This is a genomic window from Brevibacillus sp. SKDU10 (assembly GCF_001645205.1).
Taxonomy (GTDB): domain Bacteria; phylum Bacillota; class Bacilli; order Brevibacillales; family Brevibacillaceae; genus Brevibacillus_B; species Brevibacillus_B halotolerans.
Map to the genome: position 1 here is coordinate 1 of NZ_LSSO01000177.1, position 57,671 is coordinate 57,671.

16 protein-coding genes and 2 pseudogenes (1 of these 18 running past the window's edge) are annotated in these 57,671 nt (G+C 43.2%); 17 read left to right on the forward strand and 1 reads right to left on the reverse strand.

Going from position 1 to position 57,671, the window contains the following annotated elements:
• The first annotated feature begins 5 nt into the window (after nt 1-5).
• Both AYJ08_RS16320 and AYJ08_RS16325 read left to right on the forward strand, forming a co-directional pair.
• Nucleotides 6-10,127, forward strand: a complete 10,122-nt coding sequence (locus AYJ08_RS16320; RefSeq protein WP_231929132.1) for a non-ribosomal peptide synthetase — start codon at nt 6-8, stop codon at nt 10,125-10,127.
• Nucleotides 10,128-10,158: 31 nt separating this feature from the next.
• Nucleotides 10,159-24,792 (forward strand): non-ribosomal peptide synthetase, encoded by a 14,634-nt coding sequence (locus AYJ08_RS16325; RefSeq protein ID WP_064018610.1) that lies wholly within the window; start codon nt 10,159-10,161, stop codon nt 24,790-24,792.
• Nucleotides 24,793-24,901: 109 nt separating this feature from the next.
• Here AYJ08_RS16325 and AYJ08_RS16330 read toward each other — a convergent pair.
• Nucleotides 24,902-25,284 (reverse strand): annotated as a pseudogene (locus AYJ08_RS16330) (ATP-binding cassette domain-containing protein); the annotation flags it as partial.
• A gap of 36 nt (nt 25,285-25,320) precedes the next feature.
• Between AYJ08_RS16330 and AYJ08_RS16335 the strand changes: the two are divergent.
• From AYJ08_RS16335 to AYJ08_RS16400, 15 genes and pseudogenes are all read left to right on the forward strand, one after another.
• Nucleotides 25,321-25,548 (forward strand): P-loop NTPase family protein, encoded by a 228-nt coding sequence (locus AYJ08_RS16335; protein ID WP_064018612.1) that lies wholly within the window; start codon nt 25,321-25,323, stop codon nt 25,546-25,548.
• A gap of 535 nt (nt 25,549-26,083) precedes the next feature.
• Nucleotides 26,084-33,100, forward strand: coding sequence for a non-ribosomal peptide synthetase (locus tag AYJ08_RS16340; protein ID WP_064018613.1), 7,017 nt, complete (start codon nt 26,084-26,086; stop codon nt 33,098-33,100).
• Nucleotides 33,101-33,265: 165 nt separating this feature from the next.
• A pseudogene (locus AYJ08_RS24975) lies at nt 33,266-33,475 on the forward strand (IS110 family transposase); the annotation flags it as partial.
• 296 nt (nt 33,476-33,771) lie between these two features.
• Nucleotides 33,772-34,437 carry an MBL fold metallo-hydrolase gene (locus AYJ08_RS16345; protein WP_064018614.1) on the forward strand — a complete coding sequence of 222 codons (666 nt, stop codon included), beginning with the start codon at nt 33,772-33,774 and terminating at the stop codon, nt 34,435-34,437.
• Nucleotides 34,438-34,959: 522 nt separating this feature from the next.
• Nucleotides 34,960-35,250, forward strand: a complete 291-nt coding sequence (locus AYJ08_RS24065; RefSeq protein ID WP_197490717.1) for a hypothetical protein — start codon at nt 34,960-34,962, stop codon at nt 35,248-35,250.
• A gap of 435 nt (nt 35,251-35,685) precedes the next feature.
• Entirely contained in the window at nt 35,686-36,084 is a 399-nt protein-coding gene (locus AYJ08_RS16355; protein ID WP_064018615.1) for an Rrf2 family transcriptional regulator, read from the forward strand.
• A gap of 420 nt (nt 36,085-36,504) precedes the next feature.
• Nucleotides 36,505-37,104: a class I SAM-dependent methyltransferase gene (locus tag AYJ08_RS16360; protein WP_064018616.1), complete on the forward strand. Its 600-nt coding sequence runs from the start codon at nt 36,505-36,507 to the stop codon at nt 37,102-37,104.
• A gap of 754 nt (nt 37,105-37,858) precedes the next feature.
• On the forward strand, nt 37,859-38,188 hold the full coding sequence (gene trxA, locus AYJ08_RS16365; RefSeq protein ID WP_064018617.1) for a thioredoxin: 330 nt from the start codon (nt 37,859-37,861) through the stop codon (nt 38,186-38,188).
• Between the two features lie 1,423 nt (nt 38,189-39,611).
• On the forward strand, nt 39,612-40,724 hold the full coding sequence (locus tag AYJ08_RS16370) for an N-acetylmuramoyl-L-alanine amidase (protein ID WP_064018618.1): 1,113 nt from the start codon (nt 39,612-39,614) through the stop codon (nt 40,722-40,724).
• A gap of 37 nt (nt 40,725-40,761) precedes the next feature.
• On the forward strand, nt 40,762-41,250 hold the full coding sequence (locus AYJ08_RS16375; RefSeq protein WP_064018619.1) for a hypothetical protein: 489 nt from the start codon (nt 40,762-40,764) through the stop codon (nt 41,248-41,250).
• 889 nt (nt 41,251-42,139) lie between these two features.
• Nucleotides 42,140-43,174, forward strand: a complete 1,035-nt coding sequence (locus tag AYJ08_RS16380; RefSeq protein ID WP_231929131.1) for a TauD/TfdA family dioxygenase — start codon at nt 42,140-42,142, stop codon at nt 43,172-43,174.
• A 13-nt stretch (nt 43,175-43,187) separates the two neighbouring features.
• Nucleotides 43,188-52,649: a non-ribosomal peptide synthetase gene (locus AYJ08_RS16385; RefSeq protein WP_064018621.1), complete on the forward strand. Its 9,462-nt coding sequence runs from the start codon at nt 43,188-43,190 to the stop codon at nt 52,647-52,649.
• A 78-nt stretch (nt 52,650-52,727) separates the two neighbouring features.
• Entirely contained in the window at nt 52,728-53,963 is a 1,236-nt protein-coding gene (gene fabD, locus AYJ08_RS16390) for an ACP S-malonyltransferase (protein ID WP_064018622.1), read from the forward strand.
• A gap of 7 nt (nt 53,964-53,970) precedes the next feature.
• The gene (locus tag AYJ08_RS16395) at nt 53,971-55,560 is read left to right on the forward strand and encodes a serine hydrolase domain-containing protein (RefSeq protein ID WP_064018623.1); all 1,590 of its coding nucleotides are present in this window, start codon (nt 53,971-53,973) and stop codon (nt 55,558-55,560) included.
• 60 nt (nt 55,561-55,620) lie between these two features.
• Nucleotides 55,621-57,671 carry part of the coding region annotated (locus AYJ08_RS16400) for an SDR family NAD(P)-dependent oxidoreductase (RefSeq protein WP_157452881.1) on the forward strand (this coding region is incomplete at its 3' end). Its footprint extends 1,768 nt past the window's final position, so 2,051 of the 3,819 annotated nt are shown.

Consider the following 57,671-nt stretch of genomic DNA (forward strand, 5'->3'; position numbering starts at 1 on the left):
TCAATATGTATGGCATTACGGAAACGACTGTACATGTTACATATAAGGAAATTCATCAAGCTGATATGGATTACCCGACCAGCAATATAGGAAAGCCTATTCCCACATTGTCCTGCTATATTCTTGACGAGCAGTGCCGTCCCGTTCCCATTGGGGTTGTTGGGGAACTGTACGTGTCAGGTGAAGGAGTGGCTAGAGGTTATTTAAATCGGCCTGAATTGACAGCAGAACGATTTATTGAAAATCCGTTCCTTCCAGGAAAGAGGATGTATAAGACGGGTGATTTAGCGAAGTGGCTCCCAAATGGCGACATGGAGTACGGAGGACGGAAGGATCAACAGGTTAAAATCAGAGGTCATCGGATCGAGCTGGGAGAGATTGAATCGAAGCTTCTGGAAATGGAAAAGATTCACGACGCGGCAGTTATTTCTCGGCCAGATCGCTACGGTCAATCCACGCTTTACGCTTATGTTGTGTTGAAGGACAGCTTTACAATTAAACAAACAAGAGAGGCATTGATACAGGTTTTGCCAAGCTTTATGCTACCGGCTTATTTCGTATCACTGGAATGCATTCCGCTAACCTCGAATGGTAAAGTGAATCGCCAAGCGCTTCCTGAACCGGATGGAGAAAATCATAGCGGTGTTGAGTATACAGCTCCGCGTAACCCGATTGAAGAAGCCTTGTCATCTGTTTGGCAAGAAATATTAGGCGTGAATCGGATCGGAATTGAGGATAATTTCTTTCAATTAGGAGGAGATTCCATTAAAGCTCTCCAGGTATGCTCCCATATGAGGAAGCTTGGCTATGAGCTGTCGGTTAAAAGCTTACTTCAGCATCCTTCTATTGCCGAAGTCTCTTCGTTTGTGCGGAAATTCCGTCAAATGGTTGATCAGGGTCCAGTTGAGGGCGAAGTGAATTTTACACCTATTCAAATGGAGCTATTCCACAAGCAGGAGGGTGATGGATTACACCATTACAATCAATCTGTTCTGTTGTATCGCCGAAACGGCTTTAATCCTTCATTCGTATGCCGTGCTTTCGAGCGTTTGACGGAGCACCACGATGCATTGCGTATACAAGTAACCCAGTCAAATGAAGGGAGCTGGGTTCAGTATAACAGGGGCCTTGAAGGGCAGAAGGTGCATGTGCACGTGGTGGATATGACACAGGAAACCGACATCGCTGCGCGCATTGCTGAAGAGGAGCTACATATTCAGCGCAGCATGAAACTCACGACCTGTCCGACACTTGTAAAACTTGGAATATTTTGCACAGCTATGGGGGATCATCTGCTGATTGCTATTCACCACCTAGTGGTAGATGGCGTGTCATGGCGGATTCTGCTGGAGGATTTCTCAGACCTTTATCGTCAACTGGAAGCGAACGAAGAAATGAAGCTTCCAGCGAAGACGACGTCTTATCGAGAGTATGCCAGTCAGCTCCAAAGCTTTGCAGGCAGCAAGAAGCTGATCAAGGAGCTTGCTTATTGGAAAGAAATCGAGTCGGTCTCAATTGCTCCCCTGCCAAAAGATGGTGAAGCTCTTCATCGCAAGCAAGCAGATGAGTGTTTGCATTCATTGACCTTATCTGAAGAAGAGACAGAGCTACTGCTGAAAGAAACTCATCGGGCGTATCATACGGAAATCAATCATATTTTGTTAACTGCTCTTGGCCTAGCTGTACAGAAATGGACGGGACAAGAACAAGTATTGATTAACCTTGAAGGCCATGGCAGAGAAGAGATATTGCCGGGAGTGGATATCAGCAGAACGGTTGGCTGGTTCACATCAATCTATCCGGTCCTGCTCGATTTACGTACTCCTGACCAGACTCATCTGAGATCCAACTTGCTCGGCTACCAGATCAAGCGTATCAAAGATGGACTGCGGCGGATACCTAATAAAGGCATAGGCTACGGGATTGCCAAATATATGATGCCAAAAGAGCATAAAAAAGCCATTGCTTTTCAAGCTCAACCCGATATTCGGTTCAATTATTTAGGGCAGTTTGACAATGACATACAACGAGATGTCTTTCAACGATCTACTTACCAGTCTCAGCACATGGTAAGTGGAGAAGCTCTTCGTGCGGTTGCTTTGGATATCAATGCGATGGTTTTGGGCGGCTCATTGACCTTGACTGTAGGCTATCACCGCGAGGAATACAAAGAAGCGACAGTTGTTCAATTTCTTGAGAGCATTTTGCAGTATATCCGCGACATCATCTTGCATTGCGCCGGTCGCACGGAAGCAGAAAAAACCGCCAGCGACTTTAGTAGCCATACCTTGACCACAGACGAGTGGGATGTTCTCTCAGAGAGATTGAAGGCGGAGGGAAGCATTGCGGATATCGAGGATATCTATCCATTGTCATACATGCAGGAGGGTATGCTGTTCCACTATTTGAAGGAGGAAGGGACAACGGCTTATTTTGAGCAGGCTACATTTGAGCTAGCCGGTGATCTTCATATTCCTGCTTTTGAGCAAAGCGTGAATGAATTATTGAATCGATATGATGTGCTCAGAACGGTGTTTATCTACGAGGAACTGACCCAACCACAGCAGGTAGTATGGAAGCAACGAAGATTGACTGTACATGCTAAAGACCTGTCAGACATGGAAGAAAATCAGCAGGCAGCCTATATAGAAGCGTTTAAAGAAAATGATCGCAAGCGCGGATTTGATATTCAACGCGACCTGCTCCTTCGCATCTCTATCTTCAAAACCAAAGAGAATCGCTACACATTGATCTGGAGCTTCCACCATTTAATTATGGACGGCTGGTGTCTCGGCATTATTTTTACCGATGTTTTCCACAGTTATCAGGCACTGCAGAAAGGGAAGACGATTCGCTTGGACAAAGCTTTGTCCTACAGGAAGTACATTGAGTGGCTTTATGAAAATGACAGAGAAGAAGCATTGTCTTATTGGCGCAACTATTTGGACAATTATACTCAACAGACAACGATTCCGAGAACAGAAGAACGCGGAGATCATGGAGCCTATCATCATGAGGAATTAAGCCTAACTTTGGATGAGACATTGACAGAACGTCTGCATCAGCTAGCTCAAGCCAATCAAGTGACTGTAAATACTGTGTTCCAAGCGATTTGGGCCGTATTACTTCGTCAGTATAATCGTACGGATGATGTTGTGTTTGGCACTGTCGTCTCAGGGCGCTCTGCTGAAATTCCTGGAATTGAGCAAATGGTAGGCTTATTTATTAACACAATTCCTGTACGGGTACGATTTGGACAGATGTCATTTCGGGAGCTACTTCAGCAAATACAGCAACGTGCGCTAGAGACTGAGCCTTTCACCTACTGCCCTTTATATGAGGTTCAAGCACAGTCGGAGTTACGACAACATTTATTCGATCATCTGCTTGTATTTGAAAATTATCCGATTGAGCAAGGAATGAAAGCACTGAGCGGGTCGGAAAAGCAAGGGCTGCAGATCGAGGGGATCGAGTTTTCCGAGCACAATAACTATGACTTTACAGTTACGGTTATTCCGGGCAAAGAGATAAAAATCATCTATAGCTATAACGCCCATGTTCTTGAAAGAAAGCGGGTTGAGAGTATAGCAGGGCATTTGAACCAAGCGCTGACAGGAGTAACGATGAATCCTGATTGCCTGCTGGAAGAGGTCGAGATTGTAACTGAACAAGAAAAAATGTATCTGCTCGTGGAATGTAACGATACAAAGGCTGATTATCCGCATGAGAAAACGATTCATCAGATTTTTGAAGAACAAGCTAGAAGGCATCCAGATAAGATTGCAGTGGCTATTGGCGATTCGTCTCTGACATATCGCGAATTAAATGAAAAGGCCAATCAATTGGCAAGAGTCCTAAGAGCTAAGGGTGTAGAGGCAGATCAGTTGATTGGAATCCTTTGTGAACGGTCAATCGAGATGATCGTAGGGATTTTGGGAGTGTTAAAAGCTGGGGGTGCTTATGTTCCGATTGATCCCGACTATCCGCAGGAGCGTATCCGTTTCATTTTGTCCGATAGTGCTTGTCGCATTTTGCTGACCCAAAGCTACTTAGTAGCTAAGACAGAGTTTTTTGGAGCACAAATTTTACTTGATTGTCTCGATTATGAACAGGCAGAACCTATTGATCTGGCGCCAATTAATACTCCAAACGATTTAGCTTACGTCATCTATACTTCTGGAACTACAGGGACGCCTAAAGGAGTGCTGATCGAGCATCGCAATGTAGTAAGGCTGTTATATAACGACAAATCACCTTTTGATTTCGACTCAAACGATATATGGACATTATTTCATTCGTATTGCTTCGATTTTTCGGTCTGGGAAATGTACGGTGCTTTACTCTACGGTGGCAAGCTCGTCATCGTTCCAAAGGAAGTGACCCAAGACCCGCAACTGTTCGTCCGTTTATTAGAAGAGCAATGCGTTACAATTCTTAATCAGACACCAACTGCGTTCTATCAAGTGATGCATGAGGAAATGCAGACAGAAGATTCGGCGCTAAGCTTGCGTATGGTTATTTTTGGGGGAGAGGCTTTGGCGCCGGCCAAGCTGAAGTCTTTTAAAGAAAAATACAGGCATATCAAGCTAATCAACATGTACGGTATTACGGAAACCACGGTTCATGTTACGTACAAAGACATCTCGGACGAGGAAATAAAACAAAATAGCAGCGATATCGGGAAGGCTATTCCAACTTTGACGACCTATGTGCTGGACCCTCGTAATAAGCTAGTGCCTGTAGGTGTTCCAGGGGAACTGCATGTAGGAGGAGACGGTCTGGCACGAGGATATCTCAATCGAGTAGAATTGACCTCCGAGAAATTTATTCAAAATCCGTACGCTCCAAAACAAAGGCTGTATAAAAGCGGAGACCTTGTCCGTCGATTGCCGAACGGAAACCTTGAGTATTTGGGACGGATAGACCATCAGGTTAAGATCAGGGGGCATCGGATTGAGTTAGGTGAGATTGAACGAAAGCTATTAGAGCATCCCGCTATCAAAGAAGCCGCCGTTTTAGCCAGAGAGGGAGATGGTGGACATAAATGGCTGTGCGCCTATTTTACCGCAGATTCCACATTAGCCGTTTCAGAGGTGAAAGTCTATCTGGCGAAGCAATTGCCGAGCTTTATGGTGCCAGCTTATTTTATGCTTTTGGAAAATATGCCGCTGACCTCTAACGGAAAAGTAGATCGCAAAGCATTACCGCAGCAGACTGACATTTTACGTGACAAGCCAAACTATGAGGCGCCACGCAATGAACTGGAACGGCAGCTTGCAGAGATTTGGCAAGATATGCTTGGTGTTGAGCAGATTGGTATCCACGACAACTTTTTCGATTTAGGCGGGGATTCTATTAGGGCTATTGGACTTGTTAATAAAATGAATCGTCACTGCCGCATTCATGTACAAATCAGACAGATGTATTTGTATCCTACTATCAGCATGCTTGTGGAGAACATTCAAAACCAGACAGCAGACGATCACTACGAAGAACTGTATAGAGCTGCCATTGATGCAATTGAGGCGGGGAAGGCTCGTTTGCAGGAAGATGTTCGATTCGTAGAGCACTTGACTAATGTGGAAGATTTACACCCGATGAGCGAGATATCGAAAGGTATGATTTATCACGGTTTACAAACACCAGAAGCTGCCCTTTACCACGATCAGATTGTCTATCGTTTTAAGGACGACTCCTACGAGCACGATGTAATGGTGAAGACTGTGGAGCTATTGGTTGAGAAGCACAGTATGCTCAGATCAAGCTTCCATATTCATAACTTTCCAGAGCCCGTTCAGCTGATCCATCAACAGGTTGCGATGGAAGTGAATTTCTTCGAGCTCACCGATAAAACTGGGGAGGAAAGAGAGCGATTCATTGCCGATCATCTCGCTAAGGATCGTCAACACCCATTTGCAACAGATGTCCATAAACCGCTTTGGAGACTGCATGTTTATACACTGGATGAACAATGCGTTTTGTTGGCTTGGATATTTCATCATGCAATTATGGACGGCTGGAGTGTAGCATCGCTCATGACGGAAATAACTACTGTATACCACAGTCTAAAAGAACGCAAGCCATTGGAAATAGAACCGCTGAAAAGCAGCTATAAAGATTTTGTAATCGAGCAGCTTACTATAAAAAATAATCCTGCTAGTAAGCGTTTTTGGCAGGAGGAGTTAGCTTATTATAAGCGGTGGGAGCTTCCTGGCATAAAAGGTTCAGGTGAGGAGACCGAAAACGCAACACACAATGTGATCACCCAACCACTGGATTCAAGCCTTGTTACCCATTTAAAACGGACAGCCCAACAGCTTGACACGACACTTAAAACCGTATGTTTTACAGCCTTTCTCTCCATGCTTCGTACGTATGCCTTCGAGGAGGAGGTTGTGGCTGGCCTAGTCGAAAATGCTCGGCCGGTGTGTGAGGACGGAGAAAAAATCCTGGGGTGTTTTCTTACTACAGTTCCTTTCCGTATCAAGTTTGAGCAAAACATCACATGGGCGGAGTTGATCCGTAACGTTCATCGTAAGCATGTCGAGCTGAAAGAGTACGGAAGACTTTCATTGCTGGATATTTGTAGGGCGACTGGAGAGAATGCATACGGGAAAAATCCATTCTTCGATGTCATGTTTAACTATGTTGATTTTCATGTATTTAACAATATTGCTGAAAATGCGATAGAAGTTAACAACGTTTTATTCGAAATGGAAAACAGTTATGAGAGAACGAACATGCTGCTTGATTTCTCTGTATCGACCACCTTGGGGCATAATCTGATCAAGATTGGCTCTGTTCTGCCGCAGGGGATTGTCCGGCAGATGATGCAAACGTTCCTTCGCATTTTGGAATTGATGGTCGCCGATGTGAACGGTAGCGTGGATAAAATGGACATCATTTTGCCTGAGGAAAAGGCGACTTTATTGTCCACATTCAATCAAGCCCCGGTGTGCTTGCGAACAGAGGAACCTATCCATAGACTGCTGGAACAAGCGGCAGAACAAACACCTGACGGAATTGCCTTGCAGTATCAGGATCGCCAGATGACATTCCAGGATGTGAATCAACGTGCCAATCAGCTGGCTCATCACCTATGCAAAAGAGGAGTCACAGCTAATCAACTCGTTGGGATCTTAACCGAGCGATCCTTTGATATGATAGTTGGAATTTTAGCAGTCTTAAAAGCAGGGGGCGCTTATGTTCCGATTGATCCTGATTTTCCTGTGGATCGGATCGAATACATCCTCAGAGATAGTCAGGCGAATGTTTTACTTGCACATTCAGGACTAGTGACTGAAGTGTCATTTACTGGACAAGTTGTATTTATTGATCAGGAGGAGAGTTATGAGGCTAGCAAGGATAACCTGGAAATAATCCCTGAGATGACCGATCTTGCCTATGTTATATATACGTCCGGCTCTACAGGTCTTCCTAAAGGTGTGACGATTGAACATGCCAATTTAATTCACATCTTACAGGCCCATGAATATTTGTATCCATTAGAAGCCAACGATGCGTTCCTATTAAAAACGAACTATACGTTTGATGTGTCGATCATAGAAATTTTCGGCTGGATCGTAGGGCGTGGTCGTTTGGTCATTTTGGAGCCGGGAGCGGAGAAGGAACCGCTTCTCATTATGCAGGCAATCGAGCGACATCACGTTACGCATATCAATTTTGTTCCATCCATGCTGAACTGGTTTGTCTATAGCGGGGGACAAATTAATGCCATTCGACAGCTAAAATATATATTTGCCGCTGGAGAGGCTCTAGCTTCCGAGCTTGCCAACAAGATTCGCGAGGCACTGCCAGATGTTCGATTGGAAAATCTCTATGGACCAACGGAAGCTAGCGTATATGCGACTAGTTATTCTGTTCAAGACTACATGGATAAATTTGTACCTATTGGAAAGCCGTTACCTGATGTGCAGATATTCATTTTAAGCAGGATGAATCAGCTTCAGCCCATGGGTGTTGTTGGCGAGCTGTGCATTGCTGGATCGGGTGTTGCGAGAGGGTATTTGAACCGACCAGATTTAACGGCAGAAAAATTTGTGAGAAACAGAATGACTGGAAAAGGAACTTTGTACAAAACAGGCGATATGGCGCGTTGGCTACCGGACGGAAATATCGAGTATTTGGGTCGCCTTGACCATCAGGTAAAGATTCGCGGTTATCGAATTGAACTAGGCGAGATTGAAGCTGGGCTTCTGCAAGCGGCCGCCGCACGAGAGGCAGCAGTGATCGCGCGTGAAAATGCGTATGGGCAACAGGAGCTCTGCGCTTATGTGGTTACCGAAGAGGAGCTGTCTGTATCGAAGGTGCGAAAAGGGCTGTCTGCATTTATGCCAAGCTATATGATTCCTTCGCATATTGTACAGCTTGATCGCATGCCAGTAACATCAAGTGGAAAACTGGATCGCAACGCATTGCCAGAGCCAAAAAGCTATCAAACTGCAAGAGGTGAGTATGTTGCACCTAGCAGCGAAACGGAGGAGCTACTGGTGAGGATTTGGCAGGATGTCTTGGAGGTACCGCAAATCGGCATCCATGATCATTTCTTCGAGCTGGGCGGAGATTCGATCAAAGCGTTACAAATATCATCAAGATTGTATCAGCAAGGATTCAGTATTACTGTTAAAGACTTGTTCCAGTATCCAACAATCGGTGAGTTGTCTCCTTATGTTGGCAGCATCAGGCCGTCTATTGATCAAGGATTGGTAGAGGGCGACGTGGGACTGACGCCGATTCAGCGGACATTTTTAGAACAACAAGAAAAGCATGTTCTCCCTAGTCAATCTGTCGTACTGTACCGCAGGAACGGATTTGAAGAAAAAGCTGTGCATGAAGTGTTTGAGCGAATTCTAGCCCATCATGATGCTCTTCGTATGGTGTATAGCCAACAAGCGGGAGACTGGAAACAGCATAATCGGGGAGCAGAAGGGCAAATGTTTAGCTTGGAGATTGTAGATGTTAGTCACGAAGCAGACATTGCGGCTAAAGTCGAAGAAAGCGTGATGAACATTCAGCAAGCTATGGATGTAGAGAAAGGGCCATTGGTCAAGCTCACATTGTACCGGTCTTCTAGTGGCGATTACTTGCGGATAGCGATCCATCCTCTGGTTATTGATATTGATTCATGGAAAATTGTACTGGAGGACTTTGCAACGGGGTACAGCCAGTGGGAAGCTGGAGAGGCTATCGGCTTTCCATTGAAAACGACGTCATACCTTGACTATGCAACGCGGCTTTCTGAATATGCAAACAAACCACGGTTGCTAATGGAACAGAAATTTTGGCGTGGCATCGAAGACATTCAAATCGCGGAGCTGCCAAAGGACATAGAGGCGCCAAATCATAAGACTCGAGACAAGCTTACGATGAGTGTCAGGTTAACGGAGCAGGAAACGAATCAACTGCTTCATGAGGCACATGAGGCGTACAGTACGGATACGAAGGACCTGTTACTAACAGCATTAGGATTATCCGTACAGCAATGGACGGGGGAAAAGCAAACGCTGGTGAATCTGGCAGGAAACGGACGCGAGGAGGAGATATTGGGAGAAATCGACCTATCGCGTACCGTGGGAGCTTTTACTTCCGTGTATCCGGTGGTGTTGGATATGGCTGTGCCGAACGAATTGGCAAATGAGGATGAGCTTAGTCTTCAAATTAAATCGATCAAGGACAGTCTCAGACGAATTCCTGACAAAGGCATTAGCTATGGAGCTTTACGATATTTGACACCAGAGGACAAAAAGGAGATAGCACCTTGCTTGAACCCTGAAATCACACTTCACTTTTTAGGTCAACTTGACTTGGAATCAGCCAGTGAGGTATTTGAGATTAGCTCTGTGAATACGAAAGGGTACATGGAGTCTGCGCTCGTCATTTCAGTGTTCGTTGTAAAAGGAGCTATGACGTTAGAGGTTGGCTACAATAGGCAACTGTTTAACAAAGGTACAATAGAGCAGTTTATGGCAAGCTTCCAGCAACAATTGCGTTTCATTGTTGCCCATTGCGTCTCACGGGAAAAGGAGCAAACCTTAACGGATTTTAGCGACGAAGATTTAACACTGGATGAATTAAAGGATATTTCTGGATTTTTATCAACTTTATAGAACCTATAATAGAGGGGAGTGTTCCTCCATAATGAATACAGCAGACATTCAAGATATTTTCCCGTTGTCTCCTATGCAGGAAGGGATTTTGTTTCACTCCATCATGAACAACCATTCTAACGCTTATTTTGAACAATTCGATTTTACGGTAGAAGGCCATGTTGCTGTGGAATGCTTGCAAGAGAGTATGAATAAAGTAATCGCTCACTACGATATTCTTAGAACGGTTTTTATTTATCAGAATGTTTCTAAGCCCCGTCAGGTTGTGTTGAAGAAACGAGATTCTCACATTCATTACCAGGATATTTCCCATTTGCCAGGGTCAGATATAGAGCCTTTTATCGAGCAATTCAAGGCCGATGATCGGGAAAAAGGATTCAATATCTCCAAGGATATTTTGCTTAGAATGTCAATTTTTCGGGTGGCTGAGCAAAGCTACAGATTTGTCTGGAGCTATCATCACATCATTATGGACGGCTGGTGCCGAGGTATCATCATTACTGCTTTATTCGACTGCTACCGGGCTTTGCTACACAATCAACCAATCCTACTGGAGAAAACACAGCCTTATAGTACGTATATCAAGTGGTTGGGCAAACGTGACAAAAAAGAAGCACTAGCATATTGGAAAACGTATTTGCATGGATATGAACAGCAAGCATCACTTCCATTTTCCGGGGGACAAGCCGTTCAAGAGGGCTACCTGCCCGAGGAAGTCCGATTATTGCTGGATCGAGAGGTTACCAAAGGGCTTGTTCAATTGGCGAAGAAAAATCATGTCACCTTGAACACTGTGTTTCAGGCCCTTTGGGGTCTTTTGCTCCAACGCTATAATGATACAGACGATGTTGTGTTCGGCTCGGTTGTTTCAGGCAGACCTGCTGAAATCAAAGGAATCGAAAGCATGGTCGGGTTGTTTATCAACACAATACCAGTTCGGATTCAATCAGATCAGCTTTCCTTCTCTACATGGATACAACAGCTTCAAAAGAATAGCGTTGCAGCCGAGGCTTACAGTTATTCTCCGCTATATGAAATTCAGGCAGAATCCATTCTTAAGCAAGAGCTGATTCATCATATTATGGTTTTTGAAAATTTTCCTCTCCAGCAAGGGCTTGAGCAAGCAAAACATGTAGGCTTTTCGATCGAACAAGTTTCTACCATCGAAAGAACCAACTATGATCTGACGATTATCGTCGAGCCGTCAGAGGAAATTCTGATTAAGTTTTGCTATAACGCCAACCGATACGACAAGGAAAATATTCAAAGAGTAGCGGGACATCTGATGCAAGCCGCCCAAGCTGTGCTTAAGCAGCCGGATATAAAGGTAGAAGAGATTGAGTTGCTGACGAAATCCGAAGAACACCAATTATTATTAGAGTTTAATGAGACGATGGCGGACTATCCGAGGAATGCAACTATTCATCAGCTTTTTGAAGAACAGGCGAAGAAAACTCCCGATCATATTGCGGTTGTGGCGCAAGAGGGGCAGTTGACATATCAGGAGCTTAACGAACGAGCCAATCGATTAGCTAGAGTGCTTCGTGCCAAAGGAGTGCAAGCCGACAGCATCGTTGGATTGATGATCGAACGTTCTTTGGACATGATCATTGGCATTTTTGGCATCTTAAAGGCTGGTGGAGCTTATCTGCCTATTGATCCTGGTTATCCGCAGGAACGCATTGAGTATTTGCTGGAAGATAGCGGCACCTCTATCTTATTGCTTTCGCAGTCTTTAAAGGAGCATGTCGAATTTTCAGGCGTTACTATGAGCTTGGATGAGCTAAAGCTGGACGAGGGTGATGGCAGTAATCTGGAGCCGGTATCTCTTTCTGAACATTTAGCTTACATCATCTATACATCTGGTTCTACAGGCAAGCCAAAGGGGGTCATGGTGGAGCATCACAGTGTTGTGAACCGACTTCTTTGGATGCAAAAACGTTATCCCTTGGAGGATCGCGATGTCATTTTGCAGAAAACGCCGATTTCTTTTGATGTTTCGGTATGGGAGCTATTTTGGTGGTCTTGGACAGGGGCGAAAGTTTGCCTGCTGCCACCAGGAGGAGAAAAGGATCCTAGAACCATTGTCCAAGCAATCGAGAGGCACCAAGTAACAACGATGCATTTTGTTCCATCGATGCTGCATGTGTTTCTCGAATCGGTAGCTCTACGCCAAGAAGCTCACCGCTTGCGCTACCTACGCCGTGTATTTACAAGCGGTGAGGCTTTACACGCCAAGCATGGAGAGCGTTTCCGAACGCTATTGTATCAAGCGAATGGCACGACGCTTCATAATTTGTACGGTCCGACTGAGGCAACTGTGGATGTAAGCTTCTACGATTGTCCAATGGATGGGCCGATTACGCAGATTCCTATCGGCAAACCAATTGATAACACTCGATTGTATATAGTGAATCGGCAGGGCAGGATGCAGGGGATAGGTATGCCTGGAGAACTGTTCATAACTGGGGTCGGTGTTGCCAGAGGATACTGCCATCGTCCAGACCTAACGGAGGAGAAGTTTGTCACCAATCCCTTTAATCCAAGCGAGCGTATGTACCGGACGGGGGACTTGGCGAGATGGCTTCCAGATGGAAACATAGAGTACATGGGGCGGATTGATCATCAGGTGAAAATCCGGGGAAATCGGATCGAGCTAGGAGAGATTGAGTCTAGACTGCTTCAGCTTCCCTCCGTAAAAGAAACGGTCGTGATGGCGCGACCGGATCGAGAAGGGAATAATTATCTATCCGCATATTATGTAGCAGAAGAGAAGCTGTCGATATCAGATGTGCGAAAGCAACTGTCCCAAGCACTGCCCAGTTATATGATCCCTTCATATTTCATACAGGTAGAAAGCATGCCATTGACGTCAAACGGGAAGGTTGACCGCAAGGCATTGCCAGAGCCAGAAGGAAACGCAGAGAAAGGACGGGAATATCTTGCACCCCGCAATCAGCTAGAAGAACAGCTTACCCTCATATGGCAGGCTGTTCTAGGCATAGAGAGCATTGGCGTACGAGACAACTTTTTTGAGCTAGGAGGTCACTCGCTGAAAGCTACTGCGCTTGTCGCCCGCATCCACCAACAGCTTCAGGTTGAGGTGCCGCTGCGAGAGGTTTTTCAGTACCCGACAATCGAAGGCTTGGCCCGCGTCATGTCCAGACTGGATACAAACGTATATGCCTCCATCGAACCTGTGGGAGAGCAGGATATGTATCCTGTTTCTTCCGCGCAAAAGCGGTTGTACATCCTTCAACAACTGGAAGGAGCCGAGCAAGGGTATAACATGCCAGCAGCTCTGCTGATCGAAGGACCGCTGAATCGAGAACGCTTTGAATGGACAGTCACGCAGCTTGTCAGTCGCCATGAAGCATTACGGACTTCCTTTGAGCTTGTGAATGGTACACCCGTGCAGCGAATTCAACAGCATGCAAAGGCAAAGATAAGCTTTTGGGAGGTGGAGGAGGATGAGATAGAGGCGCATATACGTGAGTTTGTCCGCCCATTCGATTTATCTTGTGCTACACTTCTGCGAGTGGCCTTGCTGCGGATTAAGGCTGATCGACATATTCTCCTGTTTGATATGCACCATATCATTTCCGATGGGGTCTCAATGAACATACTAGTGGAGGAATTTGCGAAGCTTTATGAGGGAGAGCAGCTACCATCGTTGCGCATCCAGTACAAGGATTACGCAGTATGGCAACAGACTTGGCTGCAAAGTGAACAATACAAAGCTCAGGAGCGTTTCTGGCTGGAACAGCTATCTAAAGAGTTGCCCGTGCTAGAGCTGCCAACGGATTACCCGCGTCCTGCGGTGAAGAGCTTCAGCGGAGATCAGGTTGCCTTTACATTGGATGCAGAGACGACTCAGGGCCTGCATCGGGTTGCTAGAGAGCATGGATCAACGCTGTACATGGTTCTACTAGCCGCATACAGCGCCCTGTTAAGCAGGTATAGCGGACAAAATGAGATTATTGTTGGCACACCGGTAGCTGGCCGACCTCACGCCGATTTGGAACGAGTAATGGGGATATTCGTAAATACTGTAGCCTTGCGTTGTTTCCCAGATGGGAAGAAAACGTTCAAGGCGTACTTGCAAGAGGTGAAACAAACCGCGTTACAAGCATATGAGCATGCGGACTTCCCATTTGAAGAGCTGGTGGAAAAACTAGATGTACCACGGGATCTGAGTCGCAATCCTGTATTTGACGCTATGTTTGTATTGCAAAATATGGATCGAAAACCGTTGCAAGCAAAGGATTTATGGGTTGTTCCGCATTCGTTTTCCCAAACTGCGGCTAAATTCGATCTTACCTTGCAGGCGGCGGAAGTCAAAGACGTAATCGAGTGTAGCCTAGAATACAGTACAGCCCTGTTTAGGAAGGAAACGATGCAACGCTGGACACGGCATTTTATGCGAATGCTCAAGGCGATTGCCAAGAACCCGGAAGTGGAAATAAGCAGGCTGGAAATGCTGAGCGAGACAGAGAAAAGAGAGCTGTTGGTGCAGTTCAACGATACCGCAGCAGAGTACCCAAGAGATACAACCATTTTTCAGTTATTTGAGGAGCAGGCTGAAAAAACACCAGATCATATTGCTGTTGTGTTTGATGATCAAAGGCTTACGTATCGGGAACTAAACGAACGGGCCAATCAATTAGCAAGAACTCTTCGTGCGCAAGGCGTACAGTCTGAAAGCGTCGTTGGGCTGATGGTCGAGCGTTCTTTAGAGATGATTGTCGGGATTCTTGGCATTCTGAAAGCGGGCGGTGCATATCTGCCAATAGACCCAGCATATCCGCAGGAACGGATCCGCTATATGCTGTCCAACAGCGGTGCAGAATTAGTGGTTACCCGTAAGCAGTTTGAAAGTAGCATCAATGTGCCTGGTTTGTATTTTGAAGATTCAATCATTGGGCGGCAAAGCACTGAGAATGTGGATGTTCAGCTTGCTTCTCATCATTTGGCCTATATCATTTACACATCGGGTACGACTGGACAACCTAAGGGAGTCATGATCGAGCATCAAAGTATCCTCAATACAATCCAGTGGAAGGTAACGGCGTATCATTACCAGGATGCTCGAGTTTTGATGCTGAATCCGTTTGTGTTCGATTCCTTTGTCACACATTTTTTTGCTCCTATAGTCTCGGGAGCTACAGTGTATTTTTTAAACGAGCAAGAAGCAAAAGACCCAACCTGGATCAAGCGAGTCATTCGGGAGCAAAGCATTACGCATTTGCAAAGTCCTCCAAGCTTTTATTCAGCCTTGCTCGAGGGTATGTCGGCAAAAGATTTGCAATCGGTGCGCAATATCGTGGTCGCTGGAGAAAAGGTCAGTAAAGGATTGGTGGAAACAATCCGCTCGCTTCATTCTGATATTGAAATTGTTAACGAGTATGGCCCTACGGAAAATAGTGTTATTACAAGCGCACTTCCTATAAAGGGCACGCCTGAGTTGATTACGATTGGCAGACCCATAGCTAATACCCGCGTGTATATTCTGGGGAAACATCAGGAGCTACAGCCAACAGGAAGTGCGGGAGAAATCTATATTTCGGGCCGGGGCTTGGCACGAGGATACTTACATGATGAAGAACTGACGGCACAAAAATTTGTTGTAAATCCCTTTCATCCAATGGAGAGAATGTATAAAACCGGCGATCAAGCTAGATGGCTTCCTACTGGAGAGATTGAGTATTTGGGCCGGATCGACTATCAGGTTAAAATACGCGGCTTTCGCATTGAACTGTGGGAAATTGAAGACAGGCTCTTAGCTTATCAAGGAATCAAGGAGGCTGTCGTTGTCGATCGGGAGGATAGTCATGGAACTAGGTTGTTGTGTGCTTATTATGTGACGACGGGGCAAGCGCCAGAAGTAGCCAATTTGCGAAAACATGTGTCAGAGGGTTTGCCAGAGTACATGGTTCCTTCGTATTTTATAAGGCTGGAGAGCATGCCGTTAACATCAAACGGGAAAGTGAATCGCAAGGCGTTGCCAGAGCCGAAGGGAAGCTTGGAGACGGGGCGGGAATATGTTGCACCGCGTAACCAGCTAGAAGAGCAACTTACCCACATTTGGCAAGATGTTCTTGGCATTGAGCGTATTGGTATGCATGATAACTTCTTTGAGCTGGGAGGACATTCGTTGAAAGCGACCGCGCTTGTCGCCCGTATGCACAAGCAGCTTCAAAGCGAGGTGCCGCTTAGGGAGGTATTTCAAAACCCGACGATCGAAGGCATAGCCAAGCTGATTTCGGGAATGAAAAAGAACACCTATGCATCTATCCAGCATGTGGGGAAGAGGGATTATTATCCGGTATCTTCCGCACAAAAGCGGCTGTACATCCTTCAGCAGCTGGAAGGAGCTGAACAAGGCTACAACATGCCGGTTGCTTTACTAGTCGAGGGATTACTGGATCAAGAACGCTTTAAAAGGACGATAACACAGCTTGTCAGCCGTCATGAAGCACTTCGTACCTCCTTTGAGCTTGTGAATGGAGAGCTGGTACAACGGATTCATCAGCATGCGGAGGCAGAGATAAAGCTTTTAGAAGTGGAAGAGAGTGAGGCTAAGACATATATAAGGGCGTTTATTCGCTCATTCAATCTGTCCCGAGCCCCGCTACTACGCGCCGCACTGTTACGGATTGCACCAGATCGGAACATTCTCGTATTCGATATGCACCATATCATTTCTGACGGTGTATCGATGAACGTATTGATAGAAGAATTCGTGAAGCTTTATGAGGGAGAGGAGCTTCCGCCACTTCGCATACAATATAAGGATTATGCGGTATGGCAGCAGGATTGGCTACAGAGTACGCAATATAGGGCACAGGAGCGTTACTGGCTGGAGAAATTGTCGGGGGAGCTACCAGTGCTGGAGCTACCAACGGATTACCCTCGCCCTGCAACTCAGAGCTTCCATGGAGATCAGGTCACCTTTACATTGGATGCAAAGATAACCCAGGGGCTTTATCAACTGGCTAGGGATCAAGAATCGACGCTGTACATGGTGCTACTGGCTGCTTACAGTGCCTTTTTAAACAAATACAGTGGGCAAAACGAAATCGTGATTGGTTCCCCGGTAGCGGGTCGGCCGCATGCCGATTTGGAACGAGTAATAGGAATGTTCGTCAATACTGTGGCTTTGCGTTGTTTCCCAGATGGGGAGAAAACGTTCAAAATGTATCTGCAAGAGGTGAAACAAACGGCGCTGAAGGCGTATGAGAATGCGGATTACCCATTTGAGGAAATAGTGGAAAAACTAAATGTTGCACGTGATCTCAGTCGCAATCCGGTGTTTGATACCCTATTCGTACTGCACAATGCAAACCAAGCGGAATTAAATATCCAAGGGGTGCAGTTTAAACCATATCAGAACGATTATTCTATGGCTAAATTTGACCTTACTTTAAGCGGAGTAGAGGCTGGAGAAACCATTGAGTTCAGCATGGAATATGCCACAGCGTTGTATAAGCGGCAGACAATCGAACGAATGGCCAAGCATTTTCAGCAGTTTATCGGTGTGATTATAAAGAATCCAGAAGCTAAGCTCTCGTCTGTGGAAGTGATTACACCGAAGGAGAAAACACAGATTCTAGAGGTATGGGGAGCTACGGCAACTGACTATCCACGCGAGAAGACAATCCACGAGCTGTTTGAAGAACAGGTAGAGCGTACGCCAGAACGAGTGGCGGTTGTTGGAGAAGGAGGGCAGTTAACGTTCCGCGAGCTAAACGAGCAAGCCAATAAACTAGCGAGAACACTGCGTTCAGAGGGTGTACATGCAGACAAGCCTGTCGGCATCATGGTCGAGCGTTCTCTAGAGCTGATCGTCGGTATCTTCGGAATTTTGAAGGCTGGCGGCGCCTATGTACCGATTGATCCGGAGTACCCAAAGGAAAGGATTCGTTTCATGCTTCAGGATTCAGGAGCGAACCTGCTTTTGGGACAGGAGCATCTACGGGAGCGAGCGTCATTTACAGGGAAGTTTATTGATCTAAATGATGTCGGCTCCTATAGTGAAGACGGTTCTAATCTAGAGCTGATCAACGGGGCTAAAGACATGGCGTATGTCATCTATACTTCGGGAACGACAGGTCAACCCAAGGGAGTCATGATAGAACACAGCTCGGTGATCAACCGCTTGCTGTGGATGCAAAAGAAATATCCAATCACTGAAAATGATACGATCCTGCAAAAAACGACAATTACGTTTGATGTGTCTGTGTGGGAGCTATTCTGGTGGGCGCTTGTCGGTGCCAGAGTATGCCTGCTTCCTGTTGGTGGGGAAAAGAATCCGGCAGTCATATTAAATACATTGAAGGAACAAAGCATTACCACGTTGCATTTTGTTCCATCTATGCTGCAAGCTTTTCTGGAATATATCCAGAAACGAACGTATGAGGAAGAAAAGGACAAGCTTGCTTCGTTGCGGCGTGTGTTTACGAGTGGTGAAGCGTTACTTGCTTCGCAGGCTGCACAATTCCATCGCTTCATTGCCCCAGTGAGCAAAGCCCAGATCATTAACCTGTATGGGCCGACAGAAGCGACTGTAGATGTGACGTATTTTGATTGTCAGGAAGGAGAAGCTTACACGAATATCCCAATCGGAAAACCGATTGACAATACACAGCTCTATATTGTTAATTCACAGAACCAGCAGCAGCCGATAGGTGTGGCCGGGGAACTATGCATCGCCGGTGTGGGGCTGGCAAGAGGTTATTTGAATCGCCCTGAGCTGACAGCCGAGAAGTTTGTGCATAACCCCTTCCTGCCTGGCGAACGGATGTACCGGACGGGCGACTTGGCGAGATGGATGTCCGATGGCAACATTGAATATCTGGGGCGTATTGACCATCAGGTGAAAATCCGCGGTTACCGTATCGAGCTTGGAGAAGTAGAAGCACAGCTACTGAAAACGGGATACATACGGGAAGCGGTAGCTGTTGCACGGGAGGATGGAAGCGGACAGAAGGCGCTATGTGCATATTTCGTAGCAGATCGAAAGCTTACCGTGAGTGAGCTAAGGGAAGCCTTATCCCAAGAACTGCCGGGCTACATGATTCCATCGTACTTTGTACAAGTAGAGCGGATGCCGTTAGCCATGAATGGAAAGCTCGACCGCAAAGCGCTGCCTGCTCCAAGTGATAATCTGCAAACTGGAACGGCATACGTGGCACCTCGCACAGAAGTGGAGAGGGCTTTAGTCTCGATTTGGCAGTCGGTATTAGGAGTTAAAGCGATCGGGCTGCTAGATAATTACTTTGATCTAGGAGGCGACTCGATTAAAGCCCTCCAGATTTCTTCAAGGCTGTATCAAGAGGGCTACAAGCTGGAATTAAAGGATTTGTTTAAATATCCTACCGTTGCAAAGCTCAGTCCGTATGTCCAATTCGTCAATAGAATGGCTGATCAGAGGGAAGTGAAGGGAGAAGCAAGACCTACACCAATACAGAGCTGGTTCTTTGAGCAAAAATTTGCAGACCCTCATCATTTTAATCAAGCGGTCATGCTGTATCGGAAGGAAGGATTCGATGAAATTTCGCTTCGTAGGGTGATACAGAAAATTACCGAGCATCACGATGCTCTGCGTATGGTATTTTATCAGAGTGATAGCGGCGGATATACGGCTTGGAATCGGGGGATTGATGAAGGTGAGCTGTTCTCCTTTGAGGTTGTTAATCTTCGAGAAGAGACGGAGTATGCTCAACTGATTGAAGCCAAAGCAAATGAGATCCAGAGCAGCATCAATATGAAGGAAGGACCCTTGATGAAGCTAGGGTTATTCCAATGTGCAGAAGGGGATCATCTGCTGATTGTCATTCATCATTTAGTTGTCGATGGGGTATCATGGCGAATCTTATTTGAGGATATTGCCACAGGCTATGAACAAGCTAGGAACGGAGCGGACATTCGTTTTCCAAAAAAAACAGATTCCTTCCGTTTGTGGGCCGAGCAGCTCGCTTCCTATGCCGCTAACCAAGCAAACGAGAACGATTGGGCTTATTGGCAGTCCGTTGCCCAGATTGAAAACAAGCCGCTCCCAAGGGATTATAAGCACGATGATGTGCGGATTCGAGATAATGAGACGGTTACGGTGCAGTGGAATCGGGAGGAAACCAAACAACTTGTAAAACAAGCGCATTGGGCATATAACACAGAAATGAACGATCTCTTACTCGCTGCCCTAGGAAGGGCACTCCATGCCTGGGCGGGTCTGGATCAGGTCATTGTGAACCTAGAAGGGCATGGAAGGGAATCCATCATCAAAAATATGGATATTACACGCACTGTGGGCTGGTTTACGAGCCAGTTCCCTGTCGTGTTGGAAATGAAGACAGAGCAGGATTTTCCTTACCTGATTAAACGGGTAAAAGAAGGCTTACGCCATATCCCGCAAAAAGGAATTGGATACGGCATCATCCGATATTTGTCTGATCATCAGGGGAATTCATACAACATAGAGCCGCAGATCAGTTTTAATTATTTAGGGCAGTTTGATCAGGATTTGCAAAATAATGCAATGCAGATATCGCCCTATTCTGTTGGAGACACCATTAGCAAAAATACGGGAAGACCCTATGTACTTGATCTAAACGGCATGATCGCGGGGGAAGAACTGTCTCTGACGATCAGCTACAGCAGTAAGGAATATCGAAGAGAAACGATCGAGCGACTGGCTGGCTTATTACGAGAAAGCCTTCGGGAAGTGATTGCACACTGTGTGACGAAAGAGCAAAAGGAACTGACGCCAAGCGATGTTTTGTTGAAGGGATTGACAGTTGAGGAGCTAGAGCAGCTAATAGAACAAACCCAGCATGTAGGAGAGCTTGAGAATGCATACACGTTAACGCCGATGCAGAAAGGGATGCTGTTCCACAGTCTGGTGAATCCTCATTTGGGAGCCTACTTTGAGCAAACAACGTTCACCCTGCAGGGAGCCTTTGATGTGATCGCATTTGAAAAGAGCTTGAACGTCTTAGTGCAACGAAATGAAGTATTGCGTACGAATTTTTACAGAGGATGGAAAGAGCACCCCGTACAAGTGGTATTTCGGGAAAAGCCTGCCGGATTTTTGTATGAAGACCTTCGCGAGCTAACTGAGGAGCAGTGTGAGGTGTATATTGCAACGCTTTTGAAAAGGGATAAGGACAAGGGATTTGATTTGGCTCATGATACGCTTATGAGGGTCACCATTCTGCGGACGAAAGACGAGACGTATCGATTTGTCTGGAGCTTTCACCATATCTTGATGGATGGCTGGTGCTTGTCTCTCATTGCCAAGGAAGTGTTCGAAATTTACTTTGCCTATCAGGAACAAAGCCAACCCCAACTTGCACCGGTAAGACCCTATGGCTCATTTATCGAGTGGCTGGAGAAGCAAGATGGCGAAGCGGCTTCAAGGTATTGGCACGACTATCTGGAAGGCTATGAACATCAGACGGTTCTTGGTAAAACAAAACGTCAGGAAAAGCCAGCAGAGTTTGTTGTAAAGAGACATATTATCTCTCTTAGTGAACAGCTAACCCAGCGGATGAATCAAATCGCGAAACAGCAGAACGTGACGGTAAATATCTTGATGCAAACCGCTTGGGGGATTTTGCTGCAGAAATACAACGACAATCAGGATGTGGTATTCGGAAGCGTCGTCTCAGGCAGACCAACGGAGGTTCCTGGGATTGAGAGCATCATTGGTTTGTTTATTAATACTATTCCAGTGCGGGTTCGCTGTGAGGCCGAGGCCACCGCTGCGGAAGTGATGGAAATGCTTCAGGAGCAGGCTCTGGCATCCCGCGCATATGATACGTACCCGTTGTATGAGATTCAAGCACAAACCGAGCAAAAGCAGAGCTTGATTACTCACATTATGGTATTTGAAAACTACCCTGTACAGCAGCAGATGGAGCAATTGGGTAGTAGCAGTTCGACAGGCTTTGAAATCGTAAATGTGGAGACAGTCGAGCAAACGAACTATGATTTTAACTTGATTGTCGTACCTGGTGCAGAGATCGGGATTCGCTTGGAATACAATGCATCCGTGTATGATCAAGCGAGTGTGGAACGAATTGGCGTACATCTGGTTCATATCATGGAACAAATCATCCAAAACCCGCTGATAACCATGAAAGAACTTGATCTGCTTACTGAGGAAGAGAAAACGCAGATTTTAGAGGTGTGGGGGAATACGGCAGCGAGCTATCCGAGAGAGAAGACAATTCATCAGTTGTTCGAGGAGCAGGTGGAGAGGACGCCCCATCAGGTGGCAGTTGTATTTGAAAACAAACAACTGACATACAGGGAATTAAACGAGAAAGCAAACCGCTTGGCCCGAGTATTGCGAGCTCAAGGAGTAGGGCCGGATCAGGCGGTCGGAATCCTAGTAGAACGTTCCCTAGAAATGATCGTTGGAATCCTAGCCATTTTAAAAGCTGGGGGTGCTTATGTACCGATCAATCCAGAGTATCCAGAGGAACGAATACGCTTCATGCTGGAGGACTCGGGTGTCAAGCTGTTATTGCTGCAAAGGCATTTACAGGAACGAATCACGTTTACTGGTGAGCTTGTTATCCTTGACGAATCTCATACTCCTGATGGGGATGGTTCGAATCTGGAGCCAATCGTTCAGGCGAACAATCTAATCTATATTATCTATACCTCAGGCACGACGGGTCAGCCTAAGGGGGTTATGATCGAACATCAAAGCGTAGTTAATACCATTTGCTGGTTTAGCGATAGGTACTTTGAGCAAATGAATCATAAAATGCTCTTTATGGCAGAATACACCTTCGATCCGAGTGTGGATCAAATTTTTGCCACGCTGCTTAACGGAGCTACCTTACACTGCATTCGAAAAGACATGCTATGGAATAAAAAATACTTAGTTGACTATATTACGGCAAATGAAATTACCATTTTGAATATCTCTCCAGCATTTATGCAGGAGCTACTGGCTGATGAAGAGAAAATTGCTTGCTTACACACTCTGATTTCTGGGGGAGAGCAGCTCGATGATGCGTTAAAAGCTAAACTAATGAGCAAAGGATACAAGCTTCACAATCATTACGGCCCTACGGAAACGACCATTGAGGTTATCGCCGGAGAATGTGACAAGCAGACCCCGGTAGCTTTAGGAAAGCCGATCTCTAATACCGCAGTTTATATCCTGAACAAACATAGACAGCTTCAGCCTGTGGGTGTGGCCGGAGAGCTGTTTATTTCGGGCGAGGGTTTGGCTAGAGGATATTTAAACCGAGCGGAATTGACCGCAGAAAAATTTGTAGCTAACCCATTTATTCCAGGAACACGGATGTACAAAACAGGTGATTTTGCAAGATGGCTTCCCGATGGAACGATTGAATATCTAGGTCGTATCGATAATCAGGTGAAAATCAGAGGACACCGGATCGAAACGGGAGAAATTGTGTCACAGTTACTAAGAAATCCAGGAGTAAAGCAAGCGGCGGTGATAGTTCAGGAAATTCAGGAGGGACAAAAGGAGCTTTCCGCCTATGTGATCCTCGAAGACGTGCTGACTGTGGCAGATGTAAGAAGTACGTTAGCCAAACATTTGCCAGGTTATATGATGCCTTCCTATTTTGTTCGCTTGGATGAAATGCCGCTTACCTCCAATGGTAAAATCAATTACAAAAAGCTACAGGAGATGGCCCCCCTCTTAAACACAGGCGGGGAGCAGGTTACCCCGATGACAAGAATGGAAGCGGAGCTTGTCCGTATTTGGCAAGAGGTTCTGGGACTTGATCATATCGGGGTTCATGATAATTTCTATGAAATTGGCGGACATTCACTGCGAATGATTCAAGTGATTAGCAAAATTTACGCAGAATTATCAATCGAAATTCCATATGTCTTCGAAATCCAAACCATTAAAGATATGGCCAAACAAATGCTGGTATGGGAAACGAATACCAACTTTGAAAAAACCGTAACCTTACTGAATCAAACAGGACATATCAATCTCTTCTGTTTCCCTCCGATTATTGGATTAGGCTATATTTATAAGAGACTAGCGGAGCTATTACAGGACCAAGCCACGGTGTATGCCTTTAATTTTGTTCATGAGGAAAATCTGATTGAGCATTATATCAATCACATATTGGAGATTCAGCCAGAAGGTCCATTTGTTCTTGTGGGGTACTCTGCGGGAGGAAATGTTGCCTTTGAAGTGGCGAAAGCCTTGGAGAATTTACATCATGAAGTCTCGGATATCATTTTACTAGATTCGATGCGCAAAAATGAGATTGTAGTTCAAAAAGAGGATGAGATCGATCGAGAGGTTGAACAAATCGTAAATGAATTTGCTGTTAAACAGAAGTTAGACGTTACGTTGTTAAAGGATAAAGCTGCGAGCAGATATAAGTCCTATAAGCAGTATATGAACCTACTAACGAATACGGAATGTATACATGCAGAGATTCATTGCATGTGGGCTCAACAACCCGACACGATCGAATTATTGTTTGAACAGGCCTTGTGGAAGGGTGCTACAGCTAGCAGCCTTACAGAATATGAGGGATACGGATCACACATGGATATGATGGACGAACCGTATATTTCAAAAAATATCGTATATATTATTGAGATTTTGCAAAAAATCCGTTCCCGAAAACAGGAGAACCAATTTACGCTGTAGTGCTTTTTGTAGTCGATCAGAAGGTTTAAGGCGGACCCCGACAACTGTCGGGGTTCTTTTTTATAAAGGAAAAAATGTTCTGAGAAAAATCAAACCTTAGTTTGATGACTTAGAGTTGAATATGCTTTGTAGCGATATTTTGCAAAATTCGCTGTCATGCTCCACAAACAGGATGGTTGGTGCGTATTCAAGCAATAGCTCTTCAATTTGCATGCGGGAAATCACATCGATAAAATTAAGCGGTTCTATCTCAAATATGCAAATGAACTTTCTCAAAAGACTTTTGGCAATCAGCACTTTCTTCTTTTGACCGCCGCTAAAAGCGGAAATATCCTTTTCAAATTGAACTCTGGAAAAATCAAGTTTTCTTAAAATAGATTTAAACAGGCTCTTATCAATTCTGTTGTTTCTAGCGTAGTCCGTTAAATTTCCCTGTAAATGTGAGGTGTCCTGTGAAACATAGGATATTTTGAGCTGACTGCCTTTGCTAAAAATGCAAAAACTCACACTTTCACGCAGGTGAGAGAATTGATAGCATACGTTCCACAAGATCCGCATTTATTTGAAGGAACGATTGAAGAGAATCTTAGATTTGGGAGGCCTGATGCAGAAGAAGAGGAACTTATTGAAGCAGCCAAAGCTGCGTATGCTTACGAATTTATTCTGGGGTTGCCTGATGGATATTTAAAACCTTCACCTTACCTGCGTTTATTTGCAGGGGAAACCACTTCTGACAAAGCAATCCCTATTCATTAGTATAGTACGGTCAATAGCATTCTTGGACTTTTTCAGCATGAAATTACAGAAATACATATAAAAGTTCACAAAATTTACAAACACTTAAATGGAAGAATAATGCTAATATGTTATGGTGAGTCGCAAATGTTTATTTTTTCATAAAATATATTTTTGTGGAATATGTGATTTAGCTTTTACAGTGAGGTCAAAGGTTTTTTGCTGCAACAATATGTCACTCACATCGAAAAGGAGGCCAAGTATGATCGCATACAACCGCTTCAATTATCCTTGAGTAAAAGAGGTGATGGTAAAATATTTGATAGATTCATATACAAAAAATCTTTTCTCACATCATGCTGATTCCTCTGCATAAAGTACCGTCTTTCCTCAAGCGACTCCCTACATCTCTAGACATAACTCTCATAAATCTTAGATTAACGTCATCTATCCTAACATACAGTCAAACCTTGCAACATGCCGATAGCATCTACATAGTAAGCAATCATAGTATTTTATTATATAAACTATAATTTCTAACAAGAGGTGCAGCAATATGAATAAGGATTTGCTTCAATTATTTTCGTTGACTCATCCTCAACAAAGGATTTGGTACTCCGAATTACTTTATCCAAATACGGGTGTATCGTCGATTTCATTGACAATTAGAATGAAAGGTAATATAAGTCTAGGTGCCTTGCAACAAGCTCTAAATATGATTATTTTCCGGCACGACGCCTTTCGGATTAAATTGACAACTCAAAATGGCTATCCTCAGCAATATGTGGAGGAATATAGCGAAAAAACGTTCGAATGTTTCGATTTTTCGGGTGTTGATGGAGAAGCTCAGGCATTAAAGTGGCTGGACCAGCACAATCGTACACCATTTGAACTTCTACATTCAGAATTGTATCAATTTATCATTTGCAAGATTAGTGACCAAGAATATTGGTACAATGTCAAAATTCATCATATTGTCTGCGACGGAATCTCTGCAAGAATGTTCGTCAATCAAGCGAACGAATACTATTCTCAGATTGCAAATGATGAGCTTCCAGAAATAACAGAGAATCATACTTATTTCGACTTTATACAAACAGAGCAGGACTATGAAAAATCGGATCGCTATCAAAAGGATAAATCGTATTGGGTAGATAAATTTAGCACCTTACCCGAAGTGATAGGGTTTAAATCATATAATCCTCTTACCTTGAGTACTGCTGGAAAAAGAAAAAATATTATCTTAGAAGAGCGTTTGTATTATAACCTGTCTGAGTTTTGCAAACAAACAAACAGTAGTATGTTAACAATCTTTATGACTGCGTTGTACATCTACTTGCATAAAAAGACAACACAGAACGATGTTTCAATTGGTACATTCTATGCGAACAGAACAACCAAAAAGGAAAAAGAAATGCTAGGAATGTTCGTTAGTACAGTGCCAACACGGGTATTCGTTGATCCTGAGATGGATTTGCTTTCATTATTGAAAGTCGTATCAAAAGAGCAGGTTTCGATCCTACGCCATCAAAGATTCCCGTACAATAAAATGATGGAAGATTTACGAGAAGCACATCAGCATAAGGACCTTCAACGTCTCTTTGGTGTTTCTGTACAGTACCGTGCTATGAATTATTCGCAGTATGAAAATGTTGAAATTGAAGTTGATGAGAATTTTTGTGGAGACGTCATTAATGATTTTGAAATGAATGTGATTGAATTAGATAATCAAAAAATTCTGTTTCAACTAAATTATCGAGCACAGTTGTTTACAGAAATGGAGATGGAACAACTAATTCAACAGTTCTTTACCATTATTGAAACAATCATTGATCATCCTACATCAAAAATAGCGGACATATCCCTGCTTCGAGAAGAAGAGAAAAATATGATTATATCTGAATTTAATAATACGCTAATGGAATATCCACGCGAAAAGCTGATTCATCAGCTATTTGAAGAACAAGCAGCACGTATACCAGATCAGATAGCTGTCATTTGCGAGGGGGAACAACTTTCTTACCGGGAACTGAATGAAAGAGCGAATCAGTTAGCGCGAAAGCTACGTTCTGAAGGAGTAGTAGCTGATCAATTAGTTGGAATCATGGCAGAACGTTCATTAGAGATGATGATTGGAATTTTTGGGATTTTAAAAGCTGGCGGTGCGTATATGCCGATTGACCCGGAATTTCCAGAGGAAAGAATCCGCTATATGCTAGAAGATTCAAAAGCAAAACTACTCTTGGCCCAGCACCATTTGTTGGAGCGAGTGACTTTTGCTGGGAAGATAGTAGATATAAATGACGCTCAAAACTATCACCAAAATGGTTCGAATTTGGAAGCGATAAATGGTCCGAATCACTTAGCCTATGTTATTTATACATCAGGATCTACAGGGAAGCCTAAAGGAGTTATGATTGAACATCATTCAGTTATAAATCGACTGATGTGGATGCATGCAAAATATCCTATTTCATCCGCTGACACCATTATGCAAAAAACAGCGATTACGTTTGACGTATCAGTATGGGAGCTATTCTGGTGGTCGATGGTGGGCTCCAAAATGTGCCTATTATCTGTAGGAGGAGAAAAGAACCCTGAGCAAATCTTAAAGACAATAGCCGAACATCGCATTACAACAATGCATTTTGTTCCTGCGATGCTGCACGTTTTTCTGGATTATGTTGAACAACAGCCAAGTGAGTTGGTAGAGGAAAAACTCCAGTCTTTACGGCAGGTTTTTGCAAGTGGTGAAGCATTGCCACCACAGCATGTTGATAGATTCCGTCGAGCAGTTTCCTCAGTGTGTGAAGCTAGATTAATCAATTTATACGGACCAACGGAAGCTACTGTAGATGTTACGTATTTTGATTGTGATACAGATGAGGAACTAGCTGCAATTCCGATTGGTAAACCTATATATAATACTCAACTATACATCGTCCAGGCTGATTCTTGGAACCTTCAACCAATTGGGATAGCAGGTGAGTTATGCATTGCTGGTGTTGGTCTAGCAAGAGGGTACTTGAATCGACCGGAGCTTACGGAAGAGAAATTTGTGAAAAATCCGTTTGTCGCGGGAGAACGAATGTATAGAACAGGGGACTTAGCAAGGTGGCTACCAGATGGAAATATTGAATATTTGGGCCGAATTGATGATCAAGTAAAAATCCGTGGGGTTAGGATCGAACTTGGTGAGATTGAGTCACAAATGCGTAAGCTTGATGGCCTAAGAGAAGTAGTCGTTGTAGCGAAGGAAGATCAAGCGAAGGAAAAATTCCTCTGCGCATATATGGTTACGGATAGAGAGGTAAGTACAGCAGAAATACGTGCCCATTTAACAACTCAGCTACCGATCGCGATGATTCCTTCTACGTTTATTTCACTTGAGGCGATGCCATTAACTGCAAATGGAAAAATTGATAAGCGATCGTTACCAGATCCAGACAATTCTTTGCTTGCTAACACAGAATATGTGGCTCCTCGAACACAATTGGAAGTACAACTTGCTACTGTCTGGCAACAAGTTTTAGGTATTGATCGAGTTGGAAGTAAGGACGATTTCTTCGCATTAGGTGGTCATTCCTTACGTGCTATGATGGTTATATCTCAATTGCACAAAGATTATCAAATGGATATTCCTTTACGTGTCCTATTTGAAAAACCAACGATCGAAGAAATAGCCCAATACTTGGAGAGTGAGCGCACGAAGCAGATCATTTCTATCCGACCTGCTACAAAGCAAGATTACTATCCGGTTTCAGCAGCACAACGAAGAATGTTTATTCTTAACCAGTTTGATGGGATAGATATCAGCTATAACATGCCTTCTATCATGCTACTGGAAGGAAAGCTTGATCTGGTAAAACTAGAAACCGCTTTTAAAGGTTTAATCAACCGTCATGAGAGCTTGCGTACATCCTTCGAGTTAGTAAATGGTTCTCCTATACAGAAAATCCATTCAGTAGTTGATTTTGCAGTCGATTATCAGGTCGCTGTTGAAGAAGAGCTGGAAGAAATCATTGATGAGTTTATCAAACCATTCCAGTTAAATATGGCACCATTGCTTCGCGTCAAGCTTGTTCAAACCCGATTGGATCGTTATTTGTTACTAGTAGATACGCATCACATTATTTCTGATGGAGTATCATCTGGGATCATCATCAGCGAATTGGTGGAATTGTATCAAGGGAATACGTTACCAGAGCTTGCGATTCAATATAAGGATTTTTCTGAATGGCAACATGAACAGTCTCAGACGGATCTGTATAAAAAACAGGAAGACCACTGGGTTCAAACATTTGCAGATGAAATTCCTGTGTTAAATCTGCCGACAGATTTTCCGAGACCAAATACACAAAGCTTTGACGGAGATGTAATCACAAGGGGAACTGGCAAAGAGCTTATGGAAGGCTTGTACAAGATAGCTGCAGACACAGGAACCACACTTTATATGGTCTTGTTAGCCGCATATAATGTACTTCTTTCCAAATATTCCGGTCAAGAAGATCTGATTGTGGGTACACCGGTTACAGGTCGATCGCATGTTGATTTACAGAGCACTGTTGGGATGTTTGTCAATACATTGGCCATGCGAAATAAACCAGCTAGATCAAAATCATTTAAAGAGTTTTTAATAGAAGTAAAACAAAATGCATTACAAGCTTATGAGAATCAAGATTATCCATTTGAAGAGCTAGTGGAGAAACTGGAGCTACAAAGCGATGTAAGCAGAAATCCAATGTTTGATACCATGTTTACTCTCCAAAACAGAGGGGGAGATTCTATTGAATTAGATGAGCTACGGTTTATTGCCTATGAAGGGAAAAATAAATGGAAACACTCTAAATTCGATCTGACCTTTATCGCTACAGAAGAAAGAGATCAAATCATGATTGGTGTGGAATACTGCACCAAATTATACCGTCAGGAAACAATAGAACGCTTGACGACAAATTTCCTTCAGATTATAAAAGCGATCGTAGATAATCCTGAAGTGAAGCTAGCTACTATCGAAATACTGACGAATGCAGAAAAAAATCAGCTTTTACAAGAGTTTAATAACACAGAAAGAAACTATCAGCAGGATACAACGATTCATCAGCTTTTTGAAGAACAGGTAAGAAAAACACCAGATCAGGTAGCACTTATCTGGAACAAGAAGGAGTTGACTTATCAAGAGCTAAATGAAAGAGCTAACCAATTAGCTCGTACGTTACGTAATAAAGGAATCGTTCCCAATCAACTAGTAGCTATTATGGTAGATCGTTCCATGGAAATGATTGTTGGCATCATGGGTATCTTGAAAGCTGGAGCAGCCTATGTCCCTATTGATCCAGCTTATCCTACTGAACGTATCGAATATGTCTTAGAAGATAGCGGTGCTGTTCTTTTACTGACCCAGTCGCATTTGTTCAATGGATTAGCAGTTAATATGGTGAGGCTAGATTTAGATGAGGAGCAAAATTATGTAGTTGATGGAACCAATCTCACAGTTGTGAACCAACCAACTGACTTAGCATATGTAATCTATACTTCAGGTACAACTGGTAAACCAAAAGGTGTCATGATTGAACATCATTCCATCGTGAACTGCCTGCAATGGAGAAGAGACGAGTATGCATTTAATCCAAAGGATAAAGCTCTGCAGATTTTCTCATTTGCTTTTGATGGATTTGTAGCTAGTCTGTTTGCTCCTATGCTTGGAGGGGCCACTTCAATCTTGCCAAGGGAAGAAGAGTCAAAAGATCCATTTGCACTACGAAAATTGATCGCCTCTGAATCAATCACTCATTACTATGGTGTTCCAAGTCTGTTTAATGCAATTGTGGATAGCGCTACAGCAGAGGATTTACACCAATTACGTTGTGTCACTCTTGGAGGAGAAAAATTATCCCCCCAAATTGTCCAAAAGATTAAACAAAAAAATCCTGCTATTGAGATTAACAATGAGTATGGACCTACGGAGAATAGTGTAGTTACGACTATCCAAAGAGCAATTGGAGTAGATCAAGAGATTACAATTGGTCGACCGCTAGCAAATGTAACTGTCTATATTGTTAATAATGAGCATCATTTACAGCCTATAGGAGTAGTAGGGGAGTTATGCATAGCAGGTCGTGGACTGGGTAGAGGTTATTTAAATCGACCAGAATTAACAGAAGAGAAGTTCGTTGCTAATCCATTTGTACCTGGGGAGCGCATGTATAAAACGGGTGATTTGGCCAAGTGGCGTCCAGATGGCACGATAGAATATGTTGGTCGGGTAGATGAACAAGTCAAAGTACGAGGTTTCCGAATTGAGATCGGAGAGATCGAATCTACCATTCTACAGTATCATGGTGTTAAGGAGGTAGTGGTTACTGCTCAAGAGGATCAGCATGCACAGCAATATTTATGTGCTTACTTTGTAGCTGAAAAGGAAGTTGTACTGGCTGATCTGAGAAAATATGTTTCCAAGGAACTCCCAGTCTACATGGTTCCAACTTACTTCGTACAGCTTTTAGAACTACCTACTACTGCTAACGGAAAAGTAGATAAGAGAGCATTGCCAAAGCCTCAGAACGACGGCGTTGCAGCAAAAGAATATATTGCCCCTAGAAACATGGTAGAGGAACAATTGGCTGCTATTTGGCAAGAAGTATTAGAAGTAGAGAAAATTGGCATCACCGATCATTTCTTTGAAATCGGGGGACATTCCTTAAAAGCGATGCTTCTCATATCAAAGGTGTATGAGTACATGCAGGAAGAGTTGCCGTTGCATCTTGTATTCCAGCATCCAACGATTGAAAAAATGGCAGAGTTTATTTTGCATAAGCAGTACGAGCAAAACGCGGGTCACCCGATTCTACTAAATAAAGAAACAAATCGACCTGTATTTAGCTTTACACCGATTGCAGCCCACAGTACCTTCTATCAAAAGCTTGCTGAAGAAGTCCACGACATTTCTTTGTATAGCTTTGACTTCATAGAAGAAGACAATCGCATTGAGCAGTATGTCAATGCAATTACTCAGATCGATTCTGAGGGGCCGTATACTTTGATGGGGTATTCCTCTGGCGGTAACTTAGCTTTTGAAGTAGCTAAAGTATTGGAAAACCAAGGAAGACAGGTGTCCAGCATTATTTTATTTGACTCCTATTGGAAGGATAAAGCAATTGAACAAACGGCTACTGAAGCAAGAAAAGAAATTGGAGCCTATTTTAAAAAAATAGCAGAAAATAACGAGCTGTTTAATATGACAAAAGAGGATCTAGAGCAGTTCATAACCAACGATTTTATCAAACAAAGTTTTTTTCAAAACATGTTCAGTTATCTGATGTTCCATAATCAATTGGTAAATAAAGGTAATACAAAGGCCGCTATTCATCTCATCCAAGCAGAATGCGAGCAAGGAAACGTAACAGCCTATGAGGCTGAAAAATGGAATGAGGAAGTGTGGGCACGGGCATCTGAACGATTTATAAACTATCGTGGCTATGGAGATCATCCGAGGATGCTTAGCGGAGAACAAGTTACTAAAAATGGCTCCATACTCAAAGAGATTCTCCAAGAGATTTTTGCTCTGAAGTAAATTATGTACAAGTAGGAAGTGTAGTTTCCGTGATTTCCCCTATAAAGATTCTTGTTTGTAGGGGAAATCACTATTTATCTTTTCGAGAGGAGCAGCAGATGTATTTTCAAAAACAAGAGCAAACACCCCTCAAAAAACCTGTATTCCAGTTGGGAATTAACACATTATTTTGAAAATACGAATTCAGATTTCAATCCTTTCTAGATTGGATTAACAATCAATGAATCAACAAGGAATGGAAAAAGTGATTGTAGGAATGGAACCAACAGGCCACTACTGGATTAATCTAGCTCACTTCCAGAGCAGCGCATTAACTTTGTCGTCGTAAACCCGATGCAAGTTAAGAAAAGCAAGGAGTTAGACAACAATTCACCTTAACTATGGATCGTTTTTTCTCCTTTGCTCCAAAATTAACCTTTAATTCAGCTTTATTCCAGAATTCAAATAGTTAGATGCCAAGACAGCTATGAAAACTTGAGAAAACATAAGAAAGCGAGAGAATTTGCTTTCTACATAGAGGGAGTATAGTGCAGATCAATAGACATCAAGTAAGCGGCAGGGAACCGTTCTGTTATGTCGAGCATTTATAGAGAAGATGTTGACAACAACTAAACCTACATAATAATATTGCTTTTTTGCGTAAAAATTTAATTTTACGGAGGCCCGATATTATGGAAATTTCAAAGGGAGTAGAAATGCTTCATCTAGATTTTCATGGGAGTATTATTCACCCAATTCTTTTGTGGGATCGAGAAATGGCTGTTTTAATAGACACTGGATTCCCAGGGCAAATTGAAGATTTACGCGTAGCCATGGAAAAGGTAGAAGTGTCGTTCGACAAACTAAAAGTTGTGATTTTGACGCATCAGGATGTGGATCATATAGGCAGTCTTCCTGAGATTTTGCAGGAGTGTGGTAATAATGTTAAAGTTTATGCACACGAACTGGATAAGCCGTATATTCAGGGGGAGATACCGCTTTTAAAAGACGGTCACCTTGAGAATCCCCCGAAAGGAAGGGTGGACGATACCTTGATTGACGGTCAGGAACTGCCGTTTTGCGGCAGGATTCGGGTCATCCATACTCCTGGGCATACTCCCGGTCATATCAGCCTTTATTTAACGCAAAGTAAGACTCTCATCGCCGGGGATTCGATGTACAGTGTAAACGGGAATCTCGGAGGAATTCATGTTCCGACCACACTGGATATGAATGCAGCTCGTCTCTCTTTAAAAAAGTATGTAGACCTCGACATTGCATCCGTGGTTTGTTACCACGGGGGATTAAGTAATGTAAATGTTAATGATCAGATATTAGGACTAAGCCAAGGATTATAAAGGTAAAGTTTCAGCAGATTATCTTTTGATGAAACGATGTTGTTACGCTAACGGATTCAATAGTTGAATAGTGGCAGACAATCAACTTTATTTTCAACGCAGGGCTAAAAGCTACTGCAAAGAAGGCAGCAGTGAGTTAGCTAATGTTTTACCTAACACCGTTGCTCTGCCATTGACCCATGTTGTCGATCGATAAAGTTGGCTTATACAAAAAGCCTTGCGCATTGAAGAAAGTTTATGCAGTATTGACGCAAGCATCCATGAGTTGTTACATGGTAATGCTGAGAAAGAAATGCCCCTACATCCATATGCCAATCTGTTATTTTTTTTACCTGTCATGAATGATGCATGGGCTTGTACTCTCATTGCAGTAATAGGTGACATTCAACGATTTAGTACCTATAAAGAATTTTAAAAAATACCTCGGTGTATCTGCCGAAAATAAGCAGTCTGGGACCTTCTGTAAAAGTCTCTCGCCAGACGTTCAGTGGTGTTCGTGATACACGTAGGGTCATGTTTCAGATGACTCTAAAACTTATTGCAAAAAAAGGTGGCCCTAATGTGTTTGCGGCTTATTACGAACGCTTGGTGGCACGGCAAATGCCAAAAATGAAAGCTATCGGGCATATGTCTGGAAAAGGTGCAAAGATTATCTACAGCGTTCTGAAACCGGGTGTCCCCTACGATCCCAAAATGCACACAGCAGCGTGTGGTATTCTATGGTATGAGAAGTATAAGGAAAAGCTGTTGATGTGGAGCCATTTGAAGCTGAAGCAAAAATGCTTGCCTAAATCTCAGATAATTCAGACGTAATTGAGGTCGATGAAGAGTAGTGATGTGCTATTCTTCATTTTTCCTTTCACTGTCTCAAAGCTTTAATTCCGCGAAATAGCACGTTTTTCATCGGAGATTAAAGCAAATTAATATAAATAACCTAACGTTTTTTTGGGTATTAAGCTCTACGCTACATGAAGGAAATAGAATAAGCCAACTGACAAGCTCCCTCTCAGTTCCCATCTTGTTACCCGATCAACAGCCGCTGTTTTGCTGTACTTCTCATATGTGAGTTTATGTTTGCCCCGCTAGATAGCTTTTACTACAATTTTGAGCTAATTAGCTATACAGAGTACTGTAGTGCCTCCAAGTCATCAATGCTAGACAATATGAATTGATGAAAAGGTACAGCTTGACACACCATTGATTTCAAGGATATTATGGATACAATAAATCCGTAATTGAGGTGCGTTCATGAGATTCACGAAAGCAACAAACTATGCTCTTCACACTATGCTTGCGCTCGTTGCCGATTCTCCGGTAAAGCCGGTAGGAGTTCAGCAGTTGGCGGAAGCCCAAGGCGTCTCACCAACCTATCTTTCCAAAATTTTAACAAGGCTCGTGAAAGCAGGAATGATCGAATCAGTTTCAGGAGCCAACGGAGGATACCGGTTATCTCGCAAAAAAGACGATATAACCTTTTTGGATATTATCCACGCTATTGAAGGCACCAGTTCTTTATTTGAATGTGACTTTCTCCACGGTGATGAATGCTTGATTCAAGCTGTTATGGTAGAAGCGGAACAGAAAATGGAGTCGCACCTCAAAAAAATGAAATTGGCAGACCTAGCTAAAAAGCAAACGCAGGTGTAAGCTGAGTCACTTTACAATGAAAGGAGGGGAACAGTTGGCTACTTAGAAAAGAGCTTTTTTAACTTAATTATAGACATTATGAGTCTGTAATATCTAGTTATATGAAGATGAACGTTTTGCCTACAATTTCACGATTACTTGCGTGGAATTTTTTCCACATGAATAAGATGCCGAACGTTTCTGTGACTTAAAAGCTTTTTCCGGCCAAAAAATAGCAAAAAGAAGGAGAACCAATGAAGGAGAATGAGAGGGGCTATGGGAGAAAATCTACCTGATCGGCAAGGAGGATATGCTTGTTCGGCAATGGATACATACCGATCATCTTACCGCGGATATTTCATGATATGAAACCCTTGACAGAAGTCTTAGGCAGCGAAAAATATATCGCTAAAATAAAGAAATCACAGGAGGCTAATAAATATGGAAAGTACATGGAATGAGCGTTTTCGTTCAGAGGAATATATCTATGGAGAAGAACCGAACGTGTTTATTTATCAACAAGCCTTTCGATTAAAAGAATGTCCAAGGGTTATAGCCTTTGCAGAGGGCGAAGGTAGGAATGCTGTTTTTCTAGCAAGCAGAGATCATGAAGTGACAGCCATTGATTATGCGGAGAGTGGTCTGCAAAAAACGAAAAAACTAGCTAAGAAGTATGCTGTTGATGTTCAGACCAAAAAGGTAGACTTGATGGTAGATAACGTACCAAACGAGGAATATGATGCCGCAATCATGGTATTTGGGCATTTTCATCGAGATGCGCAGGAAATGATCTTTCATAAAATGAAAAATGCTATCAAGCCTGGTGGAATAATTATGCTTGAGGTGTACTCCAAGGACCAATTACATTATGGAACAGGTGGACCCGCAGACGTAACTATGCTGTATGAGCCACGAGAAGTTCTGTCTTGGTGTGAAGGTCATGAGGTGATTCATTTCTTCTATGGGGAACAAGAGAGAGTGGAAGGAAAATTGCACACCGGTTTGGCCCATGTCATTCAGCTTGTAGCAAGAAAAAAGTAGATAGGGAACTGAAATGGCCCTATTGCCAACTACATGTAATGGTGCAAAAAGTCTATCTGAGCAGATGAATGAGGGATTCTCTACAAATGACTTGAAATCTTATATCAGCAGGAGTGAATCACTTTCACCGGCATAATTCGAAAAGTATAATCGATGTGCTTTAATCCATGGAGGGGGAAAAACGAGAGGGTCTCAACATTGTCCGAAGTAGACGTGCATATCCGTCCTATGGCGAGAAGACTGGATGCTGTAGGCATTCGTTTACCGGGAAAGCTAGCTGCTTATTCTTATCCCTGTTATTCAATGGTTATGATATACCGGTCTTTTTATAGATATAATTAGTCTTTAATATCTTTTAATTTAGTTTGGAAAGAGTTAGTGATATTTCCTACTCACGGACTTCTAACCAGACTTGGTATAAAACGGTTCAAATTTGGCGCATTGCTTTTAGGGAGGTGATGAGATATACGCCGGTTCATCATTGTCAGGAGAAATGAAGAGGAATTAGGAAGTAGCAAGGAGGCAAGGAATTGTAAAATCTTGATACCGAACCTGTGCTGACATGACTTTTTTCTGACTGCGCTGTCATTGTCGGATAGATATGAAGCACAAGTAATGGTAGAGATCGTACGGTGCAATGCTTGAAGACTTGAAGCATTGCGGCATTGAAACATTGCAGGCTATCCACTGTACCAATCGGTTGTGTAAGGTGTTATACATCTGTAAAAAAATTATGAAATGGAGGAAGCTGCAAATGACCATTTGTCATTCGATGGATCTTACCTTTAAAGAAGACGTAAAGAGCGAGGGCTTGACATTGGTTAATTTTTGGGCACCTTGGTGCGGACCCTGCGACTTTTTTGGTTCTGTGCTTGAAGCGTTTGATCGAGAATATAGCAACGAAGTGAGGCTCCTCAAAGTCAACGTAGATGAAGAAACCAATACTACGAGTCATTTTGGAATTATGAGCATACCTACTACTATCTTGTTTAAAAATGGTGAGCCAATCGACAAAATAGTTGGATCTGTTTCGGTCGAAAAATTAAAACAATTCATCGCCGATAAAAAAGATAGCACGACGTAAGAGCAAAAAATGTTCTGTGCTGGCACAAATTAACAATTATTGAACCAACATGGAGCTTCTAACGAAAGCCGCCGATGTATGACTAGGCGGCTTTCGTTGGGTTAAGTAGGTAAAATCTTCTTATCACGTTTGAGCAAAAAAAATTTTCAGCCATGGTAGAGACTCTTGTAATGAAGAATTTTTGGTTTGTGTGTATCCAACTTTAACCACATTTGAAATGTTTTATCAGATGAACAAGTAAGTATTGGAAGAACAAGCTACATGATAAGATGAAATACCGCATACTTTACTGGAAATTGTTTGTAATGGGATTCTTAGTAACAAATTTTCATTTGAAGAAGGTAAGGTTGGAATCATCCTTGTTACAAGCGGCATCCAGGCCTTATAGAATTATATGGAAATAAGCTTTAGTTTATATGGTACTCAGTAGAAATATTAAAAATTACTGTTGATAACAGTATTATTTAATGTTTCTATTTCAGAAAATCTATATTACATTTGATGGCGATGATCTAGACATCCCCAAACAAACAGCTTCAGAAGTTAACTCTAAAGTAGTTATGGTCAAGACATTGCCGGTAATTATTCAGCATGTAAAAGATGAAAAAAAGTGAAGTGATAATGGATCTTGGCGAAAAATTCATGGTAAAAAAAAGAACAAAGGTAGATTTACGAAGAGTTACAAAAATTTACGAAGGCATATATAAATAAGAAAAGCTTTCATAGGAATTTTGTATGGGCAGTAAGTGAATCAAAAGTAATTCTATCAGCACTAGTTACTAGTGAAAAACGGTGACGAGGAAGGGTTCGACTCTGTGTTTCATATTGTAATACAAAGTCCAAATGTGAAAACCATCATTAAAGAACAGATATTCAAGGAGAGATAACTGTAATCGACGTATCATGATGAAAGGTACAAGAACAAAGGTTACAGCGATCAGGACATATAATCTAAAACCTGAACAGCTTTTGACATAGACTGGGGTTTAAGCCCATTGCTAAGTTTGTATCTGTTGAATGAAAAGCCACGGGATATTTTGAAGTAGACAACGACGATGTTGTTAACTAAAAATTGAAAAAGATTGCGTTTTTCCAATTAAGAAGATACTGTCAATTTATATGGGAAACATCAGATTTCCTATAGTTTTTAATGGCTACCTGACTAGTTTTTGAGAGGAGCAAATAGATTTATCTTCGCTTTATAAACGGGAATATCCGCATGTATTTTAGCAATATTCCGAAAGTTAATCATCCCACATTCTGCTTACAGTAAAAATCTCAAAATCAGAGAGCTTTACTAATTCAAGAGTCATAGTGCAACTTATAACAAAAAAATCAAGGCTGTGTAACTCCAAAATAAAGGTCTGCTCGTTGAAAAGATGAAGGTTTTTTTCTTTGGAATACGAGAAAGGATGTTTCGTTTTTGAAAAGGCAAGCTATTAATCTCACTATTTTATGTACCCTATTATCTACTTTATTATCGAGCATACCTTCATGTATCACAAATCCAACGGCAGTATATGCTTCTCCACAAAGCCAACAGGAATTGGGTAAGTGGTTTAAAGAAGCCGCAGATGAATACAATGTTCCTATTAAATTACTTATCTCCATAGGCTGGATTGAATCGTTGCTAGATGATCACGACGGAAAGCCTAATAATATGAATGGATATGGATTTATGAATTTAGTGTCAAATCCAAAAAGAAAAACACTTGAAGAGGCTTCAGAAATAACTGGAATTAGTACAGACGAATTAAAAACATCAACTCAATCAAACATTAAAGGCGGAGCCGCCATATTAGCAAAATATCAGCAAGACATTACAAAGAAGAAGAATCATTCAAAGGATTATAAAGATTGGGTTGAAGCAGTAAAGTTATATAGTGGTGCTGATTCTGATGAGGTAAGGACGCATTATGCTGAAGATGTTTTTCGTTTAATTGAAAATGATTTGATTGATTTATCCAGTGAAAAATTAATCAAGCTCTCATCAGAAAATTCAAAAGAATATAAAGGGAAAAAAGCCCTGCCCCAACTTGATATCAAATGGGTTCCAGCCCACGAATCTAACTATGATTCTACGAGACGATCTGTAAAAGATATTACGCATCTAGTGATTCACGTCATGCAAGGCACATATGCTGGCTCCATTGATTGGGCACAAAGAGAGCATGCTAGTCTGGGTGCTTCTTCTGCTCATTACTATGTAAGTGATGATGGCGATATCACCCAAATGGTCGATGACAGAAATGCAGCTTATCATGCAAGAAGTGCAAATCCCTACACAATTGGCATTGAACATGAAGGATATATAGATGATCCAAAATGGTTTACCAATATTATGTATAGAGAATCTGCAAAGTTGGCAGCAAAGTTAGCCTATACTTATGATATCCCTGTAAACAGAAGACACATTAAGGGACATAGCGAGTATCCAAATCAAACACATACGGATCCAGGGGGATATTGGGATTGGGATTACTATATGAAAAATATAAAGGTGTATTATGATAAATTTGTAAATGATGGTCGGTAATGAAATATAACTGCCATTAAATAAGGAGGCTTACAAATTGAAGAATTTGTTTTATTTGCTGGCAGTAGTAATTTTTCTTTCAGGCTGTGCACAGGATACGAAAACATCTCAACAGGAGCACAAATTAGAATATCATGGAGTATCATTAGGAGATTCCTATCATAAAGTGGTGCAGCAATACGGAAAACCAGAGTCAGAGGATAACAAGGGAGAAACAAAATTACTGGCATATCGAAGTCAAAAGGGATTGTCACATACTCTGATTTTGCAAAACGAGAAGGTAATAAAAAGCACCTTTTATATGGAGTATCTTGATGGAGACAAGTTGCCCAAAACAAAGGAAGAGGTTTTCAAAACGTATGGGACAGAGTATCAAATGGAAGTAAAGGCTTGTTATGAATCCGCTACGTGTGAAAATTATGTTTATACCTTTGGAAATGAGATACTAACGTTTTTAACCTCTTGGGATAATCAAAAAATTGATGTAGTAACCTTACAAGCAAAGGAATCTGATACTTTTCAGTAGCAGTACTATGCTTTCGTAAATTAAAATGTAGCAGGTAAAATTATGACCGACCGAATTTATAAAGGGTGCCCTTATACAGGAGCACCCTTTATAAATGTAAGTCCTCCAATTAAGTGAACTCTAGTTGAATGTAAGAGAGGACGAAATCGCTTGTATAACGTAGGATTCAAACCCCAAAAATACAGGATGGTAAAAAGATTCAGTTTTACATATGTACGAGTAATGTAGATACAATCTAGTGACACCGATACTTTACATAATATACATTAAGTGAACATAGATAATTAGAGCATGCCAGCTTCTTTTAATGTGTGACTAGTCTAGCAGTTTTATATCTACTTATGCTGTTAACAGCATTTTTAGCTATCTTTCTGATAGGTGGCTATGCATTTGGGGAGTGTTTTTTGCAAGATGCTTAGTTCATTCTGAAAAACGTGTAATGTAGAGACATTTGAAACAAGGACAATATGCAGGGATATACAGTCCTTGTTATTTTTTTGAACACGAACCATACCACCATCATCTCCGCCATATTCGTAGTGTAGGAAACCCCAAGAAATTTTGCACTCTAGTGTTGCCGATTTAACTTTTATGTTTTCGTTATTGGATTTGGAAAATATATGGTAATTATTCCATTTATTGAATATACTATTAGGTATTATCGCATATGGCTGAATTTTTTTAGAAAAATGACTTTTCTATCTATTGCAACGTTAGAGTTAGCGGAATTTCAGGGAGCAATTTCATAGCTTGGTTATATACTGCCAGGAATAGGACAAGGCAGGTATCGCCATCTGATTTGAATCTACCTCTTTGAATCAAACAGCGTTGTTTAGTAGAAATAGGAATAAAAAGTTTGTAAATATTAATGAAGAAAGTGGGGATTAAGATGCAAAAAGAAGTGGTAGCGATTCAGGAGACGATGTTTGATCAGAAGGTAAGAGTAGAGCTATTGCCGAATGTACAGGGGACGCTTCCGCTCGTTATTCGACCGATAGATGAGCAGCTTGATTTGCATGCATGGGTAAAGGAGCACGCTGATCAACTCGAAAAAAGCTTGCTGAAATACGGTGGTATTCTTTTCCGAGGTTTTGACGTACCGACCATTGAGAGCTTCGAAAACCTAACGAAGCAATTCGCTCCTGAGCTTGTAGAGTACGGTGAACGCTCAACTCCGCGAACAGAGGTGCAGGGAAGAGTGTACACCTCGACGGAATATCCAGCGGACCAGAGCATTCCGCAGCATAACGAAAACTCATATGCCCACCAATGGGCGATGAAAATCTGGTTCTATTGTGCACAGCCGGCTCAACAGGGAGGAGAGACACCGATTGCTGACAGCCGAGAGGTCTTATCCCTGCTCGATCCTGCTATCGTAAGGCGTTTTATGGAAAAGAAGGTCATGTATGTTCGTAATTACGGCGGAGGGCTCGACTTGCCATGGCAAGATGTGTTTCGAACAGAGGATAAAGCAGTAGTGGAGCAGTACTGCAAGAAAATGGGAATGGAATATGAATGGCTAAACGGCGATTGCCTACGAACTCGCTCCCTGCGTCCAGCCGTTGCGAAGCACCCAAAAACGGGCGAATGGGTTTGGTTTAATCAAGCTCACCTATTCCATGTAACCAACCTGCCAGAGGAAATTCGCGACTACATCATGATGGCCGTACCAGAAGAGAACTATCCACGTAATACATACTTTGGTGATGGGCAGCCGATAGATCTAGCTATTCTTGAGGAAATTCGAAATGTTTTCGAGCGCACATCCGTCTATTTCCCTTGGGAGAAGAGAGACGTTCTGATGCTAGATAATATGCTTGTGTCACATGGCCGTGCCCCTTTTGTAGGCCCTCGGAAGGTAGTGGTTGCAATGGCTGATCCATCGACGAACTACACATTTGAATTTGATTCAGCATTAAACTGAGGAGGGTGTATCCATGAGTCGAGTAGCCACATTGGATCGGAAAAATGTTGAGGATATTCTAGGTCTGACTCCGCTTCAGGAAGGCATGTTGTTTCATTATCTGGAACATCAGGATTCCAGACAATACATAGAACAACTTTCGCTAACGATCCGTGGAGTTATTCGGACAGAGCTGTTCGAACAGGCGTGGAACATCGTTGCCAAGCAAAATGAGATGCTTCGCACGATTTACCGCTGGGAAAAAACAGGAAGTCCTGTACAGATTATTTTGAAGGAGCATCCAATTCCTTTTCGAGTTTTTTCACTTCAAAACAGGGAAAGGGAAGAACAGGCAAACGAGCTAGAAATCATCAAAAGCAATGATCTGGACCAAGGGATTGATTTAAGTTCAGCCCCTTTTCGTATTACCTTTGTCCTCTTGAATGAACAAGAATGTGTGTTGATTATTACTAACCATCACATTTTATTTGACGGCTGGAGTACAGGGATTTTGCTTCAGACATTTTGGGATGTTTATCAGTCGTTACTGAATAACGAAATAACAGAATCTAAAGAAAAAACAAAATATAAAGAGTTTATCCAATGGATACAAAAGCAGAATAAAAACAAGCAAGCTAGCTATTGGCAAGAGTATCTGGATGGATTCGATTCAAAAACAATGCTACCTCATGATTACAATAGGGACGAAGTGGATAGCGCAATTGTCAGTACCCAGCAGTTGATGCTACCTATACGGACGAAAGAGAAAATCGAGAAGCTTGCCAAACAGCATGGGGTAACATTTTCGGCCTTTATGTACTGCGCGTGGGGGTTATTGCTGCAAAAATTCAACCGATGCGAGGATGTCTTGTTTGGCGTCACCTCTTCGGGGAGAAACGCCAAAATTCCCGGTATCGAGCAGATGGTTGGACTGTTTATTAATACGCTACCGTTGCGGGTGAGAGCCAGTGAACAGCTTCCGATTCTTGACGTAGTAAAGCAAGTGAACACGACCATGATGAGACGGGATGACGCTGAGTTTACCTCCTTGGCTGAAATTAAAGGCTACAGTCAAATAGCCCATGCCCCATCGTTATTTGACTCGATTGTGGTGGTAGAGAATTATCCACTGGATAAACAAGTAGGAAACACAGATGCTCTATCGCTTCAGGAGTACTCTATTTTTGAAATGACAAACTACGATCTCACCTTGGTCATTTCTGAATATGAACAGTTAGAGATAAAGGCTATATACAGTTCCGACCGTTTTTCTAATGAAACGATTGGTAGATTGCTTGCTCTATATGGACAGATTATTGCGTGTATGACAGAGGATGTGGAACAGAAGGTATCAAAACTTTCGTTGCTGACATTGCAAGAGGAGAAACAGATTTTAGAAGAATTTAATGATAAACAAGATGAATACGTCCTCTTTCAATCCATACCGCTCATGTTTGAACAACAAGTAAAGGAACGCCCCAATCATGTTGCATTGATCCATGATGATCAAAGTTTGACCTATCAAAAACTGAATGAACAAGCAAATCAGCTAGCATGGAAGCTGGTCGAGTTGGGTATATCACGAGAGAGTGTGATTGCGGTTCTCGTGGAGGAGCCGATGCAATCTATTATCGCCACTCTAGCCATCCTAAAGGCAGGCGGGGCGTATCTGCCTATTGATCCTAGTTTTCCGTTAGAACGAATTCAGTACATGCTAAACGATAGTGGCGCCAAAGTAGTAATTACGCAGACCGGCTTTACGTCTTTGCTTCAGGAGTACAACGGCTGCATATTCAACATCCAAGATTCAGCATTGGGTTCCTATTCTAAGGAAAACATGATTCATTCTGTCAGTCCAAAAGATTTGGCTTATATCATTTACACGTCCGGTTCTAGTGGTTTGCCAAAAGGGGTCATGGTGGAGCATCGTAATGTCATCCATCTGGTGCAAAATCAGCAGACGGTTCGGATTTCAGCTCAGGATTGTCTATTAAAAACAAGTTCGCTTGTCTTTGATGTCTCCGTATTTGAGATTTTTGGATCGCTTTTAAATGGTGCTACGCTTTGCTTACTTACAAAAGAACAGCTTTTAGACGTTGATCATTTTAGACAAACGTTACAACAAAATAAGGTCACACTACTATGGCTGACTAGTCCGCTGTTCAACCAGTTTGCTATGGAGAATCCATCCCTCTTCTCGGATGTTCATACATTGATTGTAGGTGGGGACACAGTTTCCCCCATACACGTCAACCGAGTTCGTCAGCAATGTCCACAACTATTGATCGTGAATGGATATGGTCCAACAGAGAACACAGTGTTTTCTACCTTTTTCCCCGTCACCTCGGACTATGAGGTTAATGTTCCGATCGGCAAGCCTATTAGTCATACGAAAGCCTATATTGTGGATAAGGATTGCAAGCTAGTTCCCATCGGCTTTCCTGGAGAGCTGTGTGTGGCTGGAGATGGTGTATCTCGTGGGTATTTGAATCGACCTGAGCTGACAGAGAGTGTGTTTGTTATTAGTCCTTTTGCTGATCGTGAAATGATGTACCGGACAGGAGATTTGGCCAGATGGTTGCCTGACGGTAGCATTGAATATTTAGGGCGAATCGACAATCAGGTGAAAATTCGCGGATTCCGCATTGAGCTAACTGAAGTCGAACATGTATTACTTAAGCACGAATCGGTACGGGAAGTATGTGTAACCGTAAGAGAAGACGAGCAACAGCAAAAATATCTGTGCGCGTATTATGTGGCAGATCAACTGCTGGAGTCTTCCATTCTGCGAAACCACTTGTCGCAACATTTACCGGCGTATATGGTTCCTGATTGGTTTGAACAAATAGAGAAGATGCCACTAAACACAAGCGGAAAAATCAATAAAGCTTTGTTGCCTAAGCCTACTGTCATTTTTGAACAAGCCGTTTCTTATGAACCACCGAGTAATGAGACGGAGGAAACGTTGCTCGCGCTTTTCCAAGAAGTATTAGAGATCAATAGCATCGGCGTTCTAGATCATTTTTTTGAAAGGGGAGGTCATTCATTAAAGGCAATGCAGCTGGTCGGCAGGGTTCACCGGATGCTGAAAATTAAACTGAGGATTTCGGCACTCTTTGAAAACCCAACGGTAAAGAAGCTGGCACAACATGTTATCAAGCAGCAATCAGCTAACTCTTCGCTCATCCCAGTGGTAGAGAAGCGTACGTATTATCCTGTCTCATCAGCACAGAAACGATTGTTTTTATTACACGAAATTGATGGAGCCAGCGTCAACTACAACATCTCGGCTGTGATGCAAATCGATGGAAAATTAGACAAGGAGCGCTTGGAGAAAGCTTTTGCACAGATTTTACAACGGCATGATATATTACGAACCTCGTTTGAATGGGTTGATGGGGGACCTGTACAGCGAGTGGAACCAAATATCACCCTCTCCCTCCATTCGCTTTCTCTTGATCCGTCGTTTGACCTAACAACAGTCGATGAGATAGCCGACCGATTTATACAACCATTCGATTTGACAATAGCTCCCCTTCTGAGACTGGGACTGGCAAAGGCGGCTGAAGATCGACATCTGCTTTTCTTTGATATGCACCACATCATTGGTGACGGTGTAACGATTTCTAATTTCATTCAGGAAGTTGTCAAGATATATCAAGGAATAGAACCACCAGCACTGCCGGTTCAATATACGGATTATGCTGTCTGGCAGAGTGAATGGCTATCATCAGAAGAATGCAAAAAACAGGAGGCATTTTGGCTGGAAAGCTTTGCTGGTGAGATCCCGATCTTACAGCTGCCTACTGATTATCAACGCAGTGCCGTTCAAAGCTTTGCCGGGGGTCTTGTCAAGATGGTTTTGGATCAATCCGAGGCTGAGGCACTGAACCGACTTGCCTTACAAAATGGGACAACTTTGTATACGGTTTTGCTAGCTAGCTATTATGTATGGCTCATGCACATCTCTGGACAGACCGATATTGTGGTGGGAACGCCTGTGGCGGGAAGGCGCAATGAGGAGTTGGACAATCTGCTCGGCATGTTCGTTAATACTTTGGCTTTGCGAAATTATCCGTCGGGCGAGAAGTCATTTAAAGATTTCCTGGCAGAAGTGAAACAAAACATGCTTCTAGCTTTGGAAAACCAAGACTACCCATTCGAATTGCTGGTCGACAAGGTATGCGTAGAGCGCGATTCCAGCCGAAACCCTCTGTTTGACACGATGTTCACATTAGAATCTGCGCTTATACATTCGTTTTCGATTGGCGAAGAGCTATCATTCCGGTCGGTGGAATGTAAACAGCAAGTGGCTAAATTCGATTTGTCAGTCACCGCCCGAGAGGCAGAAAACGGCCTGTGCTTTGAATTTGAGTATGCTACCAGATTGTTTACAAATGAAACAATTGTCCACCTAGCTAAGCAATTTATTAGCGTGCTGAAGCAGATCGCTGCTTCTCCCGATGAGCGACTGTCTGCAATCAGTCTGTTGTCCAAACAGGAGCAACAGCAGATACTCGACAAGTTTAATACGACGGCTTCTACATACAGCACGGAGAAATTGGTACAAGAGCTATTTGAAGAACAGGCAAAACGACAACCAGAAAAGACAGCTATCATCGCGGAAGGAAAGTTGTACACCTATGGTTTCCTCAATGAATATGCAAATCGTTTGGCTAGCAGATTGAAGAAAAAGGGAGTAGGACCAGACACGGTTGTCGGTTTGATCGTAGAGCGTTCTGCCGACATGGTAGCAGTCATTTTGGCTGTGCTGAAAGCGGGAGGAGCTTATTTGCCAATTGATCCAGAGCTACCGAAGAACCGAATTCGAGCCATTTGGGAAGACAGTGGTTTTCAATTGCTCGTGACCAAATCGCGTATCGCGGAACAACTTGATTTTATTGAAGGCATACTTTCTTTGGATGACCCTTCGCTTGCAGAGGAGGAGGACATTAACCCACCATGTGTCAATAAGCTAAATGATTTGTCATATGTCATATACACATCAGGCTCTACAGGTCAACCAAAAGGGGTAATGGTGGAACACGGTAATCTGCTTGCGTATCTGCATGCTTTTGACAAAGAGTTCCGAATAACCGCTGATGACGTGGTTTTGCAGCAAGCATCGTATTCGTTTGATGCTTTCGTTGAGGAGATGTATCCGACTCTCTTGAATGGTGGCTGCATGGTAATTCCGCACCGTGAGGAAATCCGGGATGTTTCTTCTTTGGCTTCCATTTTGCGAGAACATCAGGTAACTGTCATTAGTTGTTCACCCCTACTGCTAAATGAACTAAATAAATACCCGATTATCCCAAGTCTTCGATTGATCATCAGTGGCGGAGATATGCTAAAGCCTGCCTATTATACCAGCTACGTAGACCGAGTAGCGATTTACAACACATACGGGCCAACAGAGGCAACGGTGTGCGCTACCTATTTTCGAGTTCAGGGTAGAGAAGAGCGAAGCGTTCCTATTGGAAAACCGATAAGCAATTATCACGTGTATATCCTTAATCAGGAAGGAAGACTGCTGCCGATTGGCGTGCCAGGGGAGCTATGCATTGCTGGATCAGGCATAGCTAGAGGATATGTCAAACGGCCAGAATTAACAGCAGAAAAATTTATTCAAAACCCGTTTGTTTCAGGGGAGAGGTTATATCGAACAGGAGATTTGGCAAAATGGCTGCCTGATGGAAATATAGAGATTTTGGGCAGAATTGACCAGCAGGTGAAGATACGGGGATTTCGAATGGAGCTAGGAGACATTGAAGCTGTCCTCCTAGATCATCCAGCAGTCGCTGATGCTTGTGTGATTAAACGAGAGGATGCAGAGGACGAGGCTTACTTATGTGCATATATCGTGTTCCAGAAGGAGATCGACCTGATGGAATTACGTGAGTATCTGGCAGAGAGGCTTCCGATCTATATGATCCCTGCAAGCTTTGTGCAAATTGAGAGTATTCCTGTTACTCCGAATGGAAAGGTAGCAAAAAATCAACTGCCAGAACCGAGCGAGCAACGCCTGCAGACGAAGGGGTATGTGCCTCCTGCCACGGATTGGGAAAAGCGATTGGCAGCAGTATGGTCTGATGTTCTTGGCTTAGAGCGGATTGGAGCGACGGATCACTTTTTCACCATAGGGGGAGATTCCCTGCGTGCAGTTAAGCTTGCGACAGCTATAAAGCAATCGTTTGACGCGGATATCTCAGTGACGGAGATATTTAGCCACGCTACTTTACAAGCAATGGCTACACGGATCAAAGGAAAATCTAAACAGATCGAATTACCCATTCTGCAAGTTACCGAGAGCGAGCACTATCCAGTATCCTCTGCACAAAAACGCTTGTTTTTGCTGGATCGAATGCAGGGCAGTAATACTTCATACAATATGTCAGGAATCTTACGGGCAACGGGCAAACTGGATAAACAGCGATTGCAGGAGGCATATCAGAAGTTAGTGGATCGTCATGAGGCTTTGCGAACTTCATTTGACCTGGTAAATGGTGAACCTGTTCAGCGTATTTCCCAAAGTTGTTCAGTAGAAATCGAGATGTTCGAGGTTTCGGAAAAACAGACGAATGATACAATCATTGCCAATTTTATTCGGCCTTTTGATCTTGCCGAGGCTCCGCTGGTTCGTGTCGGACTCGTCCGTCAAAGCGAGACAGAACACACGGTTTTATTTGATATGCACCACATTATTTCTGATGGTTTGTCCATGCAAATCCTAATTAGGGACATGGCGGCGTTTTATCAGGGCATCAAGCTATCTCCATTGTCCGTACATTATAAGGACTTCAGCACCTGGCAAAATGAGCGTTTTCAATCGGCTCATTTCCAGAAGCAAGAGCAATATTGGTTGGATGCATTTGCGCACGACATCCCGATTTTAGAAATGCCTCTTGATTTTCCAAGGCCGTCGGTGAAGGGACATGCAGGTGGCAAGGTATCTTTTACATTGACTGGAGATGACATGGCCGCATTGGAACGGTTGACGGTGGAGACAGAAACGACTAAGTTCATGCTACTCATGGCACTATATCATGTCTTTCTATCACGATATACGGGGCAGGAGGATATCATAGTCGGTTCGCCAGTTGCTGGAAGGTTCCATTCTGATTTGCAAGAAATGATAGGGATGTTTGTAAATACGATAGGCTTGCGAAGCCAACCAGCAGGTCACAAGCGTTTCATAGACTTTCTTACTGAAGTAAAAGCTCTTTCTCTCCAAGCCTTTGAATATCAGGAATATCCATTTGAAAAGCTGATTGAGAACCTGCAGTTACCTAGGGACTCCAGTCGTCATCCGCTTTTCCAAACCGTTCTGGTTTTCGAGGAGGATCAAACGGATAGCTTCCGTGCAGGAGATATACAGTTTGTCAGCTTGCATGATCCGAATCCGATCGAAAAATTCGACTTCACTTTATTTGCCAAACAGACAAAGAGCGGCCTTCATATTACCTTGTCCTACGATCTACAGCTATTTTCTGAGGAGACAGCCAAACGAATGCTGCAACATTTCCGTACGCTACTTTCCCGGGTAATAGAGCAGCCATCGGGTCAGATTTGTGGATTAGAGATCTTGCAGGATGAGGAGAAAGTGCAGATCAGCGAAATTTTTAACAACACAAAAACGAACTATCCAGTATATCCATCCATTCATGCGTGTATAGAAGAACAGGCAAAAATAGCTTCTCAGCGCCTAGCACTCGTTTTCAAGGATCGGAGGTTGACCTACGACCAGCTCAATCGAAAGGCGAACCAATTGGCCAGAGTGATTCGCAGATCGGGAGTGAGAAGTGATGAAATCGTTGGTATCATCGCTCATCATTCTCTGGAAATGGTAGTGGGAATGCTCGCAGTGTTAAAGGCAGGAGCGGCTTTTCTCCCGATTGATCCAGCGTATCCAGCAGAGCGGATTCAATATATTTTAGAAGATAGTAAAGTGAAAATGGTTTTGGCCTCTGCTGGGGTAAAAGAGGCATACAACGGCAACAGCGAATCATGGTTAGATATGACTACACTTACGCTTGATATAGAGGATGATTCCAATCTCCAGCTACCTGTCGAACAACGAGATTTGGCTTATGTCATCTATACATCAGGATCGACTGGTATGCCTAAGGGTGTTTTAATCGAGCATGGCTCCTTGTTAAATCTATCCTTATGGTACCGTGACTATTTTAACGTTTCAAAGCAGGACGCCACGACTAAGTATGCAGGATTTGGGTTCGACGCCTCTGTCTGGGAGGTTTTCCCATATCTTATCAGTGGTGCATGTATTCATATCATTCCGGAAGAGATCAGACTAGACCTGCCAAAATTAAATGAGTATTTCGAGGCAAACGGGATTTCGATCAGTTATTTGGCGACTGCAATAGGAGAGCAATTTATGAAATTGCCAAATCGTTCCCTGCGGATGCTACTAGTGGGTGGCGATAGGCTAAAGCAAATTTCGCCGACGAGCTATCAGGTAGTCAACTCTTATGGGCCGACCGAGTGTACAGTCACGAGTACGGTCTATCCGATTGATCAGTCGACCCCATCAGAGATTCCGATTGGTAAACCGATCGCTAATGCAGAAATACTCATTTTGGACCCACTGTACAACCGACTTCAACCGATCGGTGTACCCGGTGAGTTATGCATAGGAGGGGTAGGTTTAGCAAGAGGCTACATTGGACGGCAAGAGCTTCAAGCCGAAAAATTCGTAGCACATCCGTTTAAACCAGGGCAAAGGCTGTACAAAACAGGCGATCTTGCAAAATGGATGCCTGATGGTAACGTCCTGTTCTTAGGGCGAAGGGATACTCAGGTCAAAATTCGAGGGTACAGAATTGAATTAGAAGAGATTGAAGCACGGTTATTACAGCATCATTTGGTGCAAGAAGCTGTCGTAAAGGTGATTGAGCATGTAGGTTATCCAGCGATATGTGCCTATTACGTATCAACTGAGCCGATAGCCGAAGTAAAGCTACGTACGTTTTTAAGTCAGACGTTACCAGCTTTCATGCTGCCATCCTTTTTCGTTCAACTGGAAGCACTGGCGCTTACACCTAATGGAAAAATAGATTATAAGAAGCTACCGATGCCAGAAGCAGTGCATGGTGAGCAAGCTCAGTTGCAGATACCTGAAAATGATATAGAAGAACAGGTGTTATCTATCTGGATGAAGTTATTACAAAACCCTAGCATTGGTTTACATGATAATTTCTTCGATCTGGGAGGACATTCTCTACTTTTGGTTCAGATGCAGGGGGAATTGGCAAAAATTTATCCTAACGTGGTCAGTGTCACTGATTTGTTTGCTTACCCTACTGTGAGTAAGTTGGCAGCATACATTCAAGAACAGCTAGAACCAGTAGCAGAAGAATTAGAGGCGGAGGAAAGCATGGACCAGAAACTAGCGATGATGCTAGAAAAGGTAGAAGAAGGCGATTTGAGCATGGAGGATGCGTTAGCCTTATTGGAAGAAATGGAAATCAAACGATAAGAGTCAGTTTCCTGATGGGCAATCGAAAAATGACTGCCCTCAGGATTCTCAAGCTTCTACGAGAGTGAGGAGGAAGAAGTGAAAAAGCTCGCCATGATGTTCTCGGGACAAGGCTCCCAATATGAAGGAATGGGCTTGGATTTGTATACAGACTTTGAATTTGCTCGGCAGACGTTTGAGGAAGCAAGTGATACCTTGGGATTTGACCTAAAAAAGTGCTGTGAGCAAAGCAGCCGGGAAGAACTAACACGTACGGAAATAGCACAGCCAGCCATTCTGACCGTAAGCGTTTCGGCATTTCGGGTGTTCATGCAAGAGTTTGGTATCGAGCCATCCTATCTAGCCGGTCATAGTCTGGGTGAATATTCTGCTCTGGTTTGCGCAGAAGCACTTTCGTTTCAGGATGCTGTTCTCCTTGTTTCCAAAAGAGGACAGTTCATGCAGCAAGCGGTTCCGCCGGGTGAAGGAAGCATGGTAGCTGTACGTAATATCCCCGCCACTTTAGTAGCTGACATGTGCCACAGCGTATCTGGTGGACAGAAGGCAGTGGAGATCGCTTGTTACAATTCTTTGCATGAGGTGGTGATTGCCGGTCATCGGGAGGCAGTCAGCAGGGTGAGCGAGATGATAAAGCGACAAGGTGCGCAGCTTATCCCATTACAGGTAAGTGCTCCCTTTCATTGCATGCTGATGAAGTCAGCAGCCGAACGTTTGCATGCTGAGCTTGTGAAGGTCAATGTTGATACATTGAAATGGCCGGTTTATTCCAATGTGACTGGAAAGCCGTATGATGATCAAGCTTGCATTGCCGAGTTACTGACTAGACAAATGACTGAGCCAGTCAGATGGGCGCAAATTATGCAGGATGCACATAACCAAGGAGTAGAACTTGCTATTGAGTTCGGGCCAAAAACGGTGCTTCGTAATCTGACAAGGAAAAACGTTCCGACACTTAGGGCTTTTTCCTTTGATGAACCATCAGATCGTCAGAAGCTTGGAGAGGAATATCCGACCGTGGTGGAGACGTGCATCCGGATTGGTATCTGCACAAAGAATCGTAACAATGACGAAGTAGCATACCAAAAAGGATTTGTGCAGCCGTATCATAGATTGCAAGAAATTCAGCATAAATTAAAGAAGAGTGGAAGACGACCTGATTTTGGGGAAATAGACGAGGCGATGAAGTGCTTGCAGATGATGCTAGCTGCAAAACAGACGCCTTTGGAGGAACAGGAAAGAAGAATGGATCAATTGTATCAGATTACGGGATACAAACAAAAAGGATGCGTTAATTCTATACATGTGGAGGTTTGATGTCAGAATGCTATCTATTGAAAGCATTGATGCAATTATTCAGCAAACGTTTGACGAAACACGCATCCCAGGTTTTGCAATAGCCGTTCTCAAGGGTGAGGAAGTCGTCTACGCCAAGGGTTTTGGCAGTATTAATAAGGAAGAAGGGGGGACCCCTGTAACTTGCGATACAATTTTCCGCATCGGCTCTTTAGGTAAGCCACTTACAGGAAGTGCCATAATGCGGCTTGTAGAAGCGGGGAAGGTAGAGCTAGATATACCGATTATAAATTACGTACCTGAATTCCGCCTTAGCGATCCAGAGGCCGCTAGGAAAGTAACATTGCGTATGCTATTGAACCATACGGCAGGATTTCCAGACGGCGGTGATATGGTTGGCAAACGTGATTTAGGGGCATTAGGGGAATATGTCCGGGAAGAAATCTCTCAATTAACCCTAATGGCACCGCCAGGATTTTTGCATTCCTATAGCAATCACCATTTGAATCTGGCGGGATATGTAGCAGAAAGAGTGACGGGGCAGTTTTTTCCAGAATTCATGAAAGAATGGTTATTTGATCCTCTTCAAATGAGCCGGACTATGTATGATCCTTTGGTGGCTTTAACCTATTCATTGGCGCTTGCCCATGACCGACATCCTGATGGTTCTTTACGCGTTCAGCATAACTTTCCAGAAAACGCAGCGAATTACCCGTCCTACTTTGCGATGTCAACGGTAAATGATTTAGCTACATTTGCCCTTATGCATCTGAATAGGGGGCGTGTTGGTCAGACACAGATTCTTTCGCCAGATTCCATCGAAGAGATGCATTCGCTGCAGGCGGACCGCTTCACACTGTCTGGATTGGCAAGCGGACTTACGTTTTTTAGGGATACTTACAAGGGAGTTCAGATGATAAGGCACGCCGGGGCAATCAGCACATACAACAGTGCAATTCTTCTTGTACCGGAACAAAAAGTAGGTGTCATAACTCTTTCATCGCAGGATTATGGCTGGACAGAGGCACATGAGATTCTTGACCAAATGCTTGAGCTACCTAAGCAAATGCCGAAAGTTTTTGCAGCAGCCAGCTTCCAGGAACCGTCCGTGGATAAATCTCAATGGTCTAGCTATGAAGGAACATATATCGGTTTTCTCAAGGGCGCGGCTCAGGTGAGAATGTCTAATAATGAGCTATATTTGAATTTGAATGGCGAAGAAAGACAACTATGTTACGTCAGAGAGCATTTTTTTATCACCTACGATGACGAAAAGGAACCGCTCGATCATATCGGTTTTATTCCTAAAGACGGGGAAGCTGCTCCGTACATCATGGTCAACAGTTCTCCATGCCAAAGAACGGCCGAACGTCTGTATCAATCTGATTCATCCCTGTGGCATAAGTTTGAAGGAGATTACACGGACAACGTTCTCAATTTTTCATTCCGAGTGGATGACAGAGGCCCTGTTTTAATTGATGAGGACACCGAGACGATTTGTGTTCCTCTTAAGGATAATCTGTTCTATGTAGATGAATTTGGATTAATGGAGTTTACGGAAACAGAAGAAGGTATGATGCTTACTTTTCAGAATACCTGGCGATACGTAAAGGCTTAAACAAGATCATTTTTTCAAAAAACATAGCATGCGGAGAATAAAGAGGTGATCTAAACGAAAATGAATAATCTCTTGAAATATGTCATCGAGCAGTCAACGATAGGTAGCATTGAAAAACAGACGGCTATTGAGCTGTTGAAACGTATCAAGCAGGAAGAAAGTAACGTCACTCATGATGAGATTGCTGTCATTGGCATTTCCGTGAAGGCTCCTCTGGCAGAAAATCAAGATATGTTTTGGCAAACCATTGCAAACGGAATCGATTGTATCGGTCCGTTCCCCAAATCGAGGAGAAACGATGCAGAGGCGTTTGTCCGGCATGCAGGGATGCAGGGTGGCGAGTATTTGGAGGCAGCTTATTTAGATCGAGTGGACACCTTAGATTACTCATTTTTCGGTATTTCGCCTAAAGAGGCAAGTGCAATCGATCCTTCTCAGCGTTTGTTCTTGCAAAGTGCATGGGAGGCAATTGAGGACGCTGGTTATGGAGGAAGTAGGATAACAGGCAGTCGTACGGGTGTGTTTGTTGGAATCAATAGTTTTCAGGCTAATCATTATTATCAAATGATCACTGAGATTGATCCTGAACTGGCACAGATGGCAATGGTCGGAAATATTCCGGCCATGATTGCAAGTAGAATTGCGTATTTATTAGATTTTAGAGGGCCTAGTATGGCGATTGACACAGCATGCTCCTCTTCATTGATTGCTGTCCATCAGGCTTGTCAGGCACTACGCAATCAAGAGTGCGATATGGCATTGGCTGGAGCCGTAAAGATTGATCTTTTGCCGCTTAGCTCACTTCGTGTTGACTTAAACATCGACTCTTCAGATAGACGAGCGCGAAGCTTTGACGACAGCTCAGATGGGACTGGATCGGGCGAGGGGATTGTCTCGATTTTGCTGAAGCCGTTAAAAATGGCGCTGCGTGACGGCGATCATATTTATGCTGTAATTAAAGGTAGTGCCATCAATCAGGATGGTGCCTCTGTGGGAATTACGGCCCCGAATGTCCTTGCTCAGGAGGATGTGATTCTCCGCGCTTGGAAGCAAGCAAAAATCGAGCCGGAGAGCATTGGATATATTGAAGCGCATGGAACAGGTACCAAACTAGGAGACCCGATCGAAATTGACGGAATAACCAGAGCATTTCGCAGGTTTACAAAGAAAAGTCAGTTCTGTGCGATTGGTTCCTTGAAGACAAACATGGGCCATTTGGACAATGCTGCGGGTATAGCAGGTTTTGTAAAAGCGGTATTGGCATTGTATAACAAAAAGCTACCGCCATCCTTGCATTTTACCACGCCCAATCGAAACATCCCGTTTGAAAACTCACCTGTTTATGTAAACGATATTCTTAGCGATTGGGAGACAAATGGGCAGCCGAGACGGTGCGGCGTTAGCTCGTTTGGGATTAGTGGAACCAACTGTCATATGGTGCTGGAGGAAGCCCCAACTGCTTCACCCATAGAAACAGCTATAGAATGGCCTCAGCTCTATACATTATCTGCTAAATCTACTGCTGCTTTGGCGGAACTGATTAGGAGGCAACAGAGCTTTAGCCGTACGTTAAACGAAAACGAGATACCTGATGCCTGCTTTACTGCCAATACTGGAAGGTGGCACCACGAATACAGGATAGCACTGGTATTAAGCCATCCGGGTGAATTTCAGGAGGCCCTTGCTTCACTGGATGCGGATGCTGTCCAAAAGGGAGATATGGCTACTGCCGGGTATGGCTATGCTAAACAGGAAAGTCAAGAGGCAACGCGAAAAGCAGTCGAGTTGATCGGAAAGCTTTCGCAATCGGATAAATCCGAACGGGTAGAAATCTATCTACAGCTAGCCCTCCTTTATATGCAAGGAGCTTCCATAGACTGGGATATGCTTTATTCTAGTGCAAAGTATAGGAAGGTTCGCCTACCCGTTTATCCATTTGAACCGAAGCGTTGCTGGATTGAGATACCAGAGGTCAAGGATGAACCTGAGGAACTAAGGGATTCCTTGTTCTATGAATTAGGCTGGAAGGAAGCGACGGTTGACGAAGCAAGTAAACAGACCATAGCTGGAGCGGTTTTGATCTTAAAGGACGAACGGGAATTAGGCGATCA

Excerpts from the sequence above, each read along its gene's own strand:
- AYJ08_RS16320 (WP_231929132.1), top strand. The coding sequence starts at position 6 with ATGTATGGCATTACGGAAACGACTGTACATGTTACATATAAGGAAATT.
- AYJ08_RS16325 (WP_064018610.1), top strand. The coding sequence starts at position 10,159 with ATGAATACAGCAGACATTCAAGATATTTTCCCGTTGTCTCCTATGCAG.
- AYJ08_RS16340 (WP_064018613.1), top strand. The coding sequence starts at position 26,084 with ATGAATAAGGATTTGCTTCAATTATTTTCGTTGACTCATCCTCAACAA.
- AYJ08_RS16345 (WP_064018614.1), top strand. The coding sequence starts at position 33,772 with ATGGAAATTTCAAAGGGAGTAGAAATGCTTCATCTAGATTTTCATGGG.
- AYJ08_RS24065 (WP_197490717.1), top strand. The coding sequence starts at position 34,960 with ATGACTCTAAAACTTATTGCAAAAAAAGGTGGCCCTAATGTGTTTGCG.
- AYJ08_RS16355 (WP_064018615.1), top strand. The coding sequence starts at position 35,686 with ATGAGATTCACGAAAGCAACAAACTATGCTCTTCACACTATGCTTGCG.
- AYJ08_RS16360 (WP_064018616.1), top strand. The coding sequence starts at position 36,505 with ATGGAAAGTACATGGAATGAGCGTTTTCGTTCAGAGGAATATATCTAT.
- trxA (WP_064018617.1), top strand. The coding sequence starts at position 37,859 with ATGACCATTTGTCATTCGATGGATCTTACCTTTAAAGAAGACGTAAAG.
- AYJ08_RS16380 (WP_231929131.1), top strand. The coding sequence starts at position 42,140 with ATGCAAAAAGAAGTGGTAGCGATTCAGGAGACGATGTTTGATCAGAAG.
- AYJ08_RS16385 (WP_064018621.1), top strand. The coding sequence starts at position 43,188 with ATGAGTCGAGTAGCCACATTGGATCGGAAAAATGTTGAGGATATTCTA.
- AYJ08_RS16395 (WP_064018623.1), top strand. The coding sequence starts at position 53,971 with ATGCTATCTATTGAAAGCATTGATGCAATTATTCAGCAAACGTTTGAC.